Genomic DNA, 57443 nt, shown 5'->3' on the forward strand with positions numbered 1-57443 from the left:
CGCCGACGTTGTGCGACGCGATGGTCCGGATCGTCTGTGCCACCTCGTCATCCGACATTCCCGCGCGCAGGCGCACCGTCGAGTCCACGCTGCCCGCGGACAGCACCGCGTTGTTCGGTCGGACCGAGAAGGACTCGACCGCCGGCTGATCTCTGAGGTAGGCGGAGAACTCGTCGGCGTAGCCGTCCGCACGGTTGCAGCCCACCGACAGCGGTGCGATCAGCGCGAGGAGGGCGGCGCCGACCGCCGAACGCCGAAACCTCGCGGATGGGACACGCATGGATCGATGCTATCCGTCGCCCGAAGGCCTGCGCGTCGGTTCGAGTCGGCAGTCGCTCGGCGGACGGCGCCCATCCTTGACGTTTGACGCTACTGTCGATAAATTGGCTATAACGTCAGATTAGGAGTCTTCATGGTTACCCGCATCGGCTTGATCGTCCCGAGTTCCAACGTCACCGTCGAATCGGAGATGCCACGCATCCTGCAGGCCTCCAAGGATGTCGAGTTCACCTTCCATTCCAGCCGGATGCGCATGCACGACGTGACGCCCGAAGGTCTCGCCGCGATGAACGCGCAGCGTGAGCGGTGCGTCTTGGAGATCGGCGACGCCGGTGTCGACGCGGTGCTGTACGCCTGCCTCGTCGCGATCATGGCGACCGGCCTCGGCGAGCACGAGCGCGCGGAGGCTGCGGTCGCCGAGCAACTGGCGGCAGGCGGTGTCAACCCGGCGGTGCTGTCGAGTGCCGGAGCGCTTCCGCGCGCCCTTCGTGATTCGGGAGCGGAGCGTGTCGCTCTCGTGATGCCGTACATGCGACCGCTCGCCGAGAAGGTGGTGGCCTATCTGGAGAACGAGGGCTTCGAGGTCGCCGACTGGCGGGCTCTGGAGGTCTCCGACAACACCGAGGTCGGCTGCATCCCCTCCGATCGGGTGATGGCCGCCGCGAGGGATCTCGACCTGACCGGCGTCGACGCGCTCGTTCTCTCGTGCTGCGTTCAGATGCCGTCGCTGTCGATCGTCGAATCCGCCGAACAGGAGCTGGGACTTCCCGTCCTGTCCGCTGCGACGGCAGGTGCGTACAGCCTGCTTCGGAGCCTGAACCTCCCCGTCGACATCCCGAATGCCGGCTCGCTGCTGCGCGCCGACGCCGTCCGCGTCTGATCCGTCCCGTTCCCCGCATCCCCCCCGAGAGGTGATCACAGATGTCCACCGATGCGAACCCGCAGGCACCGAAGCCCGAACACCGGGTCAAGGGTGTCGACCACGCCGCATTCCCGACCTTCGATCCGGCGGCCACCGTCCACTTCTATCGTGACGTGCTCCGATTCCCCGTCGTCCACTCGATCTGCGCCGCCGGATGGGGTCGCGAGAAGCATCCGGACTTCATTCACTTCTTCTTCGACATCGGCGACGGCGACCGGATCGCGTTCTTCTACTACTTCGGCCTCGAACCCCCGCATGGTGCCTCGACGGCGCCGGGCGATTCATGGGGAAGGCTTCCCGAGGGCACGCCGGGCTACTTCGTCGACTCGCGCCACCTGGCGATCCACGTCGACGACGAAGAGGACCTGATGGAGTACCGGCGTCGCCTCGACGACTCGGAATGGCCGGTCGAGATGCAGGTGATGCACGAGACGATCGAGTCGATCTACACGCACGACCCGAACGGCTACATGGTCGAGATCACGCGTGCGCTGCGCCCGGTCACACCGCAGGAGGACCTCGACGCCGAACTGACGATCGATGCGCTGGTGGAGGTGGCGCAGGGCGAGGCCCCGTCGCTCGACAAGCTGTTGCTGCGCAAGGCCGAACTGATCGTCGAGCGTGCCCCGCGGTGGGCCGAGGAGCAGGAGGCGACGCGATGATCGCGCGGTTCTACGTTCTGGACGTCCCGGAGAACGAGGGCGTCGTCGACGTCGTGTCGAGGACCGATGGTGTCGAGGTCGTCAAGGTGGGCCCGTACTGCCGGATCACCGGGGACGACGAGGTCGAGGTCGATCGCCGGGCGACCGGCGCGCGACATGCGGTCTGGTACAGCTCGGTGGCGGGCCTGGAGGGCTCGCGGATCGTGCAGCACGACAAAGACGCTCTGCGTGTGGTGTCGCGGTGACGGAGGCCGCCGGCCTCGGAGCCGGCCGGTATCTGGACGCGGCGGACGTCCCGGAGGGGACCGTCACGACCGCGCACGAACTGCTCACCCACGACCGAGCGCGTGTCTCCGGGCTCCTCAGGGAGGTTCCCGGGGCGACGACGGTCTGCGTCCTCATGCACCCGCGGCAGGACTTCTCGCACCACGTCCTCGTTCCGGAACTGCTGTCCCGCGGATTCGCGGTATGGACCCAGAGCACCCGCGGCGGTCTGAACGATGTGAGCCTCCTGCACGAGCAGGCGCTCCTGGACATGGCTGCCGGTCATCGTTTCCTCAGGGAACGCGGCTTCGACCGGGTCGTGTCCGTCGGTCATTCGGGCGGCGGTGCGCTGGCGGCGTACTACATCGAACAGGCGGAGGCGACGCCGTCCGGGAGGTTCGCCGATACTCCGGGTGGGAAGCCGGTGCCGCTGCGCGAGGCCGACATGCCCGTTCCCGACGCCCTCATGCTGATGGCGCCGCACCCCGGGCAGGGACTGCTCCTGGAGCGCATGATCGACCCGTCCGTGGTCGATGAGAGCGATCCGCTGTCGGTCGATTCGACCCTCGACCCGTACGACGCCGAGAACGGCTTCCGTCCGGCGCCGGAATGGTCGTCGTACAGCCCGGACTTCGTTGCGAGGTATCGAGCGGCTCAGCACGCTCGCATCGTTCGCATCGACGAGCACGCCCGGACGGCAGTGGCGAGGGCGGCGGCGGCGCGCCGCCGCCGTTCGACGTCCGGTGATCCTCAGGACTATCGAACGTCGCTCGCCTCCGGAGTGATCACCATGTATCGCAGCGACGCGGACCTCCGGTGTGTGGACTCGTCGCTGGATCCGAACGACAGGCCCTACGGGTCGTTGTTCGGCAGCCGACCGGACCTCACCAACTACGGGGTGGTGGGCTTCGGTCGGCTCACGACCCCGGAGGCGTGGCTGTCCACGTGGTCGTCGATCTCCAGCCGAGCAGGCCTCGTCCGTTCGGCGCGAGGCGTCTCCGTTCCGGTCCTGCTGGTGGAGGTCACCGGAGATCAGGCCTGCTTCCCGGCCGACGCGATCGAGATGGCAGATGCGTTCGCGGGGGACGACGTGACGCACGAGCGGGTCCGCGGCAAGCACTTCGGCGCCGCTCTGGCCGAGGGCGAGCCCACGGCCGCCGCCGCAGCGGGAGCCCTGATGGGCGGGTGGCTGACGGCACGCGGCTTCTGATCCTGGCGTTTCTGATCCTGCTGTACCTGATCCTTCGCGACGGGCGCAGGGGTTTCGACCTCTGCGCCCGTACTGCTGTTTGCGGCGTGGTCGTCTGTCTGTGGCGTCGCCGCGTCCGAGACCGGGAAACGGCTGGGGCCCATCGCGTAGGCGATGGGCCCAGCCGAGGGTGCGAGCGGCTCACACAGCGTAGACGCGGTCCACGAAGTCGAGTTGCGTGCGGACGTACTCGGCGGCGTTCGCATGCAGCTCGATCGAGTGGCCGGCATTCAGGAAGCGCTGCACCTGCACAGTCGGGCTTGCCGTGAAGTGGCGGGCGAGGGCATCCTGAGCCGCGGCGTCGTTCTGCCAGATCTTGTCGAACTCGGCCAGGGTGAGACTGACCGGCACCGTGACGGCGGCGGCCGCGGCGGGCAGGCGGTCGGACCAGGCGACGACGTCGCGGAGTTCCGGCATCGGAATCGGGCGAAGGAGTTCTCCGTCGCGCACGACGCTGTCGGAACGCTGAGTCTCCTCCGGGCCGAGCATGACGCCGGCATGCGCGTCGGCAGGCAGGTCGATCTCCGTCGCGTCGCCGATCATGGATCCCCACATCTCTCGCAGGCCGGGCTGCCAGAGTTCACCGAGCCCGCTGACCTCGACTCCTGCGAGGTCGGCGTTCGTCGTCGCGGCGGTCAGGATGGACAGCATCCCGCCGATGGAGTGTCCGACGAGGACGATCGGCCCGGGATCGTCCGCCGCGATCTGATCCACGGCGGCCCCCCCAGCACCTGAGCCTGAGCGGAGAAGGAGAGGCTGTCGGCGGGCGCTCGGCTGCTGCCGTAACCCGGCCGGTCGAGAGCGACGACGGTGTATCCGCGACGAGGTGCCGTCGTGAGCAGCGAGTCGTCGTTCGCGTCGTAGTACTCCGAGTCGTAGGTTCCACCGTGGATCGCGACGATCGTTCCCCTGGGAGGAGACGTCGGCCTGACGGTACGCCCGGTCAATCGGACACCTGCGGATTCGATGGCGAGAACTGCAGAGGGGTGAGACATGACTGGTCCTTCGGATGGGAGGTCAGGAGGTGAGTTGGATGCCGTCGCAGCGGTCGGCCGCGATCGCGGCCGCTCCCGCGGCACGCGCGGCGGCGGGGATCGACACGAACACGGACCGGTTCGAGGTCAGTTTGATCCGCTCGGCCAGATCGATCCGAGCGTCCACCGAGAGCACGTCGTCGGGGCCGGTCAGGTGGACGAGGTCGGTGCGCAGGTCCGCGACCGCCCGGTCTGCGGCATCGCCCCAGACGTCCGGTTCCGACCAGGTGACGAGGTCGGCGGTGCGGGTGTCGTCGAACGTCTCGGCATGGGCCAGGATCCAGTCGTCGACGAGGTGCGGGTCGGTCGGTGGTTCCGTCCCGAGCCGCTCGAGTGCGATCGCTGCGGTGTCCGGCTCGGTGGCGGCGAAGTCGGCCACCGTGAGATTGCCCGCGCGTGTCATGTACGACAGCGCGATCTGCTCGGGCCTCGCGGCGACACGCAGGGAGTAGCTCTCCCACCACCGTTGACTCCGGTACGCGAGGTGCTTGAAGCGCTCGACGGCCGGACGCCGCGCCGCCTCGTAGGCCGCGAAGGCCTCGCCGAGTCCGTCGTGCTCGCGCAGCGCCGTGGACAGAGCGATCGCGTCCTCGAGTGCGAGCTTGGTGCCGGACCCGAGCGTGTAGTGCGCGGTGTGCGCGGTGTCCCCGACGAAGACGATGTTCCCGGTCGACCATCGCTCCAGACTGACGGTGGAGAACCGCGACCACCGGCTCCGATTCGTCAGGAGTCGGTGGTGGCCGAGGTCCTCGGCGAAGACCTCCTCCAGGAGCGCGATGCTGCGGTCGTCGTTGGCTCCTGCCGGGGTCTCGGCGTCGAAGACGTCGAGACCGGCCGCGACGAAGCTCTCGTCGTCGGTCTCGAGAAGGAAAGTGCTGTGGCTCTCGTCGTAGGGGTACGCGTGTGTCACGAAGAGTGCGTCGCCGGACCTTCGTGCCGAGAAGAACGCGTCGTGGATCGCGACACCGAGCCCGCACCACATGTAGAGGCCCCGGCCGACGACCTCCTTGAATCCGACCTCGTCGGCGACCGCCGCTCGCGTCGCGCTCTTGACGCCGTCGGCGGCGACGATGACGTCGGCGTCCACCTCGACGGCGGTGACATGTCGTCCGTGCTCGATTCGCACGCCGACCTCCACCGCCAACTCCTCGAGGACCTCGAGGAGCCGAGCTCGACCGATCGCGAGGTTGCGGGCGCCGTGGAGCGCGATGTCGCGGGTGGTGTCGCCGTCCACGTGTCGCAGCCGGAGGTCGTGACCGGCCCAGCTCGCGGCTCGGATGGCTTCGGCGGCCTGTGGGTCGGCGGCGCGCACGTTCTTCATCGTCGCCTCGGTCAGCCCGACGCCGAAGCCGAAGGTGGCGGTGTCGGTCCCGTTGCGCTCGTAGACGGTGACGTCGAGCGACGGGTCGTCGCGCTTGAGGAGACGGGCGGTGAACAGGCCTGCGGGCCCGCCGCCGATGACGGCGACTGAACGATCGGTCATGGGAGGTCCTCTCCGAATAGAGATGTTGTCGACTCAGGCGAGCCGGGCGGATTCGTTGTCGAGGAGGCGCGCGACCTCGTCGCGCAGGTCTTTGCGGGACAGCTTGCCGACGTTCGAGAGCGGCAGTTGGTCGCGCACCTCGACGCGTTCGGGGAACTTGTACTTCGCGAGGCCGTGAGCCGCCAGATGTGCGCCCAGCGTCTCGACCGTCAGGGGGTCGGTGCCGTCGCGCATCACGACGAAGGCGCAGGCCCGTTCGCCGAGGACGGGATCGGGCATCGCGACGACGGCTGCGGTCTCCACGTCCGGATTGCGGAGGATCAGCTCTTCCACCTCCTCGGCGTGGATCTTCTCGACACCCCGATTGATCACGTCCTTGATTCGTCCGTCGACGGAGAAGTAGTCGACGCCGTCGATGTGATGGCGCCGTCCGAGGTCGCCGCTGCGGTAGAAGCCGTCGGCGGAGAAGGCGGACGCATTGTGCTCGGCCGCCCGGTAGTACCCGCGGATCGTGTACGGACCGCGCATCCAGAGTTCGCCGAGCTCACCGGCCGGCACATCGTGTCCGGTCAACGGGTCGACGACGCGCGCCTCGTCGAGGGGCGAGATCGGGGCGCCGACGGTGTCGAGGAGGACGCTGTCCGGGGCGTTCTCCGGGGTCACGTAGAACATGCCCTCGGCCATGCCGAACATCTGTCGCAGCGGTAGGCGGAGTTCATCGCGCAACCGATGGGCGACCTCCAGGGGAAGCTTCTGGCCACCGACGATGTACTGCGTGATAGAGGACAGGTCGGTGCTCGCGGTCCGCGGATGGTCAAGCATCCTGATGGCCACCGCCGGTGGAACCAGCGGGAGGCTGGTGGGGTGTTCGGCGGTGATCAGATCCAGGAGTCCGTCGATCTTCGCGTCGGGCGCGAGCACCGTCGTGGCACCGCTGAGGATGGCGGGTTGCAGCGCGAGGGCGATTCCGGCGTTGTGCATGAGCGGCAGGGGATAGAGAACCGTCGTGTCGGTCGTCCACTCGAGTGCGCGCGCCCACTCGCGCGAGTTGTAGGCGTACTCCTCGTGAAGTCGGGGGGCGACCTTCGGAAGGCCGGTGGTCCCGCCGGACAACTGGAAGACGGCGACATCGGTCAGCGCCTGCGCCACCGGTGCCGGGGTCCTTCCGCGACCCGATTCGAGGAGGTCCTCGTAGGCGACCGCACCGTCGAACGGGGTCGCGCGCGTGACGATCGCGATCTCGAGGGCGCCGTCGGCGATCAGGGACCGCGCGATGTCGAGGAGTCGTCCGCCGTCGAAGTCGCCCTGCGTGATGAGACCGCGCGCATTCACGTGAGCGGCGAGGAGGCCGATCTCGCGGGCGCCGTGCTGTGCGAGGGTGCAGACGGGGACCAGCCCGGCGCGGAGTGCGCCCAGGTAGACGACGACCGTCTCCGCGGTGTTTCCGAGTTGGAACATCACGCGATCGCCCGGTGCGAGATCGGTGCCCGCGATCACGCCGGCTGCGAAGGCGTCGACTTCGGCCGACAGCTCGGCGTACGTCCACCTGACCTCGGGGGTGACGAGGGCCGTTTCGGCAGCGAAGTCGTTGCAGGCAGCGGTCAGTTCGTCGGAGAGACTGCGCTCGCGCCACAGGCCCTCCGACCGATAGCGAACGATCATCTCGTCCGGGTACGCAACAACGTGGTCCACATCACGATTCGACATAACTGTGAAAGTACTGACGTTCATGTCGAAAGTCAATCGCCGGCGTCGAAATAACGCAAGAGACGCCAGGTGACGAGGTCACCTGGCGTCTCTTGTTCGGGTGGATTCGGTCAGTCCGGCGTGCGGTCGACGAAGAGTGAGAGTCGGTCGACGTCCTCTCGGAGAAGGTCGAGTGCGCCCTGCAGTGAGTCGGCACCCTCGGCTCGCTCGCTCAGCACCCCGTCGAGAGCGATGGCCGCGAGTGCGTCGGCGGCCTGCTGCGGTGTCAGGTCGCCCACCTGGTCCGGCCGATACCAGAACGCCATCCAGTTGGTCGCGCCGAGCAGTGCGAATGCCGTGAGCCTGGTGTCGACGGGACGCGTCCCGCCTTCGGCCTTGGCCTGATCGACGAGCGAGATCATCGCGTCGAGCGTCGATCGGCGCGCTGCGCGATGCTGTTTCGCGATCGGCTCCGGAAAGGCGTCCTCGCTCGTCACGAGGAGACGGAATCGTCGCGGGTGCTCGGCGATCCGTCTCGCCATCGATGCGACGCCCTCCCGGAGGCGGTCGGCGGCCGGCCGGTCCGCCTGTGCCGCGAGCTCGGTGAGTCGCTCCGCCGTCTCCATCGTGAAGCCGCGGACCAGATGCTCGAGCAGCTCGTCCTTGCCCTTGACGTAGTGGTAGACGCCGGTGCGGGTGAGGCCGACGGCCTCGGCCAACTCGCTGAGCGAGGTGCCCGCCACGCCCTGTCGAGCGAACAGCGTCTCGGCGGCGTCGAGCAACTGCTCGAGAATCAGGTCGTGGCGACCGGAGGTTCGGATCGTCGGCTTCGGCATACGTGCCAGCGTATTACCCCTTCGGGGACGATCAGGCTCGGGGAGGAGCCACCTGCGCATACAGCTTGGTGTCCTGGAACTCGGCGATCGCGGTCGGGCCGCACAGCAGACCGTATCCGCTCTGCTTCAGACCGCCTTCCTCGAACGCCTCGTGAATCACTCCCCAGCAGTTCGTCCAGACGAAGCCTGCCCGCATGTTGCGTGTCACGCGCCGAGCCTTCCATTCATCGGTGGTGAACACCGCCGCGCCGAGGCCGAAGGAGGTTCCGTTGGCCATCCGCACGGCGTCGTCCTCGTCGTCGAAGACCTCGAAGGTCTGGACGGGCCCGAACAGCTCGTCCTGCACGATGGGGACGTCCAGGCGATCGACCTCGAGCAGTGCGGGCTTGAAGTATGCGCCTCCCGGGCGATCGTCGTCGACGACGACGCCTCCCCGAACGAGTGGGGTCGCGTAGCTCGTCGCGGCGGACTCGACGATGGCGTCGACCCGAGCCGCGCTCGCCGCGTCGATCAGCGGCCCGAGGTCGTATCCGTCGCTCTCGCTGGGGCCGGGGTTCAGGCCTGCGATGGCCTCGGTGATCATCGGGCGCAGCTTGTCTGCGATGGACCGCTGCACCAGGAGTCGGGAGCCGGTCAGACAGAACTGGCCGTTCATCAGACAGGTCGCGGCGACGATGTTCTGCATGGCGACGTCGAGGTCGGCGTCGTCGAAGATCACCAGCGGCGTCTTGCCTCCCAGTTCGAGGCTGAGTCGCTTGAGGGTGGCGGCGCCGGCGGTCGCGATGGCCCGACCGACGTGCGTGCTCCCGGTGTAGCTGATCATGTCGACGTCGCCGGACTCGACCAGTGCGGGCGACACCTCGTTTCCGCCTTCGGTGAGGATGCTGATGACACCCGAAGGGATCGATGTCGTCTCCGCGATGATCTCGGCGACGAGGGAGTTGGTCAATGCGGTCTGACCGGGCATCTTGACGACCATCGTGCAGCCCGCCGCGAGGGCCGGTCCGATCGATCGCATCGAGAGGATCACGGGGGAGTTCCACGGCGTGATGATTCCGATGACGCCCATGGCTTCGCGGCCGGTCTGGAAGTAGACGCCCGGGCTGACCTCGGAACTGCGACCTCCGTCGAGGATGAGTGCCGAGGCCGACGCGTATCGCAGCCAGTCGACGGTGGTGGAGACCTCCCATGTGGTCTCGGGCAGACGCTTGCCGTTCTCACGCGACAGCATCAGGGCCACTTCGCCGATGCGCGCCTCGAGACGATCTGCGAGTTCGCTGATCGCTCGTGAACGTCGTCGTGGGTCGCGCGACCAGTCGGTCTCGTCGAAGGTCTGCCGTGCTGCGGCGATCGCCGCCAGCGCTTCCGTTCGACCGGCGCTGGCATAGGTTCCGAGCACCCTTCCGGTCGATGGACTCACGGACTCGAGGAGTTCGCCGTCCTCGTTCCACGAGCCTGCGAGAAAGTTGCGACCGCGGGTCACGGTGCGGTCAGGGGCGATGGTCATGATGACGTGCCTTTCGCTGCGACATTCAGGACGGCATGTGAGGTATGACACATGCACAAGGCGAGTATCAACAATGTTCGACACTATTGTCAATAGTTCGACTATTACGTTGATAGCGGCTGACACTTTTCTTATAGTCGGTGACACCGCACCGACGCCGCGCGCCGCCGTCGGCTCAGGCGTCCTCACCGAGACGGAGAACCAGACATGTCGACATCAAGCCACGCAAACCGCATCGCCGTCGTCACGGGCGCCGGGCAGGGCTTCGGGCGAGCCATCGCCGTTGAGCTCGCAGCTCGGGGCGCCGACGTTGCAGTACTCGACCTGAACGACGCGCCGGAGACCGTCGCCGAGATCGAGTCGCACGGCAGGAGGGGGATCTCGGTCAAGGTCGATGTGTCCGATCCCGATCGCGTCGCCGACGCCGCGCGGACCGTCGTCGAGAAGATCGGCGACCCGGATATTCTCGTCAACAACGCAGGCGTCTATCCGTTCCGCGACTTCTTCGACCTGGACTACGACTACTGGCGCAGGATCCTCGCGGTGAACTTGGATTCCCAGTTCCTGATGGCACAGGCGTTCGCACCGGCGATGCGCGACGCGGGCTGGGGTCGGATCGTCAACCTCGCGTCGAACTCACTCGGTCTCGCCGTGCCGGCGCTCGCCCACTACATGGCGAGCAAGGGCGGCACGATCGGGTTGACCCGTGGACTGGCGACCGACCTGGCGCCCTACGGGATCACCGTCAACGCGGTCGCACCGACCGCGTCGCGGACACCGGGCGGCGAGGCGAACATCTCCGCCGAGGTGCTCGACGGCGTCGCAGCGATGCAGGCGATCAAACGAGGTGGTCGTGCCGAGGACATCGTGGGCACGGTGTGCTTCCTGACCAGTGACGACAGTGCTTTCGTCACCGGCCAGACGATCATGGCGGACGGTGGCCTGGTCCGTCTGTGACCGAGGGGCGCGGGGCTGTCGCACCCGACGACTAACCTGGAAACCGTGGCTGATCCGTCGACGTACCGCCCGGCTGCGGGCACCATCCCCACTGATCCCGGTGTCTACAAGTTCCGTGATCAGCATCGTCGCGTCATCTACGTCGGCAAGGCCAAGAATCTCCGCCAGCGACTGACGTCGTATTTCGCCGATCTCGCCGGCCTGCACCCTCGAACGCGCCAGATGGTCACCACCGCCGCGTCGGTCGAATGGACCGTCGTCGGCACCGAGGTCGAGGCCCTCCAGCTCGAGTACAACTGGATCAAGGAGTTCGATCCCCGGTTCAACGTCCGCTATCGCGACGACAAGACCTATCCGATGCTGGCGGTCACCCTCAACGAGGAGTACCCCCGCGTCTTCGTCTACCGGGGGCCGCGCAAGCCCGGCGTCCGGTACTTCGGCCCCTATTCGCACGCCTGGGCGATCCGGGAGACCGTCGACCTGCTGACCCGCGTCTTCGGTGTCCGCACCTGCTCGAAGGGCGTCTTCCGCCGCAGCGAGCAGATGGGTCGCCCCTGCCTGCTCGGTTACATCGACAAGTGCTCGGCGCCTTGCGTCGGGCGGGTGTCGGCCGCCGAACACCGCGAGATCGTCGAGGACTTCTGCGACTTCCTGGCGGGCCGCACCGACGGTCTCATCCGCAAGCTGGAACGCGAGATGGGCTCAGCCGCAGAAGAACTCGACTTCGAGCGGGCGGCACGTCTGCGAGACGACGTCTCCGCGCTGCGGCGGGCGATGGAGAAACAGGCCGTGGTGCTCGGGACCGGCACCGATGCCGACATCATCGCGATCGTCGGCGACGAGTTGGAGTCGTCGGTCAAGATGTTCCACGTCCGCGACGGTCGTGTCCGCGGTGAACGCGGCTGGGTTGTCGAGGTTCAGGAGAACGCGACCCTCGGCGATCAGGTGGGCACCTTCCTCCTGCAGTTCTACGGCGCCGAGAGCGAGATGAGCAGCGGCATCCCGCGCGAGGTGCTGGTGCCCGCCCTGCCGGACAACGCACCGGAGCTCGAGACGTGGCTGACCGAGCAGCGCGGCTCGCACGTGAGCCTGCGGGTCCCGCGACGCGGCGACAAGCGGACCTTGATGACCACCGTCGAACGCAATGCGACGGAGGCGATGGCGCGGCACAAACTGCAACGCGCGGGCGATCTGACCTCGCGCTCGGCGGCCCTCACCGAACTGCAGGAGGCCCTGGGCCTCGACGATGCGCCGCTGCGCATCGAATGCATCGACATCTCGCACGTCCAGGGCACCGATGTCGTGGCGTCCCTCGTGGTCTTCGAGGACGGTGTCTCCCGGAAATCGGACTACCGTCACTACTCGATCAAGGAGGCGGCCGGCGACGGGCACTCCGACGACGTCGCGTCGATCGCGGAGGTGACCCGCCGCCGCTTCGAACGGCACCGGGACGGAGCCGTCACGCCGCCGCCCGCCGAATCGCCGTCGGGGGAGACCGCCGCGGACGACGAGACCACCTCGCGCAAGCCCAAGAAGTTCGCGTATCCGCCGAACCTCTTCGTGGTCGATGGCGGTGCGCCGCAAGCACATGCGGCCGCCAGCGTGCTCGACGACCTGGGCGTCACCGACGTCGCGGTGGTCGGTCTGGCCAAACGACTCGAAGAAGTGTGGATTCCGGGTGATGATGAGCCGGTGATCCTCCCGCGCAACAGTGAAGCCCTCTTCCTGCTGCAGCGCGTGCGCGACGAAGCCCACCGCTTCGCGATCACCTTCCATCGCAGCAAGCGGAGCAAACGGATGACCGCCTCGGCGCTCGACGGCATCGCCGGACTCGGAGCCGGTCGACGGACCGCACTCGTCACCCATTTCGGTTCCGTCGCGAACCTGAAGCGTGCGACGGTGGAGGAGATCGCGGAAGTGAAGGGCATCGGTCCCGCGACAGCGCAGGCTGTTCGTGATGCACTCGATGAGGACACCCCGCACGATCCGCACCCCAGCACCGACACGAAGGAAACCGTAAGTTGAGTGATTCGGAGAACCGCACCACCGTGCTGTTCGTCACCGGCATGTCCGGCGCCGGCCGCACGTCGGTCGCCAACGTCCTCGAGGACGACGGCTGGTATGTCAGCGACAACGTCCCGATGTCACTCATCGCGGCGCTGGTCCAGATGGTCCGCAGCAGCGAGGTCGGCGCCCAGCGCATCGCGATGGTGGTGCGCGGTGGCGACCCGTCGTTCGACGGCGAGATGAAGAAGCTGCGACACGACCTGGAGGAGGGCGGGGCCACCACGTCGATGATCTTCGTCGACGCCTCCGACGCCGTCCTGGTCCGTCGCTTCGAGCAGGTGCGGCGACGACATCCGCTGCAGGGCAATGGAACTCTCGGTGAGGGCATCGCTGCGGAGCGCGCCATCATGGACCCCGTCGCGCACGCCGCGGACACCGTCATCGACACCTCGAACCTCAGCTCCACCCGACTGCGGTCGATCGTCGAGAACGCCTTTCCCAGCGTCGCCGGCCGGCGACTGTCGATCGCCGTGCAATCGTTCGGCTTCAAGTACGGCCTGCCGATCGACTGCGACCTGGTGACCGACGTCCGCTTCCTCCCGAACCCGTACTGGATCCCGGAGCTCCGCGAGCACAACGGTCGGGAACCTCAGGTGCGCGACTACGTCCTGCAGCAGGAGGACGCCGCCGAGTTCCTGGACCGCTACGTGGACCTGGTCGGCATCGTCGGCCGCGGTTACCTCCGCGAGGGCAAGGGCTACATGACGCTCGGCGTCGGCTGCACCGGCGGCAAACACCGCAGCGTCGCCATGTCCGAGGACCTGGCCCGTCGCCTCTCCGCAGCGGTCGACGCGGATGGCAACCCGCTGTACGACGTCGAAGTGACCCACCGCGATCTGGGGCGCGAATGAGGATCGACGGCTTGAAGGCCACCGCGCTCGGCGGCGGCCACGGCCTGTTCAACACCCTCACCGCCCTGCGCTACCTGACCGCGGACGTGACGGCGGTCGTCACGGTGGCCGACGACGGCGGCTCCTCGGGCCGACTCCGCGCCGAACTCGGACAGATCCCGCCCGGTGACCTGCGAATGGCCCTCGCCGCCCTGATGGGCGCGCCCGCAGCCGTCGAGGACCGCCGCCGGACCGACCCGCAGGTCGCGGCACGGCACGATCGCTGGGCGCAGATGCTGCAGCACCGGTTCGGCGGTTACGGGGCGCTCGCCGGGCACCCGATCGGCAACCTGCTGCTCAGCGGGCTCACCGAGATGACCGGCGACGTGGTGTCCGCGCTGGACGAACTGATGGACCTGTTCGACGTCGACGGCCGCGTGCTGCCGATGGCGAACGTCCCCCTCGTCATCGAGGCCGACGTGTCCGGACTGGAGTCCGATCCGCGTGTCAGCCGGGTGATCCGCGGGCAGGTGGCGGTCGCGACCACACCGGGGAAGCCGCGGCGTGTCCGACTGATCCCCGACGCCCCCGACGGCTGCCGGGCGGCGACCGAGGCCATCCGCGCCGCCGACGTCGTGACGCTGGGACCGGGATCCTGGTTCTCCAGCGTCATTCCGCACGTCCTGGTTCCCGACCAGCTGGCGGCGCTGCACGACACGTCGGCGCGCAAGATGTTGTTCGTCAATCTTGTCGCCGAGCCGGGGGAGACCACCGGGTTCTCGGTGGAACGACACCTGCACGTCCTGCACGCGCACGCGTCGAGCCTCCGCGTCGACGACGTGATCGTCGACGCCGCCTCCGTGCCGGCCGGAATGGAACGCGAACACCTGGAACGGGCGGCGGGGAGATTCGGTGCGCAGCTGCGCGTCGCCGATCTCGCGATCCCCGGAACGGGTGTGCACGATCCGGCGAAAACGGCCGCGACGGTGGCGGGGCTGCTCAACGAAAAATGATCGCCGGTAGGATCGAACTTAGATGTCCGGCCGCCGGCCCGGGGGCATGCGACCCGTGGACGACGGCAGGGACCGGGGGAAACTGAGGGGACAGGAGGCGTTGCACCGTGGCTATGACGGGTGCGGTCAAGGACGAGCTGAGCCGGTTGTCGGTGATGCAGCTCAGCAGCCGCAAGGCTGAGGTGTCGGCGTTGCTGCGGTTCGCCGGGGGACTTCAGATCGTGAACGGGCGAGTGGTGGTGGAAGCCGAGGTGGATCTCGGCAACGTCGCCCGCCGTCTGAAGTACGAGATCCACGGGCTGTTCGGATACAACGCCGACGTGCACGTGCTCCGCTCCGGCGGAGTGCGCAAGAGTGCCCGCTACATCGTCCGGGTCACCAAGGACGGCGAGGCGCTGGCCCGCCAGACCGGTCTGCTAGACATGCGCGGTCGTCCGGTGCGCGGCCTCCCCGCCCAGGTGGTCGGCGGCAGCATCGGCGACGCGGAGGCCGCCTGGCGCGGAGCCTTCCTCGCCCACGGCTCCTTGACCGAACCGGGACGGTCGTCGTCCCTGGAGGTCAGCTGCCCCGGCCCCGAAGCCGCGCTCGCCCTCGTCGGCGCCGCCCGCAGGCTCGGCATCGCCGCCAAGGCCCGCGAGGTCCGCGGCAGCGACCGCGTCGTGATCCGCGACGGTGAGGCCATCGGCGCCCTCCTGACCCGAATGGGCGCCCACGACACCCGCCTGGTGTGGGAGGAGCGGCGCATGCGTCGCGAAGTCCGCGCCACCGCCAACCGGCTCGCCAACTTCGACGACGCCAACCTCCGCCGCTCGGCTCGCGCCGCCGTGGCCGCCGCTGCTCGCGTCGAGCGCGCGCTCGCCATCCTGGGCGACGAGGTCCCCGATCACCTGGTCGCCGCGGGGCGCCTTCGCGTGGAGCACCGTCAGGCGTCGCTGGAGGAGCTCGGACAGCTCGCCGACCCGCCGATGACCAAGGACGCGGTCGCGGGCCGTATCCGCCGACTCCTGTCCATGGCCGACAAGAAGGCGCGGTCCGAGGGCATCCCGGACACCGAGTCCGCGGTCACCGCGGAGCTCCTCGACGAGGCCTGACGGCGGTCGACGGACGGTGCGGTGACCAACACCCCACCCGTGAGATGTGACCTTCCGGTGACCTGGCGGAGCGCGACGTTTAGGCTGGGAGGAGCGGGCCGGAATCGAACCGCCGGCTCTACACTCACCGCTTAAGGAGCAACTAGTGACTGTTCGGGTAGGCGTCAACGGCTTCGGCCGCATCGGCCGTAACTTCTTCCGTGCCGTCGAGGCGCAGAAGGCGCTCGGGACCACCGACATCGAGATCGTCGCCGTCAACGACCTGACGGACAACGCCACGCTGGCTCACCTGCTGAAGTTCGACAGCATCCTGGGCCGTCTGCCCCAGGACGTGCGTCTCGAGGGTGACGACACCATCGTCGTCGGCGAGCAGAAGATCAAGGCGCTCTCCGTCAAGGAGGGCCCCGCCGCTCTTCCGTGGGGCGACCTGGGCGTCGACGTCGTCGTCGAGTCGACCGGCATCTTCACCGCGCGCGCCAAGGCCCAGGGCCACCTGGACGCGGGCGCCAAGAAGGTCATCATCTCGGCTCCGGCCTCCGATGAGGACATCACCATCGTGATGGGCGTCAACGACGACAAGTACGACGGCAGCCAGAACATCATCTCGAACGCCTCGTGCACCACCAACTGCCTCGGCCCGATGGCCAAGGTGCTGAACGACGAGTTCGGCATCGAGCAGGGTCTGATGACCACCATCCACGCCTACACGCAGGACCAGAACCTGCAGGACGGCCCGCACAAGGACCTCCGTCGCGCTCGCGCCGCCGCCGTGAACATCGTTCCGACCGGCACCGGCGCCGCCAAGGCCATCGGCCTGGTTTTGCCGGAGCTGCTCGGCAAGCTCGACGGCTACGCCCTGCGTGTGCCGATCCCCACCGGCTCGGTCACCGACCTCACCTCGGAGCTGAAGAAGTCGGCCTCCGCCGAGGACATCAACGCTGCGTTCAAGGCCGCCGCAGAGGGCCCGCTCAAGGGCATCATGAAGTACTACGACGCACCGATCGTCTCGAGCGACATCGTCACCGACGCGCATTCGTCGCTGATCGACGCCGGCCTGACCAAGGTCATCGGCAAGCAGGCCAAGACCGTGTCCTGGTACGACAACGAGTGGGGCTACTCGAACCGCCTCGTCGACCTCATCGGCCTCGTCGGGAAGTCGCTGTAAGAACCATGGCAGTTCGTACTCTGGAAGACCTTCTGGCCGAAGGAGTCTCGGGCCGCGGCGTGCTGGTGCGCTCGGATCTGAACGTTCCCCTCGACGGCGGGACGATCACCGATCCGGGACGCATCATCGCGTCCGCTCCGACCATCGCCAAGCTCGTCGACGCCGGCGCCAAGGTCATCATCACCGCACACCTCGGACGCCCGAAGGGGGAGCCGGATCCGGCTCTCTCGCTGGCACCGGTCGCCGCACGCCTGTCGGAGGAGCTGGGCCGCAACGTCCAGCTCGCCGGCGACGTGGTCGGCTCCGACGCGCTCGCCCGCTCCGAGGGCCTCACCGACGGCGATGTCCTCCTGCTGGAGAACATCCGCTTCGACGCCCGTGAGACCAGCAAGGACGACGCCGAGCGCACCAAGCTCGCCAAGGCGCTCGTCGAACTGGTCGGCGACGACGGCGCGTTCGTCTCCGACGGCTTCGGCGTGGTCCACCGCAAGCAGGCGTCGGTGTACGACGTCGCCAAGCTGCTCCCGTCGTACGCCGGTTCGCTGGTCGCGACCGAGGTCGAGGTCCTGAAGAAGCTGACGTCCGACGCGGAACGGCCCTACGCCGTCGTGCTCGGCGGCTCCAAGGTGTCCGACAAGCTCGGCGTCATCCAGGCGCTCGCGCCCAAGGTCGACACCCTCGTCATCGGCGGCGGCATGGCCTTCACCTTCATCAAGGCGCAGGGCAGCCCGGTCGGCTCCTCGCTGATGCAGGAGGACATGATCGACACCTGCAAGGGACTGCTCGAGCAGTTCGGTGACGTGATCCACCTGCCGCGCGACATCGTCGTCGCGAGCGAGTTCGCCGCCGACGCGGACACCAGCATCGCCACCACCGCGGACGGCTTCACCGAGGGCATGGGCCTGGACATCGGTCCGGACACCGTCGATCGGTTCGCCGCCGTCCTGCGCGGCGCCAAGACGATCTTCTGGAACGGCCCGTCGGGCGTGTTCGAGTTCGAGAAGTTCGCCGACGGCACCCGCGGCGTGGCCGAGGCGATCGTCGAGGCCACCCGGAACGGTGCCTACAGCGTGGTCGGCGGCGGCGACTCGGCCGCCGCGGTGCGCGCACTCGGCATCCCGGACGAGGCGTTCTCGCACATCTCGACCGGCGGCGGCGCGTCGCTGGAGTACCTGGAGGGCAAGGAGCTCCCGGGTCTGGCCGTACTGGAGGTGCAGTCGTGAGTCGCAAGCCGCTGATCGCGGGCAACTGGAAGATGAACCTGAACCACTACGAGGCCATCGCGCTGGTTCAGAAGATCTCCTTCGCCCTGCCGGAGAAGTACTTCGAGAAGGTCGACGTGACGGTGATCCCGCCGTTCACCGACATCCGAAGCATCCAGACGATCATCGACGGCGACAAGCTCCTGCTCACCTACGGCGCGCAGGACGTCTCGCAGCACGACTCCGGTGCCTACACCGGCGAGATCAGCGGCGCCTTCCTGGCGAAGTTGGGCTGCACCTTCGTCGTCGTCGGGCACTCCGAGCGTCGCAGTATGCACGGTGAGACCAGCGAGGTGGTCCTGGCCAAGGCCAAGGCCGCACTGCGTCACGAGCTCACGCCGATCGTCTGCATCGGCGAGGGACTCGAGGTCCGCGAGGCCGGCGAGCACGTCGCGTACAACGTCGAGCAGATCAAGGCCTCGCTGGCCGGTCTGTCGAAGGCGGAGATCGCGAAGCTGGTCGTCGCCTACGAGCCCGTGTGGGCCATCGGCACCGGTCGCGTGGCCAGTGCTGCGGACGCCCAGGAGGTGTGCGCCGCGGTGCGCGGCGCCGTCGCCGAACTGTCCGATCAGGAGACGGCCGACTCGGTCCGCGTCCTGTACGGCGGCTCGGTGAACGCCAAGAACGTCGGTGAGCTCATCGCCCAGGCCGACGTCGACGGTGCACTCGTCGGCGGAGCCTCGCTCAAGGCCGACGAGTTCGCGCAGCTGTCGGCGATCGCCGCCGGCGGTCCGCTGCTGTAGAACCCGCGCGCGGGTGGTTGCGGACCCCGTGGCCCCCATCGCGTAGACTGTGGCAGGTTGCCTCCCGACGGAGGCGACCTGCCACTGTCGTCTGCGGGCCTCCTGCACCAGTGGCCGACCCCACGCTTTCGACGGACAGGATCTTCCACCCGTGACTATCGCGCTCAACGTCGGTTTGATCATCACCAGCGTGATGCTGATCGTCCTCGTCCTGCTGCACCGTGCCAAGGGCGGCGGCCTCTCCTCGCTGTTCGGCGGCGGCGTCCAGTCGAGCCTGTCGGGATCGTCGGTCGTCGAGAAGAACCTCGACCGGCTGACCGTGTTCGTCGGCATCATCTGGGTCATCCTGATCTTCGGCGTGGGACTGGACATCAAGTACGCCTGACCCCGCCCGGAAACCTCCTGGCCGTCGAGACAGTCGTCTCGGCGGCCAGATTCGTCTCGGCGGCCGGAGGATGATCGACGAGGCCGTACAGTACTGACGTGACCCTCATTGCCACGTATGTCGCGGTGGTCTTCGCGTGCGGTCTCGTTGCGAAACTTGTTCGCCTCCCACCGCTCATCGGTTTCCTCGCCGCCGGATTCCTCCTCGAGGCCTCCCATGTCGAGAAGATCGCGGGGATCGACGAGGTCGCCGAGATCGGCGTCATGCTCCTGCTGTTCGCGATCGGCCTCCAACTCGACGTCACCTCGCTGGTCAAGAAGGAGGTCTGGCTCAACTCCGGACTCCACATGCTGGTGATGACGTTCGTCGGCACCAGCGTCCTCACCGGCATGATGGCCGTCGGCGTCTTCGCCCCGGAGGAGTTCAAGGTTCTCTTCGCGATCGCGGTGGCGCTCTCGTTCTCCAGCACCATCGTCGCCGTGAAGGTCCTCCAGGAACGCGGCGACGAACAGGCGCTCTACGGCCGCATCGTGATCGGCGTGCTCGTCATGCAGGACATCGCCGCGGTCATCCTCATCTCGGTCACCAGCGGCACACCGCCGAGCCCGTGGGCGCTGACCCTCGTCGTCGTCCTTCCGGTGATCGGGTGGGTGGGCAAGTACTGGTCGCGGATCGGGCACGGCGAGATGGAGATGCTGTTCGGCATCGGCATGGCGTTGATCCCCGGCTACCTGCTCTTCACCGAGGTCGGGCTGTCCGGGAGCCTCGGCGCCCTGATGATGGGCGTGCTGCTGGCCCGCCGTCCCGGAGCGGATCAGCTGTCGAACGCGCTGTTCCGCATCAAGGACCTGCTGCTGGTCGGCTTCTTCGTCTCCATCGGCTTCCACGGCATCCCTACCTGGGCCAATGTCGCGATCGGCTTGAGCCTGCTGCTCCTGCTGCCGATCCAGGCCTTCTGCTACTGGGGCCTGCTGTGGCTCTTCGGGCTCCGCAACCGCACCGCCGTGCTCGCGACCCTCGCCCTCGCCAACTATTCGGAGTTCGCGTTGATCGTCGCCGAGCTGGGGTCGGAAGGAGGCTGGTTGTCGGACAGTTGGCTGTTGACCCTCGTGATCGCCGTCTCGGGCGGCTTCGTCCTCGCCGGCCTGATGAACCCGACCAGCGTGTCCGCCATCTCGGCGTTCGCACGCCGACTCCCGACGCGGCCGCCCGAACAGATCCATCCCGAGGATCGACTCATCGACATCGGCGACGCCGACGCGATCGTCCTCGGCATGGGACGTGTCGGCTCGTCCGCGTACCGGCAGCTGGTGGAGGAGTACGGCTACCGCGCCCTCGGCATCGAACACGACCCGAACCGGATGCGCGTCCTGGTGGACGAGGGCTACAACGTTCTGGAAGCCGACGCGACCGACTACGACTTCTGGGCCCGCGTCATCGATACAGGGCACATCAAGGTCATCATGCTCGCGATGCCCGCTCAGTACGCGAACATCGAGGCGCTGCGCGAACTGAGGCGCGTCGGCGACGGCGGCGCCGTGGTCGCCTCGGTGGCGCTGTACCGGGAAGACGTGCAGGAGCTCGAGGAGATGGGCATCGACGTGGTCACCCAGCTCTACCACGGCGCCGGAGAGGCACTGGCCGACCGCGCCGTCGCCGCGGTGGCAGACATCGTGCCACCGCATCGCGGGGCGGGGCCATCGCGCGGCAGGCACGAGCGCGATCCGCGGCAGCACGGGCGCCACGAGCGAGAAGGGCGGTGGCCGGGCGTCCGAGAGACCCGCGTGCGCGACGACATCCGGTCCGGCAACGACTGAGCTGCGATGACTGAGCTGCGACGACTGATAGGGGCGCGGAGGGGGCGAGATCGTCGTACGTTGGTCACATGGCTGCCACCGGCTCGACCCCCGACACCCCGAATCCCGCCGCGATCGAGCAGGCGATCGCGACGCCGATGGTCGAACGCATCAGCGTCGACGACACCGGTCGGGTCCTGACCGAACCGCTCCGTGACGACATCCGCTATCTGGGCGGGCTCCTCGGCGACGTGATCCGGGCGCATGCGGGGGAGGAGACCTTCCGACTGGTCGAGGACTCCCGCCAAGACGCCTTCGGCATCCGTTACGCGGACCGGACGCGCGACGACCTCGCCGCTCGCTACGTCGGCCGCGGTGTGTCGGACCTGATGCCGGTGATCCGCGCGTTCACCAACTTCGCGCTGCTCGCCAACCTCGCCGAGGACCTGCACCGGGAACGTCGGCGGCGCATCCATCTGCGGGCGGGCGATCCGGCTCAGCCGTCGTCGCTGGCGGGTGCGTTCGCGAAACTCGCCGACGCCGGCCTCTCCGACGCCGAGGTGGCTGCCGCACTGGTCGACGCGGAGGTGGTCCCGGTGATCACCGCGCATCCCACGGAGACGCGTCGCCGGAGCGTGTTCGACGCCCAGAACCGGATCACCGAGCTGATGCGCATCCGTTCCCGCACCGAGCTGACACCGGCCGAGGAGGCCGCCCTGTCGGCCGACATCGGCAGGCAGATCCTGCTGCTGTGGCAGACGGCGCTGATCCGCCTGCGGCGCCTGACCATCTCCGACGAGATCGTGACGGGGCTGCGGTACTACGGCGCCTCCTTCTTCGACGTGGTGCCCGCCCTCAACAACGACGTCCGGGCGGCCCTCGCCGAGGCCTACCCGGACGCCGACTTCGGCGGTATGTCGATGATCAGCATGGGCTCCTGGATCGGCGGCGACCGCGACGGCAACCCGTTCGTCACCGCCGAAGTGGTGACCGAGGCGTCGTCGAGCGCGGCGCGCGCCGTGATGAGGTATCACCTGGATCAGTTGACGACGCTGCACCAGGAACTGAGCCTGTCCGCGCGGCTGTTCCGACCGGTGACCGAGGCGCTGACCGAGCTCGGCGCACATCACGTGCCGGCAGGCGAACCGGTCGACGGCGACGATGAGCCGTTCCGGTCCGCGGTCACCGCCGTGCGATCCCGAGTGCTCGCACGGGCACTGGTGACGCTCGGCGAGGACGTGATCGACCCCGCCGAACGGGACATCGCGGCGTCGTCTGTGCCGTACGACGACGCCGACGAGTTCCTCGCCGACCTCGACGTGATCGACGAGGCCCTGCGCGCGGGCTCCGACGCATCCATCGCGGACGACCGGCTCGCCGCACTCCGCGAAGCGGTCCGCACCTTCGGCTTCCACCTGTCCGGCCTCGACATGCGGCAGAACTCCGAGACCCACGAGGAGGTGGTCGCCGAACTGCTCGCGTGGGCGGGCGTCTGCGACGACTACGCGGCGCTCGACGAACCGGCGCGAGTCGAGTTGCTCAGCCGCGAACTCACGTCGCGGCGTCCGCTGACGTCACCCGACGCCGACTTGAGCGACCTCGCGATCAAGGAGCTCGGTGTGGTCCACGCGGCGGCCGGCGCCGTCGACCGCTTCGGGCCCCGGGCCGTGCCCAACTACATCATCAGCATGTGCACCTCGGTGTCGGACATGCTCGAGGCGCTGCTGTTCCTCAAGGAGGCCGGGCTCTACGTGCCGGGCGCGACTCCGTCGTGCAGTGTCCGGGTCGTCCCGCTGTTCGAGACCATCGAGGACCTGCGCGACGGCGCGGCGACCCTCACGGCGACCCTCGGGCTCGACTTCTACCGCGATCTGGTCCGCGCGCAGGGAAACACCCAGGAGGTGATGCTCGGGTACTCGGACTCCAACAAGGACGGCGGATACCTGGCGGCCAATTGGGCGCTCTACCGTGCGGAGTTGGATCTGGTGAAGGCCGCTCGCGAGGCGGACGTGCGGCTGCAACTGTTCCACGGACGCGGCGGCACCGTCGGTCGCGGCGGCGGCCCCAGCTACGACGCGATCCTCGCACAGCCGCCCGGCGCGGTACAGGGTGCGCTGCGGCTCACCGAACAGGGTGAGATCATCGCCGCCAAGTACGCCGAGCCCGTCAGCGCCCGCCGCAACCTGGAGTCGCTGCTGGCCGCCACCATCGAGTCGACCCTGCTGGACACCGAGGGACTCGGCGACGATCCCGCCGAGGCTTACGCCGACTTCGACGAGCTCGCCGAACTGGCCCGTCGGGCGTACAGCGCTCTGGTGCACGAGACGCCCGGCTTCGTCGAGTACTTCACCGCGTCGACCCCGCTCTCGGAGATCGGTGCGCTCAACATCGGCAGCCGACCGACGTCGCGGAAGCAGACGACCGCCATCACCGATCTGCGGGCGATTCCGTGGGTGCTGTCCTGGACGCAGTGCCGCGTCATGCTCCCCGGCTGGTACGGAGTCGGCAGCGCCGTGCAGGAGTGGATCGGCGCCGATGAGCGTCGCCTCGCGAAACTGCAGGACTACTACGAGAACTGGCCGTTCTTCCGATCGGTGATGTCGAACATGGCGCAGGTGCTCGCGAAGTCCGACATGGGCCTGGCACACCGCTACGCACAACTCGTCGACGACGAGGACCTCCGCGAGCGGGTGTTCACGATGATCGTCGCCGAGCACGAGCGGACCATCGCGATGTACACGAAGATCGCAGGCACCTCCGATCTCCTCGCCGACAACGCAGCCCTGAAACGGTCGGTCTACAACCGGTTCCCGTATCTGGAGCCGCTGAACCTGATGCAGGTGGAGCTGCTCAAGCGGTTCCGTTCGGGGGAGGACTCGCCGCTGATCCGGCGTGCCATCCAGCTCACGATGAACGGTCTGGCGACGGCGTTGCGCAACAGCGGATAGGTGCCGGGGGCGGCACCGCGCTACAGCACCGCCTTCAAGAACTCCCGAGTCCGCTCCTCGCGGGGTGTCTCGAAGATCTGGTCTGGGGTGCCCTCCTCGGCGATCCGGCCGGCGTCGAACATGAGGACGCGGTCGGAGACCTCGCGGGCGAAACGCATCTCGTGCGTCACGATCAGCATGGTGATGTCGGTGCTGGTCGCGATGTCGCGGAGGACGCCGAGGACGCCGTCGACCAATTCGGGATCGAGCGCCGAGGTCACCTCGTCGAGCAGCATCACGTCGGGGCTCATCGCCAGGCAGCGGGCGATCGCGACCCGCTGCTGCTGACCCCCGGAGAGCTGGGTGGGGTGGGCGTCCTCCTTGTCGCTCAACCCGACCATCTCCAGCAGCTCGCGCGCTCGTTCGACGGCCTGGTCGCGACTGCGCCCGAGGACGTGCACCGGAGCCTCGGTGATGTTCTGCAGAACGTTCATGTTGGGGAACAGGTTGAACTGTTGGAACACCATGCCGATGTTCTTCCGCGCCTCGCGCAGGCTCTTCTCTTTCGCGGGCACCAGCTTCTCGCCGCGATACTCGTGGCTGAGCGGCTTCCCATCGACCCAGATGACGCCGTCGGTCACCTTCTCCAGGGTCATCAGGAGGCGGAGGATGGTGGTCTTGCCGGAGCCGCTGGGGCCGATCAAGGTCACCTTCTCGCCCCGTTGCACCGAGAAGTCGAGGTGGTCGAGCACGGTGTGGTCGCCGAACCGCTTCACCACGTCGTCGAAGCGGATCATCGCATCGGTGCCCGATCGGGCGTCGTCAGAGGGCAAGACGTTTCTCCAGTCGTCGGATCAGAACCGAGGTCGGATAGCTCGCGACCAGGAAGAAGGCGCCCGCGAGAGTGAACGCCTCCAGGTAGGCGAAGTGCGCGGCGCCGAAGGTCTGCGCAGACGTCACGAGCTCGACCACGGAGATGGTGAACAGGTAGGGCGTGTCCTTGAACATCGACACGGCATTGTTGCCCAGCGCGGGCGTCGAACTGCGAACCACCTGAGGAAGGATCACGGCGCGCCAGGTCCGCAGGGGCGGCAGCGACAGGGCGCGGGCCGCCTCCCACTGGCCGACCGGAACCTCCTCGATCCCCGCCCGATAGACCTCCGCCATGTAGCTCGAGTAGTGCACGCCCAGCACGGTGACGCCGATGCTCAGCGGGGTGAAGCTCGGCAGCAGCGCGAACGCGAACAGGAGCTGCATGACGATCGGCGTGAGGCGGATGAACTCTGCTGCGGCGTGCACCGGGACGGCGAGCCACCGCGGCCCCGATCGCCGGATCACGGCGATCACCAGGCCCAAGACCGCGGCGAGCACGAAGCCGATCAGCGTCGCCAGCAGGGTGATCGTGAAGCCCTCCCACAGGACGGGCAGAGCGTCGTGCGCTCGTTCCCAACTCCAATCCATCAGGCCGAGGCACCTCCTCGAACGGTGTCGGTGGTCGGCCGGAAGCTGAGCACCTCGCGGAGTGACGGTCCGCGGCCCAGACGGTGCTTGGCTCGGGCTTCGGCGAGGTTGATGAGCAGGGAGACCGCGTACGCGAGGACCAGGTAGATGAGCAGGCCGATCCCGAAGGAGAACAGTGTGCTCCCGGTCGTCTTCTGCAGGTCGACGATGCTCGCGGTCAGGTCCTGCATCGTGATGAACATCGCGAACGCGGTGCCCTTCAGGAGGTGGATCAGCAAGTTGCCGAGCGACGGGATCATCATCGCCCAAGCCTGCGGGAACACGACCCGCCGTAGTCGCTGCACGGTACTGAAGTTGAGGGCGACCGCGGCTTCGATCTGTCCGCGCGGGACCGCGTCGAGTGCGCCGCGCACCACCTCGGCCCCGTACGCGCCGTAGTTGAGGCCGAGCGCGAGGATGCCGCAGAGCACCGGGTCGAGCTGGTATCCGAGGAGCGGCAACACGTAGAACAGCCAGAACAGCTGGACGACGAGTGATGTGCCGCGGAAGAACTCGATCAGGACGCGGGCGACGAACCGGACCGGCAAGGACCGCAGGCGGACCACGGTGCCGAGCACCACGGCCAGGACGAAGGCCAGCAGTCCGCCGCCGACCGTGAGTTCCAGGGTCACGACGATGCCCTGCCAGATGGACGGCAGGGCATCGACGAGAGCGTCGATGTTGTGATTCACCGAGTGCGGACCCCGACTACTTTCCGCTGCAGAGTTGTTCGGTGGTCAGCGAGGGATCGGGGATGTTCTCCTTGGTGAACCCGAACGGCCCCAGGATCCGCATGTACTCGGCTGGATCGGAGAGGATCTTCTTGACCTCGGCGTTGTAGGCGTCGCGCAGTGAGGTGTCCTGCTTCCGGAAGACCGTCGCACCGGCCGGATTCTGCTCCTTGCCGTTGATCACGGCGATGAACGGCTTCGTGACCTCGACGTTCAGTCCAGGCGTGTTGTCCTTCGCGTACTTCAGCGACACGGCGGTGAGGGCGAAGACGTCGGCGCGTCCGGAGTTGACGGCGTCGATGCCGGACTGCTGGTCCTTCACGAGCATCGTGTTCGGGATCGAGAGCTCCTTGGCGTAGTCGGCTTCGATCGCCCCGGTCATCGCCGCCAGCTTGGCGCCGGACTTCTTCACCGAGTCCATGTTCGACAGGTTCATCGGGTTACCGGGCTTCACCATGAGCGCCGTCGTGTAGTTGATCTCGGGCACGCTGAACGCCGCCTGACCGCAGCGCTCGGGGGTGATGGACATGCCGGCGCTGACGAGGTCGTACCGCTTCGCGTTCAGGCCCGGGATCAGGCCGCCCCAGTCGGTCTTCACGCCCTTCAGGTTCGGGACGCCGAGACGCTTGAAGACTTCACGGTGCAGCGCGATGGTGCCGCCGGTGACGTCGCCGTCCTTCTCGAAGGAGTAGGGGGCCTCGTTGGCGAAGGCGACGGTGACCGTCCCCTTCTCGCGGAGGGACTCGAGGGTCGTCGCCTCGTCGTCGGTCTTGGTGCAGGCACTGAGTGTCGTGGCTGCGAGAAGGACGGCGGCGATCAGGGCCGCGCCCTTTCGAATCAGAGTCCGGTTGTCGCGTCGAGATGTCATGTCTGCCTTCTCCCCGCTGGGCGTCGACCGGATGCGGCGAACGTCGGGTTCGCTGCGGTGTCACGCGTTTTCGGGCGCCCAAGGTTTCGTATGTTCGAGGTCTTGACTATCGGGTGAACCGACCGTAACAACCTATTCGACGATTAGTGGCGGTTCGGGGAGATCGGTGCGGAGACGGCACGGCTTTCGCCGAGTCGCCCACTGTCCCTTCGACGGTTGAGCCGGACCGGAGCGGAAGCCCGTGGCGAAACCGCGGGGGAGAGAGACGTGCGTGCTAGGCCTGCCCCCGATGGTTGAGCCGGGCCGGAGCGCAGCGGAGGTCCGTGTCGAAACCGCCGCGGGCTGGGTCGACTGTCGGGGGCGGTGCCCGTCAGGAAGTCGGCAGGTCTGCGGCGGCGGCGCGGTCGAGGAACCAGACGGTGCGCTCGGTGCCGGAGGCACCGGCGCAGGGCCAGTCGTGGCGCGACGCGCCGGCGGCGGCAGCCGCGACGGCCTCAGCCTTCTCGGCGCCCGAGACCAGGAACCAGACCTCGCGAGATGCGTTGATCACCGGGAACGTCAGGGTGATGCGACGCGGCGGCGGCTTGGGGGAGTCGGTGACCGCGACGACCGACTCGTAGTCCTCGGCGGTCGCAGCGGTGTGCGGGAACAGGGAGTTGATGTGGCCCTCGCCGCCCATGCCGAGCAGATGGACGTCGAAGACCGTGTTGTGGCATACCAGTCGGCGGTACTCGCGCATCGCGGCATCGATGTCGTCGCCCCAGGCGCCGTCGGACGCCGGAATGACGTGCACGCGCGCAGGGTCCACCGCGACGTGGTCGAGGAGTGCCTCGCGGGCCTGCAGCTCGTTGCGTTCGGGATCGTTCGCCGGCACGAAACGCTCGTCACCCCAATAGATCTCGACTCGGGACCAGTCGATGTCGCCGCTGTCGGCGGCGAGCGCGCGCAGCAGGGCGATGCCGTTGGAACCGCCGGTCAGCGCCACGGTCGCCAGACCGCGCGTCTCCTGGGCGGCGGCCACCGTCGCCGCGAAGCGCTTCGCCGCGGTCGACACCAGTTCGGCGGCGGTGGGGAAGATCAGGCGTTCCGACCGGTCGGTCGTCTCTCCTCGGGTCATGGTCTCTCCTCATGCGTGACACCGGACAGCCCGTGCAGGGCACTTTCGTACACCTCGTCGGCGTCGAGGCTGCGCAGCTCCTCGGCGAGGCACTCGGCGGTGGTCCGACGCGCCCAGTGGGACCGGCCGTCCGGGTGTCCGGTGCTGCGGAGCACGCCGCCCTCGTCTCCGACGCTCATGGACAGCTCGCCGTCGGTGCGGATCAACGTCACCGACATGTCGCCGTCGGAGCGGGTCACGGGGACGCCGAGGGCGTTCGCGAGCCAGCCGGCGAACAGGTCCAGTCCGGCGAGGTCGTGGGGGCCGGTGACGCGCGCAGCGGTGATCTCCGTATGCGGGGGTCGGTCGAGCGCCGACACGAGCATGGCGCGCCACTGGGTGATGGCCGCCCACGCGAGGTCGGTGTCACCGGGCGTGTAGCCGACCCGACGTGCGCCGAGCAGGGCACCGGGATCGTCGCTCCGCCTGCTGTCGGTGATGCGGCGCGACGCCAACCGACCGAGCCGGGAGTCGGCCGGTCGGGCGGGCGCACGGCCCGGCCACCAGGTGACGACCGGGGTGTCCGGCAGCAGGAACGGGGTCACCACCGCGTGCGGATGGTCGGCCAGGGGACCGGTCAGGTGCAGCACGACCACCTCGGACGCGCCGGCGTCGCCGCCGACCCGCAACTGGGCGTCGAGCTTCGGCGCCGCGGAGCGGTCGTGGCGCACCACCATGATCACGCGGCACGGGTGCTCGCGACTGGCCCTGTTGGAGGCCTCCACGGCGTCCTCGGCGTCGTCGCCGTCGTCCAGGTCGATGATCAGCGTCAGCACGCGACCGAGCGTCACCGCGCCGCCGGTGCGGCGCAGGTGGACGATCTTCTTGCTGATCTCCTCGGTGGTGGTGTCGGGCAGGTCGACGATCACGGGCGCCTCCACACTCGTCCGGTGCGTGCCATCATCTCGTCCGCGGAGGTCGGACCCCATGTGCCGGACTCGTATTCGTCCGGGGCGCCGGACGCGGCCCAGTCCTCCAGGACCGGGTCCAGGATCTGCCAGCTCAGTTCCACTTCCTCGTCGACCGGGAACAACGAGGGCTCACCGAGCATGACGTCGAGCAGCAGGCGCTCGTAGGCCTCCGGTGACGACACGGTGAACGCGCCGCCGTACGAGAAGTCCATGTTGACGTCGCGCACCTCCATGCCGCTGCCCGGCACCTTGGAGCCGAACCGGAGGGTGACGCCCTCGTCGGGCTGCACCCGGATCACCAGTGCGTTCTGACCGAGCTCCTCGGTCATGGTGTCGTCGAAGGGTAGGTGCGGCGCCCGTTTGAAGACGATGGCGATCTCGGTGACGCGACGGCCCAGGCGTTTGCCGGTGCGGAGGTAGAAGGGGACGCCGGCCCAGCGGCGCGTATCGACCTCCAGGGCGATGGCCGCGAAGGTCTCGGTCGTGGAGTCCGGGGAGAAGCCCTCCTCGTCCTTCAGTCCGACGACCGGCTCGGAGCCCTGCCAGCCCGGACCGTACTGCCCGCGGGCGGAGTTCTCGGCGATCGGCATGATGTTGCGGGTCGACGAGAGGACCTTGATCTTCTCGGTCTGCAGGTGCCGGGGCGAGAACGACACCGGCTCCTCCATGGCGACCAGAGCCAGGAGCTGCAAGAGGTGGTTCTGGATGACGTCGCGAGCGGCGCCGATGCCGTCGTAGTAGCCTGCGCGACCGCCGAGCCCGATGTCCTCGGCCATCGTGATCTGCACGTGGTCCACGTAGTGGGAGCTCCACAGCGGATCGAAGAGCTGGTTCGCGAACCGCAGCGCCAGGATGTTCTGGACGGTCTCCTTGCCGAGGTAGTGGTCGATGCGGAAGACCGACTCCTCGGGGAACACGCTGCCGACCAGGGCATTGAGCTCGCGGGCGCTCTCCAGGTCGTGTCCGAAGGGCTTCTCGATGACCACGCGCCGCCAACTGGAGCCGGTCGGATCCGCCATGCCGGTCCGGCGCAGCTGGGACAGGACGGTCGGGAACGCCTTCGGCGGGATCGACAGGTAGTAGGCGTGGTTGCCGTCGGTGCCGCGTTCGGCGTCCAGATCGGTGAGGGTCTGCTGGAGCCGCGCGAACGCATCGTCGTCCTCGAAGGTGCCTGCGACGAACCGGATGCCCTCACTGAGCCGATCCCAGACCTCCTGACGGAAGCCGGTGCGACAGCCCGCCTCGACGGCCTCCCGCACCACCTGGGCGAAGTCCTCGTGCTCCCAGTCGCGGCGGGCGAACCCGATCAGCGCGAAACTCGGCGGCAGGAGGCCTCGGTTCGCGAGGTCGTAGATCGCCGGCATCAGCTTGCGCCGCGCGAGGTCACCGGTGACGCCGAAGATCACCAGGGCTGACGGCCCGGCGATCCTCGGCAGCCGCGTGTCGTGCGGATCGCGAAGCGGATTGGACCACGTCGGCTTCTCCGCGCGTGCCATCGACGTCAGCCCGTCTAGCTCTGTGCGGCGTCGAGTTGCGTCTGGGTGGCGCCCAGCAGGTCGGCCCAGGCCACCTCGAACTTCGCGACGCCCTCGTCCTCGAGCTTCTGGAAGACGTCGGCGAGGTCGACGCCGACGGCAGTCAGCGCGTCGAAGATCTGCCGGGACTCCGCTTCCTTCCCGATGATCGACTCGGTGTTCACCCAGCCGTGGTCGGCGAAGGCGTTGAGCGTCTTGACCGGAATGGTGTTGACGGTGTTCGGCGCCACCAGTTCGCTGACGTACAGCGTGTCGGGGTATTCGGCGTTCTTGGTGCCGGTCGACGCCCACAGCGGCCGCTGGGGCAGCGCACCGTGCGCCTGCAGATCCGGGAACCGGGTCTCGGTCTCGAACACCTCGCGGTAGGCGGCGTAGGCCAGGCGGGCATTCGCCAGACCGGCCTTGCCGCGCAGTTCCAGTGCCTCGGGCGTGCCGATCGCGTTCAGGCGGTCGTCGATCTCGGAGTCCACGCGGGAGACGAAGAACGACGCGACCGACTCGATCTTGCCCGCGTCGTGCCCGTTGCGGAGCGCGGTGTCCAGGCCGTCCAGGTACGCGTCCATCACCTCGCGGTAGCGCTCCACCGAGAAGATCAGGGTGATGTTGACGCTGATGCCCTCGGCGATCACGCGAGCGATCGCCGGGATGCCCGCCTTGGTGGCCGGGATCTTGATGAACAGGTTGGGCCGGTCGACCAGGTTCCACAGTTCGACGGCCTGGGCGACGGTGCCGTCGGTGTCGTTCGCGAGGCGAGGATCCACCTCGATGGACACGCGACCGTCGTGACCGTCCGTGGCCTCGAAGACGGGTGCGAGGACGTCGCACGCCGAGCGGACGTCGTCCGTGGTGATGGCGGTCAGCGCGGCGTCGGCGTCGGCGTCCGACTTCGCGAGCGTGTTGATCTGCTCGACGTAGAGGTCCGACTTCGAGATGGCACTCTGGAAGATGGCCGGGTTGGTGGTGACACCGACGATCGAGTGGGTGTCGATCTCCTCCTGCAGTCCACCGTTGGTGATGAGATCGCGCGAGAGGTCGTCGAGCCACACCGAGACTCCGGCGGCCGACAGTTCAGCGAGCTTCTGGTTCTGCGACATGATGTCTCTCCTGTCCGAATTCAGCGATGAGGTCAGCGGCCGAGCACGCGGTGCGCGGCGGCGGCGACGGCGTCGGCGGTGATGCCGAACTCCTCGTACAGCTTCTTGTACGGGGCCGAAGCGCCGAAGTGCTCCAGCGACACGATCTCGCCGCCCGCGACCACCGCGTGCCACGGCATGGCGATGCCGGCTTCGACGGCGACGCGGGGGACACCGGTCGGCAGGACCGACTCGCGGTAGTCCGCGTCCTGCTCGGCGAACCACTCGAGCGATGGCATCGACACGACGCGCGCGTTGACGCCCTCGGCTGCCAGGGACTTCGCGGCCTCGACGGCGAGGGAGACCTCGGAGCCGGTGCCGATGAGCACGACGTCGAAGGCGCCGTCGTCGCCGTCGGACAGCACGTAGCCACCGCGGGCGACGCCCTCGAACGAGGTGCCCTCCAGGACCGGGACGTTCTGGCGGGTCAGCGCCAGACCGACCGGCCGGTTGCGGCGGGTCAGCAGGTGGCGCCAGGCGTGCGCGGTCTCGTTGGCGTCCGCCGGGCGCACGACGTCGAGGTTCGGGATCGCGCGCAGTGCGGCGAGGTGCTCCACCGGCTGATGGGTGGGGCCGTCCTCGCCGAGTCCGATGGAGTCGTGCGTCCACACGTAGATCGGGTCGATCTCCATCAGCGCCGCGAGGCGGACCGCCGGACGCATGTAGTCGGCGAACTGCAGGAAGGTGCCGCCGTAGGCGCGCGTGGGACCGTGGAGCACGATGCCCGACAGGATGGAGCCCATCGCGTGCTCGCGGATGCCGAAGTGGAGGGTGCGACCGTACGGGTCGGCGGTCCAGGTGCCGGTGCTGATGGCCTTGGGACCGAACGACGTGGCGCCGTCCATGGTGGTGTTGTTGGAGCCGGCGAGGTCGGCGGAGCCGCCCCAGAGCTCGGGGAGGATCGGTGCGAGCGCCGACAGGACCTTGCCCGACGCCGAGCGGGTGGCGACGTCCTTGTCTCCGGTCTCCCACGTCGGCAGGGCGTCGGCCCAGCCCTCGGGGAGTTCGTGCGCGAAGAGACGGTCGAACAGCGCCTTGCGGTCGGCGTTGTCGGCGGCCCAGGCGTCGAAGCCCTTCTGCCACTCGGCGCGGTCGGCGGCCGCGCGGTCGGCCAGCGCGCGCGTGTGCGCGATGACGTCGTCGGCGACGTCGAAATTCTTGGTCGGGTCGAAGCCGAGGAGCTCCTTGGTGGCCGCGACCTCGTCGGCGCCGAGGGCGCTGCCGTGCGAGGCTCCGGTGTTCATCTTGGTCGGTGCGGGCCACGCGATGATGGTGCGCAGGCAGATGATCGACGGCTTGTCGGCGACGGCCTTCGCGGCCTCGACGGCCTTCTCGATCGCGACGATGTCCTCGCCGCCTTCGACGACCTGCACGTGCCAGCCGTAGGACTCGTATCGCTTGGCGGTGTCCTCGGTGAGGGCGATCTGGGTGTCGTCCTCGATGGAGATGTGGTTCTGGTCGTAGAAGACGATCAGGTTGCCGAGCTCCTGGGTGCCTGCGAGCGAGCTGGCTTCGGAGGTGACGCCCTCTTCGATGTCACCGTCGGAGGCGATGACGTAGATGTGATGGTCGAACGGGCTCTGCCCGGCGGCTGCCTCCGGATCGAACAGTCCGCGCTCGCGGCGCGCGGCCATCGCCATGCCGACGGCCGATGCGAGGCCCTGGCCGAGCGGGCCGGTGGTGATCTCGACGCCCTTGGTGTGGCGGTACTCGGGGTGGCCGGGAGTCAGCGAGCCCCACGTGCGGAGCGCCTCCAGGTCGCCGAGCTCCAGGCCGAAGCCGCCGAGGTACAGCTGGATGTACTGGGTGAGGCTGGAGTGTCCGCACGACAGGACGAAGCGGTCGCGGCCGACCCACTCGGGGTCGGTGGGATCGTGGCGCATCACGCGCTGGTACAGGGTGTACGCGAGGGGAGCGAGGCTCATCGCGGTGCCGGGGTGGCCGCTGCCACAGTGCTGGACGGCGTCGGCTGCCAGGATCCGGGCCGTGTCGACGGCCTTCGTGTCAAGGTCGGTCCAATCAGAGGGGTGAACCTGCTGGGTGAGCGCGCGGATCTCGTCGGTAATGGCCACGGTGGTGGAGTCTCCTGATGCCTTGTTCTTGGTGCTCGGACGCATTAGCGTTTCCAGCCTAGCGGTCCGTGTTCGGTCCGTGTGCGGGCGGAGCGCGTTCCGGAAGGATGTGACTGACGTCAATGCGCAGGGTGAGTGCGAGGTGATCCGGACAACGCCGATTCTCTCCTCGGTCGTCCGGCGGTCTACCATCGTGTGTAGTAGTGGCCTGTCGTCGTGCCTGCGGCCAGGATTCCACCAGGCCCAATGTGAGGAGCATCTGTGAGTATTGAGGGACGCGCGGCTACCGACGCCTCCTCGACCCCGATGTCCACCGAGACTTCGGGTGGATCGGTCGGTACGGGCACCCGCGTGTGGAACACCGTGCTGGCGTACATCGCGCTCACTAAACCGCGCGTCATCGAGCTGCTCCTCGTCTCGACGATCCCGGTGATGCTGCAGGCCGACCGCGGCCACGTGAACATCGCACTGATCGCCGTCACGGTGATCGGCGGCTGGCTCGGCGCCGCGAGCGCCAACAGCCTCAACATGGTGGCCGACGCCGACATCGACCAGAAGATGAAGCGCACGCAGAAGCGGCCGCTGGCGCGTCACGCGGTGCCGGTGCGCAATGCGCTGATCTTCGGCATCGTGCTCGCCTTCGCGTCCTTCGCCGTCCTGTACTTCGGCACCGGCAACAAGTGGCTGCCGCCGGTCCTGGTGTGGATCACCATCGGCTTCTACGCCGGCGTGTACACCTTGATCCTCAAGCGCCACACCTGGCAGAACGTGATCTGGGGCGGCGCCGCAGGCTGCACACCCGCCCTGGTCGGCTGGTCCGCCGTCACCGGCACCCTGAGCTGGGAGCCCTTCGTCCTGTTCCTGGTCGTCTTCTTCTGGACGCCGCCGCACACCTGGGCGCTGGCCATGCGCTACCGCGAGGACTACCGGGCCGCCGGCGTCCCGATGTTCCCGGTCATCGCGAGCGACGAGCGCGTCACGACCCACATGCTCGCCTACACGTGGGCGACGGTCCTGACCTCGTTCGCCCTGATCCCCGTCACCAGTTGGATCTACCTGGTCGTCGCAGTCGGCGCCGGTACGTGGTTCATCTACATGGTGACCAAGCTGTGGATCGAGACCCGACGCGGCGTCGAGGTGAAGCCGTTGAAGATCTTCCTGACGTCCAACGAGTACCTGGCGCTCCTGTGCTGTGGTCTCGCCGTCGACGCCGTCATCAACATGCCGACCATCGCGAGCTTCTTCTAACAGAGTTCACCGGCCCCGGAGGACCTGCATCCCATGACGCGGCCCGGCACTCCCGCCGTGCGCATCGGCGTCGCGGCCGTCGTCGCGACCGTCGGCATCGTCGCCGCCGTTCTCGTGGACCAGCGAGTGGTCTCCGCACTGATCGGCGCGGCCGCCGCGGCCTTCGCCCTCTGGACGGTCGGCTCTCTGCGCCCCGAGCACCCGACCCTCGCGCGTCGCGGTGCGGGCGTCGTCGTGGCGTCGATCCTGCTGTTCGGCATTCCCGCGGTCGCCGTCCTGACCCCGAGCGGCATCGTCGGCGCCGAGCAGGAGTCGTCCGACGAGAGGATCGAGCCCGGCGACCTGTCGGCAGCCCTGAAACGCGCGCTCGACCGCGCTGACGAGGTCGCGCCGAACGGCGCCGAGTCGATTCTCCAGATCGAGATCGACGGCGACCGGGAGACGCTGTACGTCCTCGATCAACGCACCGGCATGCAGGTCTACACGTACCGCTCGGGCGAGAACGGCTGGTACGCCCCGACATCCGCGAGGACCTCCCAGCGGACCGTGTTCGGTCGATCCGACCTGGCTCGACTCGACCTCAACGGTGTCCGCGACCGCGTCGTCTCCGCCTGGGAGCGAGTGGGGTCGTCGGACCCGTCGTCGCCGGAGTCGGCGAAGGCCCCGTCGGTGAAGATCGAACCGCGGTCCGCGGACGGCAGAGTGGTCGCGCGGTTCGTCGGCGGTGGGTTCCCGATCGAGTCGGACACCTCGGGGAACCTGGCCGACACCGTGGACGCGGCGTCGATCGACCGGTTCTTGGATGTCGCATCGCGGGTGATGACCGCTGCGGGACTGGAGCCCGATGCAAAGGTGCTGTACCGGATCGAGTTCCGGTCGCTCGACGAAGCAGCGTCCCGACACGGCCGCTTCGAGTCGGGTTTCGAGTTGTACTTCGATGGCGGACCGATCAGTTCGATCGCCGTCGACGTCGGTTCGTTCCCCGTCGTGCGCAAGGCCACTACGACCGACGAGCCCGACGGCTTCTCCCTGACCGGGTTGACCGGGGCGACGATGGCGTCCGTGCGGGACGACCTCGCTCGACGCAGATTGGTCCCCGCATACGATCGCGACGCGATCGGGGCGAAGATCGGAGTCGCTCGCAACGACGACCATCCCGGCCGGGTGCCGGTGACGATTCAGATGGTCGTCGGCCCGAGCTCGACCGAGGTCGCCGGTGTCTACTCGACCCGTGGCCGCTTCCTGCGCGACGGAACCGACTAAGACACCGTCAGGCCTCGATCGCGCGGCGGATCTTGGTCTGCAGGCTCGCCCGTGCCCGATCGGGCCGCGGAACCACGCCGCGCTCGGCGAGCCGGTCGACGGTGCCGAGAACCTGCTGCAGGTAGGTGGCCCGCTCGGCGTTCTCCGCCGACTCCGCGTGGTTGAGCAGTTTCAGCGCCCGACGACAGTCGCGCGCATCGTCGGCACTCAGGGCACCGGTGCCGGTGGACCGGGCGAAGCGGTCGGCGGCCGCCCAGGTGCTGCGCAGCTCGTTGACGGCCGCGACGTACTTCTCTGCCATCGCTTCACCGGGGAACTCGTCGGAGCGGAGTTCGCCGGCCGTCTCGAGGCTGTCGTGGAAGGCGATGACCTGCGGTGCCGACAGATCCCAGAGCGCCGGGTACTGCAGGAGCATCTTGGGGTCCAGTTCGAACGACCCGTAGGCGCCGAGGACCTGATTGTGATGTTCGATCCCGCGCTGCCAGCGATCCCGGACCGACAGCACGGGGCGCGGCTTCGCAGCAGGAAGCGGATCGGGGTTCTTGACGGTGGCCGGTCGCGACAGCTCCGGGGTGTTGACGGCCAGCAGGCCGATGCCCAGCACCGCGGCGAGAACCACGAGCATGCCGATTCCGCCGAGTGGACGAGCGAGCAGGAGCGCTGCAAGCGCCGCGACCGCGACGACGCCCCACTTCGCTCCGCTGCGTGCGGTGCTAGTCACCGGAACCCGCTCCTGCAGTGACGTTCAAGGCCGTCGATCCGACGGTTCGCCGCGACTCGAGCGCACGGTGGGCGTCCGCCGCGGCCTCGAGCGCAAAGAGCTGACCGACGTTCACCGTGAGGGTGCCGTCGGCGACCGCGGTGAAGAACTCGTCGGCGCGCCACTGGAATTCGGCCGGATCGCTGATGAAGTGTGCGAGCGTGGGCCGGGTGACCGACAGGGACCCGGCGGGGTTGAGACGCTGCAGGTCGAACGGCGGCACGGCACCGCTGGCGCCGCCGAACAGGACGATGGTGCCCCGGATGGCCGTGGCGGCCACCGACTGCTCGAACGTGGTGGCACCGACGCCGTCGTACACGACTGGAACACCCCGGCCCTCGGTGAGGGTACGCACGCGCTCGGCGACATCGTCGCCGTACCGGAGGACTTCGGCGGCTCCGGCGGCGCGCGAGAGCGACTCCTTCTCGTCCGATGAGACGGTGGTGATGACGCGGATGCCGCGGGCCGTCGCCCACTCGGTCAGGATCAGACCCACGCCGCCGGCACCGGCATGGACGAGGATCGTGTCCCCGGCTGTGGGATGCGCACTGCCGTCGAGGAGGTAGTGGGCGGTGAGGCCGCGCAGCAGCGACGACCCGGCCACCGCGTCGTCGACGCCCTCGGGGATCGGCAGGGTGCGTTCCGCACGGTGCGTGGTGAACTCGGCGTAGCTCTGGCCGCCGTCGCACCAAGCCACCCGATCGCCGACGGACCGGGCCACGACGTCGTCACCCACGGCGACCACGACGCCCGCGCCCTCGCCGCCGGGGATGTAGCGGGGCGTGGAGGGGTAGCGGCCTTCGCGCAGGTAGGTGTCGATGAAGTTGACGCCCGCCGTGTGGACGGCGATGAGGACCTCATCCGACCGCGGCTCGGGAACCGGAAGGTCGACGAGTTCCAGGACTTCGGGGCCACCGTGGGCCGACACTTCGATTGCGCGCATGGTCCTATTTTTGCACGCCGGTATACTCGTCGGTCATGAGCGAAGACACCGCCGTTTCCACCGCCGCAGCCAGTGCCCCCGCCGCCGTCGTCTCCGCAGTGCGGAAGTTCGTCGCCGCAGAAGGCGGCTCCGCCAAGGCCGTCATCCAGCCGATCGGGGCAGCGGGCGTCCGCCTGACCCTGGTCGGCGCCGAGGGAGGCATCCTCGGTGACCGCGTCGTCGACAGCGTGGCGACCGCAGAGGCCGTCGTCGACGCCGTCGACGGACTCGAGACGGCCGAATGGGATCGCGAACTGACCTCGGTCACCAACGTCCGGCCGTCGCACTGGCGCAAGATGGCGGGCTGGGTGGCCCACCAGACGCGGTTCCCGAAGGCCCGGAACACGAAGGAACTCGACTGACATCGCGCGGGCCCGGCCCGCGCATCACGAGATCAGCCCGGAGCATCACGCTCCGGGCTGATTCGTTTGAGCCAGTGGGTCAGGCGACGCGCTTGGCGGCCAGGACCAGCTGCGTGGCGCCGATCATCAGGATCGACGCGCCGAACATGTGCAGGATCACCAGACCGGCCGGCACGTGCAGCACGTACTGGACGTACCCGATCAACCCCTGAAGCAGTACGACGGCGCCGAAGATCACCGTCGACCTGCGCAGCGACGACACGCCGGCGATCGCGAGGACGATGATCGCAGCGGTCAGGCCCACCATCACCCACACCGCGTCGGCGTGGAGGATCGCCATCTGATCGAAGCGGAGGCCGTTGCGCATCGCGATGTCGTCACCCGAGTGGGGGCCCGACCCGGTGACGATGGTGCCGAAGTACACCGCGACCCAGGTGGTCACGTAGATGGCCCACGCCAGAATCACGGCCACGCGGCGCAGCACGGGCGGCTGAGGGGCCGCCGCACCCGTCGATGCGGCATTATCGCGCGGACGGACGTGGATGGCGAGCCACGTGGCGATCGAGATGATCACCATCGTCGCCACGAAGTGCAGGGACACCGCCCACGGGTTCAGGTGGGTGAGCACGGTGATGCCGCCGATGACGCCCTGCAGGGGTACACCGAGTGCGACGATGAGGGCGAGCTTGCGCGCGAGGCGGTCGACGGGACGCCTGCGGATCACCGCGACGAAGGTGGCGACCGCGACGGCGACGAGGACCCAGGTCAGGAGCCGGTTGCCGAACTCGATGACACTGTGGATGCCCATCGCGTTGCCGGGGACGGGGGCGATATTGCCGGACGTGCACTGCGGCCACGTGGGGCAGCCGAGGCCGGAGCCGGTGACGCGGACACCGCCGCCAGTCACGACCAGCAGGACGTTGGCCGCGACGTTGGCGATCGCCCACCCGTAGAGGAACTTCGCCGTGGGGTTCTTGAACCCGAACCACGTTGCGATCATTGGAACCGGAACCACCTAACTGCCAGGGCGCCGCCGACGACGGCCCAGACGATGAGAACGCAGAAGCCGAAGACGTCGACCGACGAGTCCAACGCTCGCGTGAGCGACTCGGTCAGGGCGCCGGACGGGGACAGTCGTGCGATCGTGTGCACGACGCCGGGCACGTGCTCGTCGAACACGACGAGGCCGGCGAGGCCGAGGAGGACGAACCAGATCAGGTTGCCGAGGGCCAGGACCACTTCGGCTTTCAGAGTGCCGCCGAGCAGCAGTCCGAGGCACGCGAAGGCGGCGGTGCCGAGGACGATGGCCACCGCGCCGAGCGCCAGACCCTCGATGTCCGGTCGCCAGCCGAAGGCCAGGCCGATTCCGCCGATGACGAGGGCCTGCAGGATCACCACCAGCAGCACCGCGAGGGACTTGCCCGCGATGATGCCCCATCGGGGGATCGGAGTGGCACCGAGACGTTTGAGGGCGCCGTAACGGCGGTCGAAGCCGACGGCGATCGCCTGCCCGGTGAAGGCGGTCGACATGATCGCGACCGCCAGGACCGCGGGGACGAAGGTCGTGGCACGGGCCGCAGGGGTGTCGCCCGCCTCGCTCGTCAGGGGCAGGAGACTCATTCCGATCAGCATGGTGATCGGAATGAACATCGTCAGCAGCAGTTGTTCGCCGTTCCGCAGCAGCAGGACCAGCTCGAGCCGCGTCTGCGCCGCCAGCATCCGCGCGAGCGGGGCCGGCCGCGGGTTGGGCGTGAACGTGCCGACAGGGAATCTGTTCGATGCCGGGACCTCGGAGGTCATGCCCGCACCTCCCGTCCGGTCAGAGTCAGGAACACGTCCTGCAGCGTGTTGGTCGCGACGTTCATCGACTCGATGAGGATGTCGTTGTCGGCGCAGTGGCGCGAGATGGTCGCGATCAGTTCGGGGTTCACGTCGCCGGTGACCAGGAGTTCACCCGCGGGGGAGACGTGGCAGCGGTAGCCGTCGGGCAGTGCGGTCTCGAGGGCGGCCGGTGTCAATCCGTGGGCGCTGATCCGGAGTTGGCCCTCGGCGTCGCGACGGACCAGGTCGGCGGGCGCCCCGGCGGCGACCGCGCGTCCGCGGTCGATGATGACGATCTGATCGGCCAGCTCTTCGGCCTCGTCGAGCAGATGGGTGGTGAGCAGGATCGACACGCCGTCGGCGCGCAGCCTCGAGATCAGTTCCCAGACCATGATCCGGGCGTGTGCGTCGAGCCCCGCCGTCGGCTCATCGAGGAAGACCAGTTCCGGTCGCCCGACCAGCGCGCACGCGAGGGACAGTCGCTGCTGCTGGCCGCCCGACAGGCGGCGGAAGCCGGTGTTCGCGACCTCTGTGAGCCCGAGAGCCTCCATCAACCAGTCCGGATCCAGCGGATCGGCGCTGTAGGCGGCGCACAGACGCAGCATCTCCTTGGCCTTGGCGCCGGGGTAGGCGCCGCCGCCCTGCAGCATCACGCCGATACGACTGCGGAGGGCGTCGTTCTCGCCGACGGGATCCATGCCGAGGACGCGGACCTCGCCGGCGTCGGGGCGGGTGAAGCCCTCGCAGATCTCGACGGTGGTGGTCTTGCCCGCCCCGTTGGGACCGAGGAGAGCCAGCAGTTCGCCTCGCGGCAGGGTCAGATCCAGGCCGTCGACCGCGGTCTTCTCACCGAATCGTTTGACGAGCCCGCGCACACGCAGTGCGGCGTCGCCCGCGGCCGGTGTCACGGCCGGTACCGGGCGGGGGGAGAGAGCATCAGGCACGACCACCAGCCTAGGCCAGAGGCCCAGGTCACCCGGCTGTGGGCCTCACTCGACGAGCCTGCCGACCACGTGACTCGCCGTCCGTTGAAACCCGCGTCTTACTGCGCCTTCTGGCCGCGGCGCCGACGGATCCACCGCCGGAGCGGACTGTCGATGAAGAAGAAGGCCCCGGCGATTGCGACCATGATCACACCGGTGGCGAGCCCCTGGGCGACGACGAGGGGACTGGTGTCCGAACTCGTGGGCATCACGACGATCGCGATGATGCCGGAGATGGCGACCGTTCCGACACGGAACCAGCGGGTGGTGGCCCAGGCGGCGAGCGGGATCACCGCCCACAGGAGGTACCACGCCTGGACGAACGGGAAGAACACGACGACGGTCGCCATCGCGATGCCGAGGGCGCCGATGGGGTGCACGCGGCCGGCGAGGCAGGCGAGCAGCCAGCGGACGACGAGGACGGCTGCGAGGAGCTGGCCGATCGGCCGGGCGATGTCGAGGATGGCCTGGGTCTGCTCACCCATCCCCAACCACAGACCGATGCGTCCGGAGACCACCGACAGCAGGGTCGGCATCGACATCCACGACCGGACGATGCCCCCGGTGCTGAGGGTGTGGACCCATCCGAAGCCGAGGCCGGTCAGGAGTCCGATGGCTCCGACGACGGCTCCGGTGATCACGCCCATCAGGCCTGCGGCCGCGGTCAGGGCCGCCAGCGAGTGGCGGGACCGCGCCCACCATTGCCGGACCGGAGCATGCCGAAGAGCCGGGAGTGTGGCACCCCAGCGTCGGGCCAGCGCCACGCCGACGAAGCCGAGCGCGAGCATCGACGTCACCTTGATCATCGACGATCCGGCGATCATGACGACGCCCGCGACCAGGATCCACCCGTCGCGAGACGGAACGAATCGTCGGTCCGGTCGACTGAGTCTCCCGTCGCCGTAGATCGCTCGGAAGCACCATTCGATGCCGACGAGCATCATGCCGAGCATCAGGGATTCGTTGTGGATGCCGCCCACCAGGTGCAGGATCAGCAGCGGGTTGAGGGCTCCGAGCCAGAGCGCCGCGACCGCCGACACGCCGCAGCGACGCGCCAGTCGGGGGAGCGCCCACACGATCATCAGCACGCCGGCGATCGCGACGAGTCGGTGCAGCAGCACCGCGGCGGTGATGTTCTCACCGGTGATCGCGGTGATGCGCTCGCCGATCCACAGGAACAGGGGGCCGTACGGCGCCGGCGTGTCCTTCCAGAGATTCGGCACCGACAGCGTCAGCGGATGATCGACACCGAGACCGCGCATCGGACTGTAGGTATAGGGGTCGAGGCCCTTATAGCCGATCGCGCTCTGCGCCAGATACGAGTAGACGTCCTTGCTGAGCAGTGGCGGCGCGACCACCAGCGGCGCCACCCACATCAGGAGGGTGCGGTCGGTCTGCCCGCGCGTCATCCGTCGGTCGGGGCTGCGTCCCTCCGCCACCTCGACGCGGAATCGACCGACCGCGAACCGGCCGAGCATCACCCAGGCGACGACCAGCATGATCGCGCCGCCGATCGAGATGGTCAGCGCGGTGGAGTACATGCGCGAAGGCAGGGACAACAGACGGGTGCCGACGATCGGGTTCTGCAGGACCGGGATCATGCCGGTGCCGAGCGATCCGATCAGGATCAGCATCGAACCGGTGGTGCCGAATAGGCGGACGCGACGCATCCGCATCGTCTCGAGACGGTTGAGCGGTCCGACCTCGTGCTCGTCGTCGTCGTGCATGCGGGCCACGCTCATGCCGTACTCGCCGGTGCGGTCGACGTCGCGCTCGACCGCAGGCTTGGCGAGGCCTATGTAGTCGATGGTCCGTCGCACGAGGGGGAGTTCAGGCACACGAAGACTCTAACCGGTGGGGTCCGACGCCCACGGCGGAGGAGAATTCTGTGAGATTTAGGCGACCCTTGCTAGCCCGGTGGAAGTATTTAGGTAACAATATTGTTGTGAAAAGCATGAGCGGTGACGAGAGGCTGCTGTCACAGCGGCCCGCAGACGGGACTGGCCCCGACGGCCAGACCCGCGCTGCAGTCGTGTCATTGCTGGTCGACGAGGGGCCGATGACGGCCAACGACATCGCCGATCACCTCGGGATCTCCACCGCAGGCGTCCGCCGACACCTCGACAACCTGCAGAGCGACGGAGACATCGAAGTCGCTCCCGCCGGGTTCTCCAAGAGTGGGAAGGCCACGCGTGGCCGACCCGCCAAGTGGTTCCAGTTGACGCCCAAGGGGCGTGGCAAGCTGCGTCACGCCTACGACGATCTCGCCGGTGCGGTCATCCGCAAGCTGCGCGACGTCGCCGGCCAGCAGGCCGTCGAAGAGTTCGCCCAGGAGCGGATCGACGGCATCACCGAAGACGTGGTGCCGGTCGCCGAGTCCGGTTCGGTCATCGCTACCGTCAATCAGATCACCGATGCTCTCACCGCCGGTGGATATGCAGCCAACATTCGCGAAGTCGGTGCCGGCCTGCAGATCTGCCAACATCACTGCCCGGTCGCCCACGTGGCGGCTGAATTCCCGGAGCTCTGCGAGGCCGAGACGGCCAGATTCACAGAGCTCCTCGGTACGCACGTTCAGCGGTTGGCGACCATCGCCAACGGTGACTGCGTGTGTACGACGCACGTGCCCGTGCACGTCATGACTGACGGAGGCCGCCAGCCCGCGACCTCTGACACCCCCGATGGAAAGGTTCCCCGATGACGGTCACCGATCCCGCCGCCACTGCGCTGACGCAGGAAGAGACGATTGCTTCCTTCGACCGCTACGGCTACGGCTGGTCCGACAGCGATGCGGCAGGAGCGGCCGCGACACGCGGTCTCTCCGAGGCCGTCGTGCGCGACATCTCTGCGAAGAAGAGCGAGCCCGAATGGATGCTCGAGTCGCGGCTGAAGGCGCTGCGCATCTTCGATCGCCAGCCGATGCCTGGCTGGGGTGCTGATCTGTCGGGCATCGACTTCGACAACATCAAGTACTTCGTGCGCTCCACCGAGAAGCAGGCCACCTCGTGGGAGGAGCTGCCGGAGGACATCCGCAACACCTACGACCGCCTCGGCATCCCGGAGGCCGAGAAGCAGAGCCTGGTGGCCGGCGTCGCCGCGCAGTACGAGTCGGAGGTCGTGTACCACCAGATCCGCGAGGACCTGGAGGAGAAGGGTGTCATCTTCGTCGACACCGACACCGGCCTGCGTGACTACCCGGAGCTCTTCGAGGAGTACTTCGGCAGCGTGATCCCGGCGGGCGACAACAAGTTCGCCGCGCTGAACACCTCGGTCTGGTCGGGCGGCTCGTTCGTCTACGTCCCGCCGGGCGTCCACGTGGAGATCCCGCTGCAGGCCTACTTCCGCATCAACACCGAGAACATGGGCCAGTTCGAGCGGACGCTGATCATCGTCGACGAGGACGCCTACGTCCACTACGTCGAGGGCTGCACGGCCCCGGTCTACAAGTCCGACTCGCTGCACTCCGCGGTCGTCGAGATCATCGTGAAGAAGGGCGGCCGCTGCCGATACACGACCATCCAGAACTGGTCGAACAACGTCTACAACCTGGTGACCAAGCGCGCCAAGGCCGAAGCGGGCGCCACCATGGAGTGGGTCGACGGCAACATCGGCTCCAAGGTCACCATGAAGTACCCGGCCGTCTGGCTCACCGGCGAGCACGCCAAGGGCGAGGTCCTGTCGGTCGCCTTCGCCGGCGAGGGCCAGCACCAGGACACCGGCTCCAAGATGGTCCACCTGGCGCCGAACACCTCGAGCAACATCATCAGCAAGTCGGTCGCTCGCAGCGGCGGACGGTCGTCGTACCGCGGCCTGGTGAAGGTGAACCCGGGTGCGCACGGCAGCCGGTCCACCGTTCAGTGCGACGCGCTGCTGGTCGACAAGATCAGCCGCAGCGATACCTACCCGTACGTCGACATCCGCGAGGACGACGTGACGATGGGACACGAGGCCACGGTCTCCAAGGTCAACGACGATCAGCTCTTCTACCTGATGAGCCGCGGAATGACCGAGGAAGAGGCCATGGCCATGGTGGTCCGCGGCTTCGTCGAGCCGATCGCCAGGGAACTGCCGATGGAATACGCCCTCGAGCTCAACCGGCTCATTGAACTGCAGATGGAAGGATCGGTCGGCTGATGGCGGACTCCGCATCCACTGCCGCGCCCGCGGTCGTGGTCAACAAGGGTGAGCTCTTCACCTCCTACGACGTCGAGGCCTTCGAGGTCCCGTCGCAGCGGGAAGAGGCGTGGCGCTTCACCCCGTTCCGCCGTCTGCACGGTCTCCACAACGGCACCGCAACGCCCACGGGGGCCACGGTGGTCGAGACCACCGGTGTCACCGACGGCGTCACCGTCGAGACCGTCGGTCGCGACGACGAACGTCTCGGTCAGGGCGGCATCCCGTTCGACCGGGTCTCCGCGCAGGCGTGGTCCTCGTTCGAGTCGGCCACGGTCGTGACGATCGGCAAGGAGGCGCAGGTCGCCGAGCCGGTCTTCCTGACGATCGACGGACCCGGCGTCGACCAGGTCGCCTACTCGCACCTGCAGATCCGCGCCGAGGCCTTCTCGAAGGCCGTCGTCGTGGTGGATCAGCGCGGCAGCGGCGTGATCGGCGAGAACGTCGAGATCGTCGTCGGCGACGGCGCCCACCTCACGGTGATGAACGCTCACGAGTGGGAGGACGACGTCACCCACGTCACCACCCATCACATCTCGCTCGGTCGCGACAGCGTGCTGAAGCACTTCGCGGTCAGCCTCGGCGGTCACACCGTCCGCCTGTCGCCGCACGTGCAGTACACCGCGCCCGGCGGCGACGCCGAACTGTGGGGACTGTACTTCGCCGACGGCGGGCAGCACCTCGAGCAGCGCCTCCTCATCGATCACTCGCAGCCGTATTGCCGCTCGCACGTGGTCTACAAGGGCGCGCTGCAGGGCGACGAGTCCGGCGACAAGCGCAAGGAAGCCCACACCGTGTGGATCGGCGACGTGCTGATCCGCCCGGAGGCCGACGACACCGACACCTACGAGCTGAACCGCAACCTGGTGCTCACCGACAACGCCCGCGCCGACTCGGTGCCGAACCTCGAGATCGAGACCGGTGAGATCGTGCGCGCAGGCCACGCCAGCGCCACGGGCCGCTTCGACGACGAGCACCTGTTCTACCTGCAGTCCCGCGGCATCCCCGAAGACCAGGCCCGCCGCCTCGTGGTGCGCGGCTTCTTCGGTGAAGTCCTCGCCAAGGTCCCGGTCCAGGACCTTCGCGACCGACTCGAGGCGGCCATCGAGGCCGAACTCGCCATCGCTGGCGCCTGAGCTCACCACCTCACACACCTGTTAAGGAATCACCACTGATGACCACCCTGGAAATCCGCGACCTGCACGTCGACGTCACCCAGACCGACCCCGACGCGGAGCCGATCCACATCCTCAAGGGCGTGGACCTGACCATCAACTCCAACGAGACCCACGCCATCATGGGCCCCAACGGCTCGGGTAAGTCGACGCTCTCGTACGCGATCGCCGGTCACCCGAAGTACACCGTCACCTCGGGCACCATCACCCTCGACGGGGAGGACGTCCTCGCCATGAGCGTCGACGAGCGTGCCCGCGCCGGACTGTTCCTGGCGATGCAGTACCCGGTCGAGGTCCCCGGCGTCTCGATGTCGAACTTCCTCCGCAGCGCCGTCACCGCCGTCCGCGGCGAGGCGCCGAAGCTGCGCCACTGGGTCAAGGAGACCCGGACCGCGATGGCCGAGCTGGAGATCGATCCGGCGTTCGGCGAGCGCAGCGTCAATGAGGGATTCTCGGGCGGCGAGAAGAAGCGCCACGAGATCCTGCAGCTGAGCCTGCTGAAGCCGAAGGTCGCGATCCTCGACGAGACCGACTCGGGCCTCGACGTCGACGCGCTGCGCATCGTCTCCGAGGGCGTCAACCGCTACAAGGAGGCCGAGAACGGCGGCATCCTGCTGATCACGCACTACACGCGGATCCTGCGTTACATCAAGCCCGATTTCGTCCACGTCTTCGTGAACGGCCGCGTCGTCGAGTCGGCGGGCCCCGAGCTGGCGGACGAACTGGAAGAGAACGGCTACGAGCGCTTCACCTCGGCAGTCGCCAACTGACCACGCGTGAGGAAGAGGGGAACTGACATGACCACTGCGACAGCTCTGGATGTCACGGCCCTGCGAGCGGATTTCCCGATCCTGTCCCGCACCGTCCGCGACGACAAGCCGCTCGTCTACCTGGATTCGGGTGCCACCTCGCAGCGCCCGCTCCAGGTGCTCGACGCGGAACGCGACTTCCTGCTCAATCACAATGCGGCCGTTCACCGCGGCGCGCACCAGCTGGCGGAGGAGGCGACCGACGCGTACGAGCACGCACGCGCCGCGATCGCCGGCTTCGTCGGTGCGGCCGTCGACGAGATCGTCTTCACCAAGAACGCGACCGAGTCGCTGAACCTGGTGGCGTACGCGCTCGGTGACGATCGCAGCGCCCCGTTGTTCGGCGGCAAGGCGCTCGGTGAGGGCGACACCATCGTCGTCACCGAATTGGAGCACCACGCCAACCTGGTGCCGTGGCAGGAACTGTGCCGTCGGACCGGCGCCACCCTGCGCTGGTACGGCATCACCGACGACGGCCGGATCGACCTCGACTCCCTCGAGCTCGACGAGTCCGTCAAGGTGGTCGCGTTCACGCACCAGTCCAACGTGACCGGTGCCGTGGCCGACGTGCCGGAACTGGTGCGTCGAGCGCGTGCCGTGGACGCCTACGTCGTACTCGACGCATGCCAGTCGGTGCCGCACATGCCGGTGGACTTCGCGTCGCTCGGTGTGGACTTCGCCGCCTTCTCCGGCCACAAGATGCTGGGCCCCTCGGGGGTCGGCGTTCTGTACGGCCGGGCAGCGCTCCTGAGCCAGCTGCCGCCCTTCTTGACGGGCGGATCCATGATCGAGACCGTCACGATGGAGTCGTCCACCTACGCACTGCCCCCGCAGCGTTTCGAGGCGGGCGTGCCGATGACCTCGCAGGTCGTCGGACTCGGTGCCGCGGTGGAGTACCTCGAGAAGATCGGCATGGACGTCGTCGCGGCACACGAGCACGACCTCGTCGTGCACGCCCTGGATCGCCTCGGCGCGATCGACGGCCTGCGGATCGTCGGACCGCGCGACGCGCAGATGCGCGGCGGTGCGATCGCGTTCGACGTCGAGGGCATCCACGCCCACGACCTCGGGCAGATCCTCGACGACGAGGGCGTCGCGATCCGCGTGGGTCACCACTGCGCGTGGCCGCTGCACCGCCAGTTCGGCGTGCAGGCCAGCGCCCGCGCGTCCCTCGCCGTCTACAACACGCTGGACGAGATCGACGCCCTGGCCGACGCGATCGGCGTCGCCCAGCGATTCTTCGGCGAGCGGTGATGGGAGGCCTCCGATGAGGATGGAGCAGATGTACCAGGAGGTGATCCTGGACCACTACAAGCATCCGCACGGTCGCGGTCTGCGCGATCCGTACGGTGCGGAGGTGCACCACGTGAACACGTCGTGCGGCGACGAGGTGACGCTGCGCGTCGCGGTCGCCGACGGCAAGGTGTCCGACATCTCGTACGACGCGCAGGGCTGCTCCATCTCGCAGGCCTCCACCTCGGTGCTGTTCGACCAGGTGGTCGGACTGTCGATCGACGAGGCCATGGCGACCCTCACCTCGTTCAACCAGATGATGACCTCGCGCGGCCAGGACGCGGGCGACGAGGACGTCATCGGCGACGGCGTCGCGTTCGCCGGCGTCAGCAAGTACCCGGCCCGCGTCAAGTGCGCGCTGCTCGGTTGGATGGCGTTCAAAGACGCTCTCGCGCAGAGTCTCGCGTCCGACGAGGGCGCGGTCCACACCTCAGTTTGACCCCGATCCCGATCCCGTTTCCATGAGGAGCATTCCAATGACCGAGACCCCCGCAAACCCCGCACCGGTCGACACGTCGCTGCCGTCCATCGACGACATCGAGGAGGCCCTGCGCGACGTCATCGACCCCGAGCTCGGCATCAACGTCGTCGACCTGGGCCTGGTCTACGGCCTCGAAGTCGACGACGACGCGGCCGTCAAGATCGACATGACGCTCACCTCGCCGGCCTGCCCGCTGCAGGACGTGATCACCGATCAGGCCCGCGGCATGCTGGTCAACAGCGGCCTCTGCACCGACATGGAGATCAACTGGGTCTGGATCCCCGCGTGGGGCCCGGACAAGATCACCGACGACGGCCGCGAGCAGCTGCGCGCCCTGGGCTTCACCGTCTAATCGTCGCGCACGATCGCGGTCGTGCGGGCCCGCTCCATCGGGCGGGCCTCCGCATGATCCGCAGTTATCTCGTAGTGACCACGGCGGTGATCATCGTGGCCGTCGTGTTGTCGTTGAGCCCGGTGGGCTCAGACCAGGACAACGGATCGCCGACCGGCGGCCTGATGGCCGCCGGTTTCGGCGTCGCCGGGCTGATCTGGCTCGGTGTCAGGCCGCGCGCACTGGTGCCTGCGGCGGTCATGGCGTGCGGCGCGATCATGGCGGTGATGGCGTTCCATACGAAGACGTCGGCCGAATACCTGTGCTTGATCCCGGCCATCTTCCTCGCCATGGTCCTGCGCGCGGCGCTGTCGCGTCGGGCGGCAGACGTCCTGGTGCTCGGTCTGGCCGTCGGGTGTACCGCGGCGTGGGTGATCGCGCCCGCCCCGGCCCTGGTCTTCAGCTATGTGGTCGCCGCGCTCGCGATCATCGCCGGGGCTCGGATCTTCGGGTACCTTTCGGACGCGCTGTTGACCGCCGCCCACACCGACCCGTTGACCGGCGTGCTGAATCGCGCCGGGTGGGACGTCGAGACCGCGAAGCTCGCGCGCGTCCACCCGCTCACTGCGATCGCGGTCGTGGATCTGGACGACCTGAAGGTCACCAACGACACCCTGGGGCACCCCGCCGGCGATCGGCGCATCACCGACCTCGCCGAATCGATCGGGGAGGCGGTGCCCGCACGGTCCGTTCTCGCCAGGATGGGCGGCGACGAGTTCGCCGTCTGCCTGACGGGATCGGCCGACGAGCTGTCGGATGTCGCGACGACACTCCGCGGACTCAGCGGTGCAACAGTCGGGATCGCGTTCTCGGCGGACATCGCGACTCGGCGGGCGGCAGCCGAGGAACTGTACGCGGCCGCCGACGAGGACCTGACTCTGCGGAAGGCCGCGCGCCGCGTCGGTCGACGCTAGGGGCTCACCGCGGGAGATGCGCGCGCTGTCCTTCCCGGTCGAAGATCGTCAGGATCTCGGTGACGCCGCCGTGAGCGCAGAACGCGTGGGGCGTCATCGTCGAGAACTCCGCGGCCTCACCGGCCTCGACGTAGACGATGCGTTCGCCCAGCGTGAGGCGGATGCTGCCGGACAGCACCGTGAACCACTCGTGTCCGGCGTGAATGCGCGGCGTCGGCCACTCCGACGGGGGTTGCAGCCGCATCTTCGCGACCATGACACCCGCGTCGGCGCGGTCGCGAGAGAGCAACCAGGTGATCGCGTCGCCGTCGGACTGCGCTTCGGGTCGGATCACCACGTCCTCGTCGGCAGCGGGTTCGACCAGCCGATCGAGGGAGATGTCGAGGGCTCGCGCGATCGGCACCAGCTGATCGAGGGCGACGCGACGGCCGCCGGTCTCGATGCGGGACAGCGTCGATGCGCTCATCTCGCATCGGCGCGCCAGCGAGTCGAGTGTCCACCCGCGCGCTAGCCGCAGGCTTCGGATCCGTTCCCGCACGAGCCCGTCCAGATCGGGAGGTCCACTCACTTCTTGCGTCATAGGCAAGAGAATAGGCGTAAACCGCAATCAGCGTCGTACGGTTCAATCCATGAGCGGAAACCAGACTTCACCCATCAACGACATCGATGTCGCGGTCGTCGGCGGCGGCGCGGCAGGACTCTCAGCGGCCGTCGCGCTCGGCAGATCACTGAGGTCGGTCGTCGTGATCGACGCAGGCGAACAGCGGAATCTACCCGCTTCGACGGCGCACAACGTCCTGGGCCGCGAAGGCGTCGCACCGCGGGACCTGATCGCTGCGGGCCGAGAAGAAGCGGAGCGCTACGCTGCGGAGATCGTCGCCGACACCGTCGTGGAAGCGCGTCGCGACGACGAGGGTTTTGCGCTGGTCCTCGCGTCCGGACGAATGATCAGGGCGCGACGAATCCTTCTGACCACCGGTCTCGTCGACCACCTCCCCGATATTCCGGGTCTCGCCGACGCCTGGGGCGCCACCGTCCTGCACTGCCCGTACTGCCACGGCTGGGAGGTGCGCGGCCAGCGCATCGGCGTCCTCGCGACCGGCCCGATGGCAGAGCATCAGGCACTGCTGTTCCACCGGCTGAGCGACCGGGTCACGGTCTTCGACCATGCGGCCGTCCTCGACGGAGCGGCCCGTCGGCGACTGGCGGCGATGGACGTCTCGGTGGTCGACGGTGCGGTCGGCGAGGTCCGCGTCGACGGCACACGGGTACGGGCGGTGCTGGTCGGGCCGACGGCATACGAGGTGGACGCGGTGGTCGTGGGCTCGCGGATGCACGCTCGCGCGGAGGTGTTCACGATGCTGGGTGGAACGGTGTCGGAGCACCCGCTCGGCAGCGTCGTCGAGGTGGATCCGATGGGCCGGACGTCCGTCGACGGCGTGTGGGCCGCGGGCAACGTGTGCGACCTCTCGGCGATGGTCGGCACGGCCGCCGGCGCGGGGGTGAAAGTCGGTGTCGCGCTCAACGCGGACCTCATCGCCGACGAGGTCAGGGCGCTGATTTCCGAAGTGTAAGAGCCCGGTCAGTGGGACATTCCGTTGATCTCAACAAATCGATCAGAAGGGCGGGCGACGACCGGCGCCCCGGGCACAGACTGGGGCGTGTCCACGCAATCACGACCCGAAGGAAGCTCTATGTTCTCATCGTCGGTACGTCCGCTCGCCCTCGACCAGGTCCCCGAATTCCACCACGAGGCCGACGTGGTGGTCGTCGGCTTCGGCTGCGCCGGCGCGTGCGCCGCACTGGAGGCCGACGCGGCAGGCGCCGACGTCGTGCTTCTGGAGAAGTACAGCGGAGGCGGCGGTTCGTCGGCGCTGTCCGGCGGCGAGATGTACCTGGGCGGCGGGACCTCGGTTCAGCAAGCCTGCGGGTTCGACGACTCCGCGGAGGAGATGCAGAAGTTCCTGTCGGCGGCGCTCGGCCCGGACACCGACCAGGAGAAGGTCGGGCTCTACTGCCGCGACAGCGTTGCTCACTTCGACTGGCTCGTCGCGCAGGGTGTGCCGTTCAAACCGTCGCTGTGGGACTCGCCGACCTGGGTGCCGCCCACTGACGACGGTCTGATGTGGATGGGCGAGCGGGCGCACCCGTTCGCCGACCTCGCGAAGCCCGCACCGCGCGGCCATCGCGTGACGGCGGAGGGCTTCGGCGGCAAGGTCCTGATGGAGGTGCTCGGGGCGCGGGTCGCGGAGAGCGGCGTGGACGTCCACACCGACACCGGCGTCGGACGCCTGATCGTGGACGGGGATCGCGTGGTCGGTGTCGCCGCCCGGCATTTCAACGACACCGTCTACCACCGGGCCACGCGGGGCGTGGTGCTCACCACCGGCGGATTCGGTGACAACGCCGAGATGGTGGCGCAGCACGCACCGCAGCTGGTGGGTTACGGCATCAACAGCGACGGCGGAGACGACGGACGCGGCATCGCACTGGCCCAGGCCGCCGGCGCTGCGGTCCGGCACATGTCGGCCGGGCAGGTCGGCATCTCACTGATTCCGGGGATGGCGATTCGCGGCATGGTCGTCGACGCCAACGGTCGCCGGTTCATCAACGAGGACGTGTACCCGGGGTTGATCGGGCAGGCGGCGCTCTTCAAGCACGGCCTGCACGTCTGGGTGATCCTGGACGAGCAGGCGTACGAGGAGGTTCCCGAAGCCGAGCGGTGGGGCGTCCAGCCGCACTTCGTCGCCGAGACCCTCGCCGAACTGGAGCAGGAGATCGGCATGCCCGACGGCGCGCTCCAGACGACCGTGACCGAGTACAACCGCCACGCCGAGGACGGCCGCGACCCGTACTTCCACAAGGAGGCACGGTGGCTGCGACCGCTCACCAGCCCGTTCGCCGCGATCGACGTGCGACGGGGCATCGCCCCGCCCGAGTACGGCGAGAGCCGCCTCGGCGGCGCCGAGGTCTTCACCACCGGCGGTCTTCGGACCGACGTCGACGGTCGGGTGCTCGATCTGGACGGCTCCGCGATCGACGGCCTCTACGCCGCCGGTCGTGCGACGTCGGGCCTGCACACGTGGGGATACATCAGCGGGACCTCGCTCGGCGACGGAACCTTCTTCGGACGTCGCGCGGGTGCCGCCGCAGCCGGGTGAATCGATCGGCACTTTCGCGGCGCGTCTGGAATATCACCGCGCCCGGTCGGGTTAGATACAGACATGGCAACCATTGATCTGAACGGTACTGACTTCGAGCAGACCATCGTCGACAACGAAATCGTCCTCGTCGACTTCTGGGCCAGTTGGTGCGGCCCGTGCAAGCAGTTCGCGCCCACCTTCAAGTCGGCGTCGGAGAAGCACGAGGACATCGTGTTCGCGAAGGTCGACACCGAGGCGGAGCAGGAGCTGGCCGCGGCGGCGAGCATCCGCTCCATCCCGACCATCATGGCGTTCAAGCAGGGGCGCCTGGTGTTCAACGAGGCCGGTGCGCTGCCGCCGCAGGCCCTCGACAACCTGATCGACCAGCTGAAGGAACTCGACGTCGAGAAGGCGCTCAAGGAGAGCGGCCAGGCGTGAGCCCCGACGCACACGACCGTCATTCGCCCAGCGGATGGCGGTCGTCGTCGTTCGAACGGTGCACTTAGACTCTCCCCATGGCTTTCAAACGCGTCGCACTGACCGTCACGGCAGGACTCTCGATCGCGCTGCTGAGTGCGTGCTCCGTCGACGGCACGCCCACCCGCGGCCCGGTGAAGCTCGACACGGGCAGCTATCAGACCACGCTCGGCGCACCGGCCGGCGACGCCACCAGCGAGAACGAACTGAATCGCCTGCGGGGGCTGCGGTTGGGCGAGTCGATCGTCTTCCACGACGAGGTGGACCCGGTGCTGAACCGCGGCGCGATGCCGACGTACCCGGTGACGAACAAGTCGGGTCTCGCCGGGATCTTCACGGACGTCGACGACGAGCCGTTCATGAAGACCCTGCGCTATGGCTTCTCGGTCGGAGCCGGCGCGAAGGACGACGGTAACGACAAGGGATACAACCACGCGGTGTTCGTCTTCACCGACTCGGCCGCGGCTGCCGCTGCCGCCGACGGTCTGAGGGACTCGCTGTTGAAGTCCGGGGACACGAATCCGCGAACCCCCACCCAGGTGCCGGGCGCTCCCGCGGAGATGCGGGCCGTCACCGGAAAGACCGTCGGCGGAACGGTGACGGCGGGCTTCACCCCGGTCGGCGACAAGGTGATCTACACGTGGGCCGATGCGAAGGACGCGGCGTGGACGGCCACGACGGTGCGCGTCTCCTACGAGAAACAGAAGGCGCTGCTCGACACGATGGCCCCCATCAGCGACGACAAGCGCATCGATCCGGACGGACTGATGCGTGCCGTTCTGCCGACCAAGACGAAGTCCGGGATGTCCGGCGCCGTTCTCGGTCCGCACACCGCGGCACTGATGTTCAACAGTCCTGCCAAGGGATTCGCGGACCAGCAGAAGGCCGGTGTCTCGGCGGTGGTGATGGGTGGCGCCACCGTCATCAAGACCGGGAGCGAGGGGCAGGCGAAGGACTACCTCGCCGAGATCACCGATCGGTCCACGGATCCGACCGCGCGCAAGGCCGCGAGTCCCCAGGACCTGTCGTCCGCGAAGTGCTACACCACCAAGTCGACATTCGGCGCCGACAGCGCCGAGTGCTACCTGGCGGTGGGACGTTACGTCGTCGAAGCCGACGGCGACGACCTCAAGGACGCTCAGCAGAAGGTCTCCGCCGAGTACCTTCTCCTCAAACAGCTCTGATCTCGCCGGACCGCACGAGCCGGGGCACCGTTCGCAGGCTCGCGGCAGCCACCGTCGCCATCAGTCGGGGCGGACACCGTACGAAGACCGCCGCCATCGTCACGAGGAGACCCCCGAGGTCCGACCGGGAGGACAGGTACGCGCGCTGACGGTCCGCTGACAGACGGAAGAAGGCGTCGAAGAACTCGACGAGCTGTGCGGCGTCCAAGCTCAGCAGCACCGCGAGTCCGAGCATCCGCAGCAGATGCACCGCCCGTGCGCATCTCGGCCAGAGGTGCGCGCGGAGATCACGGCCCTCGCGCAGGGCGTCGACCAGCCCGTCGACGGCCCCCAGCGACTGCGCGACGCTGTAGCCGGTCGCCGGGTTCATCAGACCGCCGGCCGCACCGAACGCGAGCGGACCGTCGGCGCGCCACGGCCGTGGCGCGCCGTACAGCGGGAAGTCGACGACCTCCACGGGCGCGTCGCCGGACGCCTCTCCGGTGCGCAGCCGCAGTCGCCGTCGCAGTTCGGCGACCGGGATCGGCGGCGCGCCGGCGAGACAGGTCTCCTGCGTCAACCACCCGCGGCCGGTGGGGATCCGATAGTTGAACGACGCCGGCCGCAGGGCGGAGATCCCGGCGGCGCGCCAGTCCATCAGGACGGTCTCGGTCTGCTCCGGCTCGGTCGCCGCCGATGCGTCGAAGACCCCGAAGGCGGTCTGGCGCGGGACGGGTGCGTCCGCGGGTTCGCCGGTGCCGCGTGCGTCGACCACCTCGCGGGCGGTCAGGACCGTGCCGTCGTCGAGCGTCACGGACCGTCGGCCCAGGCCGGTCGCCGCGCGCGCCACGACGTCGGAGACCGGCATCGACTGTCGGAGCGCTTCGGCGTCGAGCACCAGGTAGCCGCGCTCGATCACCCGGCGATGCGGCGTGTAGACGGCGAAGGACTCGCTGCGGGTCGACACGACCTCCGGATCCAGCCAGTCGGGCGCGTCGTCGGCGTACAGTCCGTAGGTCGCCGACCACGGTCGATCAGGAGCGGGATCGACGAGCGTGACACGCAGTCCCGTGCGTTCTGCGCGGTGTGCGAGGGCTCGTCCGGCGGGTCCCGCACCGACGACGATCAGATCGACGGGCTCACGCGGTGGCACTCGACCTCACATGCCGCCGGTCGCGAGCAGGCCGCCGTCCACGCGGAGCGTCTCGCCGGTGATCCAGGCGGCGGCATCGCTGACCAGGAAGGCGACCGCGTTCGCGATGTCCTCGGGCGTGCCGAGCCGCTTCATCGGATACGGCGCGGCCGCCGCATCTTCACCGGCGGCGACGAGGAGTTCCGCGAACTTGGTCTTCACGATGCCGGGGGCGACGGCGTTGACACGGATCGACGGACCCAGCTGCCACGCGAGCTCCTGGGTGAGGTGGATCAGCGCGGCCTTCGACGCGCCGTACGCGGCGATCAGACCGGTGGAACGCAGGCCTGCGATGGACGCGATGTTGACCACCGCTCCGCCCGACTCCTTCATCCCCGCCCGGTAGGCCTCCTGGACGTATCCGAGGGCGGCGACGACGTTGGTGTCGAACGTCTTGCGGACCGCCCCGAGGTCGGCGTCCATCAGCGGTCCGGCCGTCGGGTTGATGCCGGTGTTGTTGACGAGGATGTCGATGCCGCCGTGCGCGACGGCCGCGGCGATCGCCTCCGCGCGGTGCTCCTCGTGCCCGGTGTTGCCCGCGACCGCGGCGACGACGGCCCCCGGCACCGCGGCGCGCAGATTGGCGGCGGCCTGCTCCAACGGTTCGAGTTTGCGGCCGGTGATCACCACCGCCGAGCCGCGGCGCGCCAGTTCCAGGGCGATGGCGTAGCCGATTCCGCGGCTGCCGCCGGTGACGAGTGCGGAGCGGCCGGTGAGGTCAGGGGAGGGAGCATCAGTCATGGCTCAAC

55 protein-coding genes (1 of these 55 running past the window's edge) are annotated in these 57443 nt (G+C 68.3%); 30 read left to right on the top strand and 25 right to left on the bottom strand.

Going from position 1 to position 57443, the window contains the following annotated elements; genetic code table 11:
- Window positions 1–280 carry the beginning of a hypothetical protein gene (locus ACH46_RS09930; RefSeq protein WP_062392752.1) on the bottom strand. The gene continues 557 nt to the left of window position 1, outside the view, so 280 of the gene's 837 nt are visible here — the first part of the coding sequence; it begins with the start codon at window positions 278–280; its stop codon lies off the left edge, out of view.
- Window positions 281–412: 132 nt separating this feature from the next.
- On the opposite strand from ACH46_RS09930, the gene ACH46_RS09935 reads away from it, so the two are divergent.
- From ACH46_RS09935 to ACH46_RS09950, 4 genes are read left to right on the top strand one after another with little or no spacing between them, the layout of a single operon-like run.
- Window positions 413–1159 carry a maleate cis-trans isomerase family protein gene (locus tag ACH46_RS09935; RefSeq protein WP_062392753.1) on the top strand — a complete coding sequence of 249 codons (747 nt, stop codon included), beginning with the start codon at window positions 413–415 and terminating at the stop codon, window positions 1157–1159.
- A 41-nt stretch (window positions 1160–1200) separates the two neighbouring features.
- Window positions 1201–1863 carry a VOC family protein gene (locus tag ACH46_RS09940; RefSeq protein ID WP_062392754.1) on the top strand — a complete coding sequence of 221 codons (663 nt, stop codon included), beginning with the start codon at window positions 1201–1203 and terminating at the stop codon, window positions 1861–1863.
- The gene (locus ACH46_RS09945) at window positions 1863–2108 is read left to right on the top strand and encodes a hypothetical protein (protein ID WP_120298840.1); all 246 of its coding nucleotides are present in this window, start codon (window positions 1863–1865) and stop codon (window positions 2106–2108) included. Before ACH46_RS09940 ends, ACH46_RS09945 begins: the two co-directional genes overlap by 1 nt.
- The gene (locus tag ACH46_RS09950; RefSeq protein ID WP_062392756.1) at window positions 2105–3337 is read left to right on the top strand and encodes an alpha/beta fold hydrolase; all 1233 of its coding nucleotides are present in this window, start codon (window positions 2105–2107) and stop codon (window positions 3335–3337) included. Before ACH46_RS09945 ends, ACH46_RS09950 begins: the two co-directional genes overlap by 4 nt.
- Window positions 3338–3517: 180 nt before the next feature.
- Here the strand turns inward: ACH46_RS09950 and ACH46_RS09955 are convergent, their stop codons facing one another.
- From ACH46_RS09955 to ACH46_RS09975, 6 genes are all read right to left on the bottom strand, one after another.
- Window positions 3518–4090, bottom strand: coding sequence for an alpha/beta fold hydrolase (locus ACH46_RS09955; RefSeq protein WP_062392757.1), 573 nt, complete (start codon window positions 4088–4090; stop codon window positions 3518–3520).
- Window positions 4012–4371, bottom strand: coding sequence for an alpha/beta hydrolase (locus ACH46_RS21955; protein ID WP_157851034.1), 360 nt, complete (start codon window positions 4369–4371; stop codon window positions 4012–4014). Before ACH46_RS21955 ends, ACH46_RS09955 begins: the two co-directional genes overlap by 79 nt.
- 22 nt (window positions 4372–4393) lie before the next feature.
- Entirely contained in the window at window positions 4394–5893 is a 1500-nt protein-coding gene (locus ACH46_RS09960; RefSeq protein WP_062392758.1) for an FAD-dependent monooxygenase, read from the bottom strand.
- 33 nt (window positions 5894–5926) lie between these two features.
- On the bottom strand, window positions 5927–7600 hold the full coding sequence (locus ACH46_RS09965; protein ID WP_226995830.1) for an AMP-binding protein: 1674 nt from the start codon (window positions 7598–7600) through the stop codon (window positions 5927–5929).
- Window positions 7601–7710: 110 nt separating this feature from the next.
- Window positions 7711–8415, bottom strand: a complete 705-nt coding sequence (locus tag ACH46_RS09970) for a TetR/AcrR family transcriptional regulator (RefSeq protein ID WP_062392759.1) — start codon at window positions 8413–8415, stop codon at window positions 7711–7713.
- Between the two features lie 31 nt (window positions 8416–8446).
- Window positions 8447–9922, bottom strand: a complete 1476-nt coding sequence (locus ACH46_RS09975; RefSeq protein WP_062392760.1) for an aldehyde dehydrogenase family protein — start codon at window positions 9920–9922, stop codon at window positions 8447–8449.
- Window positions 9923–10129: 207 nt separating this feature from the next.
- On the opposite strand from ACH46_RS09975, the gene ACH46_RS09980 reads away from it, so the two are divergent.
- The 11 genes from ACH46_RS09980 to ppc all read left to right on the top strand — a co-directional run bounded on the left by ACH46_RS09980 (window position 10130) and on the right by ppc (window position 24179).
- Window positions 10130–10879, top strand: a complete 750-nt coding sequence (locus tag ACH46_RS09980) for an SDR family NAD(P)-dependent oxidoreductase (RefSeq protein WP_062392761.1) — start codon at window positions 10130–10132, stop codon at window positions 10877–10879.
- Between the two features lie 45 nt (window positions 10880–10924).
- Window positions 10925–12904 carry an excinuclease ABC subunit UvrC gene (gene uvrC / locus ACH46_RS09985; protein ID WP_062392762.1) on the top strand — a complete coding sequence of 660 codons (1980 nt, stop codon included), beginning with the start codon at window positions 10925–10927 and terminating at the stop codon, window positions 12902–12904.
- Window positions 12905–12945: 41 nt separating this feature from the next.
- The gene (gene rapZ / locus ACH46_RS09990; RefSeq protein WP_062395230.1) at window positions 12946–13797 is read left to right on the top strand and encodes an RNase adapter RapZ; all 852 of its coding nucleotides are present in this window, start codon (window positions 12946–12948) and stop codon (window positions 13795–13797) included.
- On the top strand, window positions 13794–14789 hold the full coding sequence (locus ACH46_RS09995; protein WP_062392763.1) for a gluconeogenesis factor YvcK family protein: 996 nt from the start codon (window positions 13794–13796) through the stop codon (window positions 14787–14789). The genes rapZ and ACH46_RS09995 overlap by 4 nt, the downstream gene beginning before the upstream one ends.
- A gap of 107 nt (window positions 14790–14896) precedes the next feature.
- Window positions 14897–15880: a DNA-binding protein WhiA gene (gene whiA, locus ACH46_RS10000; RefSeq protein ID WP_082399567.1), complete on the top strand. Its 984-nt coding sequence runs from the start codon at window positions 14897–14899 to the stop codon at window positions 15878–15880.
- A gap of 145 nt (window positions 15881–16025) precedes the next feature.
- The gene (gene gap / locus ACH46_RS10005; RefSeq protein ID WP_062392765.1) at window positions 16026–17045 is read left to right on the top strand and encodes a type I glyceraldehyde-3-phosphate dehydrogenase; all 1020 of its coding nucleotides are present in this window, start codon (window positions 16026–16028) and stop codon (window positions 17043–17045) included.
- A gap of 5 nt (window positions 17046–17050) precedes the next feature.
- Window positions 17051–18268, top strand: a complete 1218-nt coding sequence (locus ACH46_RS10010) for a phosphoglycerate kinase (RefSeq protein ID WP_062392766.1) — start codon at window positions 17051–17053, stop codon at window positions 18266–18268.
- Window positions 18269–18300: 32 nt separating this feature from the next.
- A complete protein-coding gene (tpiA, locus tag ACH46_RS10015; RefSeq protein WP_062395232.1) occupies window positions 18301–19050 on the top strand; it encodes a triose-phosphate isomerase in 750 nt (249 codons plus the stop codon).
- Window positions 19051–19201: 151 nt separating this feature from the next.
- Window positions 19202–19435, top strand: coding sequence for a preprotein translocase subunit SecG (gene secG, locus ACH46_RS10020; RefSeq protein ID WP_062392767.1), 234 nt, complete (start codon window positions 19202–19204; stop codon window positions 19433–19435).
- Between the two features lie 98 nt (window positions 19436–19533).
- A complete protein-coding gene (locus ACH46_RS10025; protein ID WP_082399571.1) occupies window positions 19534–21252 on the top strand; it encodes a cation:proton antiporter family protein in 1719 nt (572 codons plus the stop codon).
- A gap of 68 nt (window positions 21253–21320) precedes the next feature.
- Window positions 21321–24179, top strand: coding sequence for a phosphoenolpyruvate carboxylase (gene ppc, locus ACH46_RS10030; protein ID WP_062392768.1), 2859 nt, complete (start codon window positions 21321–21323; stop codon window positions 24177–24179).
- 20 nt (window positions 24180–24199) lie between these two features.
- Here ppc and ehuA read toward each other — a convergent pair whose 3' ends face one another.
- The 9 genes from ehuA to tkt form a co-directional block, all read right to left on the bottom strand.
- A complete protein-coding gene (gene ehuA, locus ACH46_RS10035; RefSeq protein ID WP_062392769.1) occupies window positions 24200–24955 on the bottom strand; it encodes an ectoine/hydroxyectoine ABC transporter ATP-binding protein EhuA in 756 nt (251 codons plus the stop codon).
- Between the two features lie 25 nt (window positions 24956–24980).
- Window positions 24981–25619: an ectoine/hydroxyectoine ABC transporter permease subunit EhuD gene (gene ehuD / locus ACH46_RS10040; RefSeq protein ID WP_062392770.1), complete on the bottom strand. Its 639-nt coding sequence runs from the start codon at window positions 25617–25619 to the stop codon at window positions 24981–24983.
- Window positions 25619–26350, bottom strand: coding sequence for an ectoine/hydroxyectoine ABC transporter permease subunit EhuC (gene ehuC / locus ACH46_RS10045; protein ID WP_062392771.1), 732 nt, complete (start codon window positions 26348–26350; stop codon window positions 25619–25621). Before ehuC ends, ehuD begins: the two co-directional genes overlap by 1 nt.
- A 16-nt stretch (window positions 26351–26366) precedes the next feature.
- Window positions 26367–27257 (bottom strand): ectoine/hydroxyectoine ABC transporter substrate-binding protein EhuB, encoded by an 891-nt coding sequence (gene ehuB / locus ACH46_RS10050; RefSeq protein WP_062392772.1) that lies wholly within the window; start codon window positions 27255–27257, stop codon window positions 26367–26369.
- Window positions 27258–27627: 370 nt separating this feature from the next.
- Complete coding sequence (gene pgl / locus ACH46_RS10055; protein WP_062392773.1) at window positions 27628–28374, bottom strand: 6-phosphogluconolactonase; 747 nt, start codon at window positions 28372–28374, stop codon at window positions 27628–27630.
- Window positions 28371–29282 carry a glucose-6-phosphate dehydrogenase assembly protein OpcA gene (locus ACH46_RS10060; RefSeq protein ID WP_082399898.1) on the bottom strand — a complete coding sequence of 304 codons (912 nt, stop codon included), beginning with the start codon at window positions 29280–29282 and terminating at the stop codon, window positions 28371–28373. The genes pgl and ACH46_RS10060 overlap by 4 nt, the downstream gene beginning before the upstream one ends.
- Window positions 29279–30820 carry a glucose-6-phosphate dehydrogenase gene (gene zwf, locus ACH46_RS10065; RefSeq protein ID WP_062392775.1) on the bottom strand — a complete coding sequence of 514 codons (1542 nt, stop codon included), beginning with the start codon at window positions 30818–30820 and terminating at the stop codon, window positions 29279–29281. Before zwf ends, ACH46_RS10060 begins: the two co-directional genes overlap by 4 nt.
- Before the next feature lie 14 nt (window positions 30821–30834).
- A complete protein-coding gene (tal, locus tag ACH46_RS10070) occupies window positions 30835–31953 on the bottom strand; it encodes a transaldolase (RefSeq protein WP_062392776.1) in 1119 nt (372 codons plus the stop codon).
- A gap of 32 nt (window positions 31954–31985) precedes the next feature.
- On the bottom strand, window positions 31986–34064 hold the full coding sequence (gene tkt, locus ACH46_RS10075; RefSeq protein WP_062395234.1) for a transketolase: 2079 nt from the start codon (window positions 34062–34064) through the stop codon (window positions 31986–31988).
- Between the two features lie 306 nt (window positions 34065–34370).
- Here tkt and ACH46_RS10080 point away from each other — a divergent pair, with 306 nt between their 5' ends.
- Both ACH46_RS10080 and ACH46_RS10085 read left to right on the top strand, forming a co-directional pair.
- Window positions 34371–35312, top strand: a complete 942-nt coding sequence (locus ACH46_RS10080; protein ID WP_082399573.1) for a heme o synthase — start codon at window positions 34371–34373, stop codon at window positions 35310–35312.
- A gap of 33 nt (window positions 35313–35345) precedes the next feature.
- On the top strand, window positions 35346–36575 hold the full coding sequence (locus ACH46_RS10085; RefSeq protein ID WP_062392778.1) for a hypothetical protein: 1230 nt from the start codon (window positions 35346–35348) through the stop codon (window positions 36573–36575).
- Between the two features lie 7 nt (window positions 36576–36582).
- Here ACH46_RS10085 and ACH46_RS10090 read toward each other — a convergent pair whose 3' ends face one another.
- The gene (locus ACH46_RS10090) at window positions 36583–37296 is read right to left on the bottom strand and encodes a hypothetical protein (protein ID WP_226995831.1); all 714 of its coding nucleotides are present in this window, start codon (window positions 37294–37296) and stop codon (window positions 36583–36585) included.
- On the bottom strand, window positions 37289–38278 hold the full coding sequence (locus ACH46_RS10095; protein WP_062392780.1) for a quinone oxidoreductase family protein: 990 nt from the start codon (window positions 38276–38278) through the stop codon (window positions 37289–37291). Before ACH46_RS10095 ends, ACH46_RS10090 begins: the two co-directional genes overlap by 8 nt.
- Before the next feature lie 35 nt (window positions 38279–38313).
- On the opposite strand from ACH46_RS10095, the gene ACH46_RS10100 reads away from it, so the two are divergent.
- Window positions 38314–38679, top strand: a complete 366-nt coding sequence (locus ACH46_RS10100; RefSeq protein WP_062392781.1) for a hypothetical protein — start codon at window positions 38314–38316, stop codon at window positions 38677–38679.
- Window positions 38680–38758: 79 nt separating this feature from the next.
- On the opposite strand, the gene ACH46_RS10105 is transcribed toward ACH46_RS10100, so the two are convergent.
- The 4 genes from ACH46_RS10105 to mptB form a co-directional block, all read right to left on the bottom strand.
- A complete protein-coding gene (locus tag ACH46_RS10105) occupies window positions 38759–39679 on the bottom strand; it encodes a COX15/CtaA family protein (protein ID WP_062392782.1) in 921 nt (306 codons plus the stop codon).
- Window positions 39676–40479 (bottom strand): ABC transporter permease, encoded by an 804-nt coding sequence (locus tag ACH46_RS10110; RefSeq protein WP_062392783.1) that lies wholly within the window; start codon window positions 40477–40479, stop codon window positions 39676–39678. The genes ACH46_RS10105 and ACH46_RS10110 overlap by 4 nt, the downstream gene beginning before the upstream one ends.
- Window positions 40476–41444 carry an ABC transporter ATP-binding protein gene (locus ACH46_RS10115; RefSeq protein ID WP_193392961.1) on the bottom strand — a complete coding sequence of 323 codons (969 nt, stop codon included), beginning with the start codon at window positions 41442–41444 and terminating at the stop codon, window positions 40476–40478. The genes ACH46_RS10110 and ACH46_RS10115 overlap by 4 nt, the downstream gene beginning before the upstream one ends.
- Before the next feature lie 98 nt (window positions 41445–41542).
- A complete protein-coding gene (gene mptB, locus ACH46_RS10120; protein WP_062392785.1) occupies window positions 41543–43321 on the bottom strand; it encodes a polyprenol phosphomannose-dependent alpha 1,6 mannosyltransferase MptB in 1779 nt (592 codons plus the stop codon).
- A 116-nt stretch (window positions 43322–43437) separates the two neighbouring features.
- Here mptB and ACH46_RS10125 point away from each other — a divergent pair, with 116 nt between their 5' ends.
- From ACH46_RS10125 to ACH46_RS10160, 8 genes are all read left to right on the top strand, one after another.
- Complete coding sequence (locus ACH46_RS10125; RefSeq protein WP_062392786.1) at window positions 43438–44184, top strand: helix-turn-helix transcriptional regulator; 747 nt, start codon at window positions 43438–43440, stop codon at window positions 44182–44184.
- Complete coding sequence (gene sufB, locus ACH46_RS10130; protein WP_062392787.1) at window positions 44181–45617, top strand: Fe-S cluster assembly protein SufB; 1437 nt, start codon at window positions 44181–44183, stop codon at window positions 45615–45617. The genes ACH46_RS10125 and sufB overlap by 4 nt, the downstream gene beginning before the upstream one ends.
- Window positions 45617–46792 carry a Fe-S cluster assembly protein SufD gene (gene sufD, locus ACH46_RS10135; protein ID WP_062392788.1) on the top strand — a complete coding sequence of 392 codons (1176 nt, stop codon included), beginning with the start codon at window positions 45617–45619 and terminating at the stop codon, window positions 46790–46792. The genes sufB and sufD overlap by 1 nt, the downstream gene beginning before the upstream one ends.
- A 38-nt stretch (window positions 46793–46830) precedes the next feature.
- Entirely contained in the window at window positions 46831–47601 is a 771-nt protein-coding gene (gene sufC, locus ACH46_RS10140) for a Fe-S cluster assembly ATPase SufC (RefSeq protein WP_062392789.1), read from the top strand.
- Window positions 47602–47628: 27 nt separating this feature from the next.
- A complete protein-coding gene (locus ACH46_RS10145; protein ID WP_062392790.1) occupies window positions 47629–48894 on the top strand; it encodes a cysteine desulfurase in 1266 nt (421 codons plus the stop codon).
- A 13-nt stretch (window positions 48895–48907) separates the two neighbouring features.
- Window positions 48908–49372 (top strand): Fe-S cluster assembly sulfur transfer protein SufU, encoded by a 465-nt coding sequence (sufU, locus tag ACH46_RS10150; protein WP_062392791.1) that lies wholly within the window; start codon window positions 48908–48910, stop codon window positions 49370–49372.
- 37 nt (window positions 49373–49409) lie between these two features.
- Window positions 49410–49766 (top strand): metal-sulfur cluster assembly factor, encoded by a 357-nt coding sequence (locus ACH46_RS10155; RefSeq protein WP_062392792.1) that lies wholly within the window; start codon window positions 49410–49412, stop codon window positions 49764–49766.
- 74 nt (window positions 49767–49840) lie between these two features.
- Window positions 49841–50719 (top strand): GGDEF domain-containing protein, encoded by an 879-nt coding sequence (locus ACH46_RS10160; protein WP_062392793.1) that lies wholly within the window; start codon window positions 49841–49843, stop codon window positions 50717–50719.
- Between the two features lie 4 nt (window positions 50720–50723).
- On the opposite strand, the gene ACH46_RS10165 is transcribed toward ACH46_RS10160, so the two are convergent.
- Entirely contained in the window at window positions 50724–51299 is a 576-nt protein-coding gene (locus ACH46_RS10165; protein WP_062392794.1) for a helix-turn-helix domain-containing protein, read from the bottom strand.
- Window positions 51300–51348: 49 nt separating this feature from the next.
- Here ACH46_RS10165 and ACH46_RS10170 point away from each other — a divergent pair, with 49 nt between their 5' ends.
- The 4 genes from ACH46_RS10170 (at window position 51349) to ACH46_RS10185 (ending at window position 55523) form a co-directional block, all read left to right on the top strand.
- On the top strand, window positions 51349–52293 hold the full coding sequence (locus tag ACH46_RS10170; RefSeq protein WP_062392795.1) for an NAD(P)/FAD-dependent oxidoreductase: 945 nt from the start codon (window positions 51349–51351) through the stop codon (window positions 52291–52293).
- Window positions 52294–52413: 120 nt separating this feature from the next.
- Entirely contained in the window at window positions 52414–53880 is a 1467-nt protein-coding gene (locus ACH46_RS10175; RefSeq protein ID WP_062392796.1) for an FAD-dependent oxidoreductase, read from the top strand.
- A gap of 63 nt (window positions 53881–53943) precedes the next feature.
- Window positions 53944–54300 (top strand): thioredoxin, encoded by a 357-nt coding sequence (gene trxA, locus ACH46_RS10180; protein WP_062392797.1) that lies wholly within the window; start codon window positions 53944–53946, stop codon window positions 54298–54300.
- A 77-nt stretch (window positions 54301–54377) separates the two neighbouring features.
- Window positions 54378–55523, top strand: a complete 1146-nt coding sequence (locus tag ACH46_RS10185; protein ID WP_062392798.1) for a DUF7373 family lipoprotein — start codon at window positions 54378–54380, stop codon at window positions 55521–55523.
- Here ACH46_RS10185 and ACH46_RS10190 read toward each other — a convergent pair.
- Both ACH46_RS10190 and ACH46_RS10195 read right to left on the bottom strand, forming a co-directional pair.
- Window positions 55510–56655, bottom strand: a complete 1146-nt coding sequence (locus ACH46_RS10190; RefSeq protein ID WP_062392799.1) for a lycopene cyclase family protein — start codon at window positions 56653–56655, stop codon at window positions 55510–55512. The two genes, ACH46_RS10185 and ACH46_RS10190, sit on opposite strands and share 14 nt — an antisense overlap.
- 6 nt (window positions 56656–56661) lie before the next feature.
- Window positions 56662–57435: an SDR family oxidoreductase gene (locus ACH46_RS10195; RefSeq protein WP_062392800.1), complete on the bottom strand. Its 774-nt coding sequence runs from the start codon at window positions 57433–57435 to the stop codon at window positions 56662–56664.
- Window positions 57436–57443 lie beyond the last annotated feature (8 nt).

It is taken from the genome of Gordonia phthalatica, assembly GCF_001305675.1.
In the GTDB taxonomy this organism is placed as follows: Bacteria; Actinomycetota; Actinomycetes; order Mycobacteriales; family Mycobacteriaceae; genus Gordonia; species Gordonia phthalatica.

Coding starts and splice junctions, on each gene's coding strand:
- ACH46_RS09935 (WP_062392753.1), top strand. CDS start 413: ATGGTTACCCGCATCGGCTTGATCGTCCCGAGTTCCAACGTCACCGTC.
- ACH46_RS09940 (WP_062392754.1), top strand. CDS start 1,201: ATGTCCACCGATGCGAACCCGCAGGCACCGAAGCCCGAACACCGGGTC.
- ACH46_RS21955 (WP_157851034.1), bottom strand. CDS start 4,371: ATGTCTCACCCCTCTGCAGTTCTCGCCATCGAATCCGCAGGTGTCCGA.
- ACH46_RS09960 (WP_062392758.1), bottom strand. CDS start 5,893: ATGACCGATCGTTCAGTCGCCGTCATCGGCGGCGGGCCCGCAGGCCTG.
- ACH46_RS09965 (WP_226995830.1), bottom strand. CDS start 7,600: ATGTCGAATCGTGATGTGGACCACGTTGTTGCGTACCCGGACGAGATG.
- ACH46_RS09970 (WP_062392759.1), bottom strand. CDS start 8,415: ATGCCGAAGCCGACGATCCGAACCTCCGGTCGCCACGACCTGATTCTC.
- ACH46_RS09975 (WP_062392760.1), bottom strand. CDS start 9,922: ATGACCATCGCCCCTGACCGCACCGTGACCCGCGGTCGCAACTTTCTC.
- ACH46_RS09980 (WP_062392761.1), top strand. CDS start 10,130: ATGTCGACATCAAGCCACGCAAACCGCATCGCCGTCGTCACGGGCGCC.
- rapZ (WP_062395230.1), top strand. CDS start 12,946: ATGTCCGGCGCCGGCCGCACGTCGGTCGCCAACGTCCTCGAGGACGAC.
- ACH46_RS09995 (WP_062392763.1), top strand. CDS start 13,794: ATGAGGATCGACGGCTTGAAGGCCACCGCGCTCGGCGGCGGCCACGGC.
- ACH46_RS10010 (WP_062392766.1), top strand. CDS start 17,051: ATGGCAGTTCGTACTCTGGAAGACCTTCTGGCCGAAGGAGTCTCGGGC.
- tpiA (WP_062395232.1), top strand. CDS start 18,301: ATGAACCTGAACCACTACGAGGCCATCGCGCTGGTTCAGAAGATCTCC.
- ppc (WP_062392768.1), top strand. CDS start 21,321: ATGGCTGCCACCGGCTCGACCCCCGACACCCCGAATCCCGCCGCGATC.
- ehuA (WP_062392769.1), bottom strand. CDS start 24,955: ATGATCCGCTTCGACGACGTGGTGAAGCGGTTCGGCGACCACACCGTG.
- ehuD (WP_062392770.1), bottom strand. CDS start 25,619: ATGGATTGGAGTTGGGAACGAGCGCACGACGCTCTGCCCGTCCTGTGG.
- ehuB (WP_062392772.1), bottom strand. CDS start 27,257: ATGACATCTCGACGCGACAACCGGACTCTGATTCGAAAGGGCGCGGCC.
- pgl (WP_062392773.1), bottom strand. CDS start 28,374: ATGACCCGAGGAGAGACGACCGACCGGTCGGAACGCCTGATCTTCCCC.
- zwf (WP_062392775.1), bottom strand. CDS start 30,820: ATGGCACGCGCGGAGAAGCCGACGTGGTCCAATCCGCTTCGCGATCCG.
- tal (WP_062392776.1), bottom strand. CDS start 31,953: ATGTCGCAGAACCAGAAGCTCGCTGAACTGTCGGCCGCCGGAGTCTCG.
- ACH46_RS10080 (WP_082399573.1), top strand. CDS start 34,371: ATGTCCACCGAGACTTCGGGTGGATCGGTCGGTACGGGCACCCGCGTG.
- ACH46_RS10085 (WP_062392778.1), top strand. CDS start 35,346: ATGACGCGGCCCGGCACTCCCGCCGTGCGCATCGGCGTCGCGGCCGTC.
- ACH46_RS10095 (WP_062392780.1), bottom strand. CDS start 38,278: ATGCGCGCAATCGAAGTGTCGGCCCACGGTGGCCCCGAAGTCCTGGAA.
- ACH46_RS10100 (WP_062392781.1), top strand. CDS start 38,314: ATGAGCGAAGACACCGCCGTTTCCACCGCCGCAGCCAGTGCCCCCGCC.
- ACH46_RS10105 (WP_062392782.1), bottom strand. CDS start 39,679: ATGATCGCAACGTGGTTCGGGTTCAAGAACCCCACGGCGAAGTTCCTC.
- ACH46_RS10110 (WP_062392783.1), bottom strand. CDS start 40,479: ATGACCTCCGAGGTCCCGGCATCGAACAGATTCCCTGTCGGCACGTTC.
- ACH46_RS10125 (WP_062392786.1), top strand. CDS start 43,438: ATGAGCGGTGACGAGAGGCTGCTGTCACAGCGGCCCGCAGACGGGACT.
- sufB (WP_062392787.1), top strand. CDS start 44,181: ATGACGGTCACCGATCCCGCCGCCACTGCGCTGACGCAGGAAGAGACG.
- sufD (WP_062392788.1), top strand. CDS start 45,617: ATGGCGGACTCCGCATCCACTGCCGCGCCCGCGGTCGTGGTCAACAAG.
- sufC (WP_062392789.1), top strand. CDS start 46,831: ATGACCACCCTGGAAATCCGCGACCTGCACGTCGACGTCACCCAGACC.
- ACH46_RS10145 (WP_062392790.1), top strand. CDS start 47,629: ATGACCACTGCGACAGCTCTGGATGTCACGGCCCTGCGAGCGGATTTC.
- sufU (WP_062392791.1), top strand. CDS start 48,908: ATGAGGATGGAGCAGATGTACCAGGAGGTGATCCTGGACCACTACAAG.
- ACH46_RS10155 (WP_062392792.1), top strand. CDS start 49,410: ATGACCGAGACCCCCGCAAACCCCGCACCGGTCGACACGTCGCTGCCG.
- ACH46_RS10165 (WP_062392794.1), bottom strand. CDS start 51,299: ATGACGCAAGAAGTGAGTGGACCTCCCGATCTGGACGGGCTCGTGCGG.
- ACH46_RS10170 (WP_062392795.1), top strand. CDS start 51,349: ATGAGCGGAAACCAGACTTCACCCATCAACGACATCGATGTCGCGGTC.
- ACH46_RS10175 (WP_062392796.1), top strand. CDS start 52,414: ATGTTCTCATCGTCGGTACGTCCGCTCGCCCTCGACCAGGTCCCCGAA.
- trxA (WP_062392797.1), top strand. CDS start 53,944: ATGGCAACCATTGATCTGAACGGTACTGACTTCGAGCAGACCATCGTC.
- ACH46_RS10185 (WP_062392798.1), top strand. CDS start 54,378: ATGGCTTTCAAACGCGTCGCACTGACCGTCACGGCAGGACTCTCGATC.
- ACH46_RS10195 (WP_062392800.1), bottom strand. CDS start 57,435: ATGACTGATGCTCCCTCCCCTGACCTCACCGGCCGCTCCGCACTCGTC.